Raw genomic sequence first — 48,167 nt, 5'->3', positions numbered from 1 at the left:
ATCCCATTCTGGTTGACTGCTGATAAGCTACTAAATCTTGAAATCTTACCGGCCCTCAAACCTAAAGGGCGGCCCGGCACTCATTAAAGGTAGATCGATTGATGCCTAACTCGCGAAGGGTGGCCTTGACACTTAAAGTTGACTGCTCGACCAAGGTAATGATCTCCATTTTTTCCGATTGGGTCATACGATGGTAGTGGTTAGTCGTCGGCTCTAAGGTTTTTTTTAGTAGCCGATTCTCCAGGCTCAATTCGGCTACCAGTTGTTTGAGGGCCTCATTTTCGGATCTAATGGATTGGACTTCGGGAGCTGTGGCTTCCCGAGTCGTATCACCCGCCAGTCGTTTCTTACCCGCTTCGAGAAATTCTTTGCTGCTTCGACAGTCCGATCCAGCGGTAGTAGATGTTGGTATTTAGCCCTTCTCGTCGACAGATTTCGGCCACTGACTGTTCGCCCTGCAATCCCTCCAGCACAATGCGAATCTTTTCTTCAGCAGTATACTGCCGACGCGTCTGCCGTTGAATGTCTTTGATAATGGATAGAGCCGGTTTGCGCTCAGAGGAAGATGCTTGAGCCGTTTTGGAATGGCTAAGAGAGGCTTTTTTGGTTGAATTGAACATAACCAAAGTGATTTAGGTGAAACAACGGGGTCGCCCGTGCGATTAGGAAATTGTCTCTTCTCATTTTCACCCCTTTTGTCCACTTTCATTTGACGACGTACAGTGGATGTATTCGAACTAAGTGGAGCGGCCACCAAAGGTAACTTTAGGTTATTGATTACCAAAGACTCTAAAGTTAGTCTGAGCATGCCTAGTAGTGCTACGTTGGTCGGTAATCGTACGGTGCAAAATAGTTTGTGGACCTTGGATAACTCAATGCCTAACTATTATAGTTTAACGAGTAGTCAGCCTATCGACGCTAATGGGCTTCGCTCGGTAGGCTTGTTAGGGGAGTTGAAACCAGGGGCTACCCAAGGGGTTCTGAATCTAAGTGCCGTGATCATTGGTCTTCCGAGAGAAGCGGTATTGACGAATAATGGTGATGCTGATAAAATTGAATATTTTCAGCAATAACCGTAAGCTTAGGATTGAGTTTGACGGATATAGGAATCACCGCTCCAGCGGTCTTGCGAAATACGGCTTCACATTGTACGCATTCATACCTTATCTTTTAGTAGGAATACCAGATACAATTACAGTGATCAGAATAATAAGCCGCGTCTAGTTTCTGCTAGCGCGGCTTATTATTGGCCTAATTGTTTCGGTAGAGTTGGTTAGAAAAGAACAAAAACTTCCACTTTGTTCCCCATTACATCCTGGCCAAGCCCGATATAAATCGGTCAGATAAACGATCTAAAAATCAGCAGTTGTTTGTACTGCGTATGAACAATATTTGGTAGCTGGTCGGTTAGTTCCATTTATTATTAACACCGCGTGTTAAGTATTCATCGTTTTTAGCACATACTTTTCACAACCTAACTTATACTGCAACTTGATTTGCATATACGTCGCTGTGTAAACCAGATTGTAAACCGAAATAAAAAAAGCACTTATCATTTCTGCTAAGTGCTTGATTTTCAATGTCGGGGTGGCAGGATTCGAACCTACGACCTCCTGCTCCCAAAGCAGGCGCGATACCGGGCTACGCTACACCCCGAAGGTTTACTCGTGTACTCAGCGGAGAGAGAGGGATTCGAACCCTCGGTACCGTTGCCAGTACGACAGTTTAGCAAACTGTTCCTTTCGGCCACTCAGGCATCTCTCCGAAGCCAATCATTTCCTTCTTAAATGATTGGGACACAAAGATAGGGCAATTCAACGTTTTCAGCAAGACACAACCTAGAAAATCTTTTTACAATCACTAATTTCGCCCTGTTGGCACGACCCGACGTAACATGAAACCGGGTCATTGTCAACCTGATACCCCTCCTAAATGACTTGGTTATATCAATTTTCGCGTACCGAAATTATTTTTATTGGGCTATTCATCAGCTTCTATGCGTTCTACATCTGGCGCACATTCCGGCTGGCAAGCCAGCTGAACACAGCGGCCTGGGGGGTCATTCCTAAATTTTTTCTGCGTGGTAGTTACCTGACGTTATTGATCATTGCTCTACTTGGTCCGTCGTTTGGTGAAGCTGAAGGCGACTTCGCCACCACGGGCCGCGATACATTCCTGGTTATTGATATTTCCCGATCGATGGATGCTAGTGATGTAGTACCCACTCGCCTGGAGCGCATTAAGTATGGCATACAGCAACTCTGTGATACGTTGCCCGCTGAACGGTTTGGCCTTATTCTGGCGTCTTCTGAATCATTCGTGTTATCGCCCCTGACGAATGACCATGACGCGCTCAAACAGTTCATGCGTGAAGTACACACGAGCCTTTCCCCAACTGGTGGTACGGAGCTTTGTAACTCCATTGAGCTAGCCCGTCAGAAACTCCTTACCGACCCGGCCACACAACGTAGTGTTAAATCAATTATCCTGTTCAGTGATGGTGAGAATTTTAGTACCTGCGAACGTAGCAGCCTGACCCGACTTCGCTCGGCAGGGGTCTCGCTTATTACGGTTGGCGTTGGTACGGAATCCGGGGCATCAATTCGGGCGGGGCGCGATTTTGTGCGCGACAATGACCATCAGGTTGTTCGCAGCCGGCTGAATCGACAATTTTTACAGGATCTAGCCCGCAATGGACGAGGACAATACGTAGAGGCTGACGTCAATGACCGGTACGTCAACGAGTTGGTGGGAGTTCTTCGGTCGCTAAAAGGGAGAGCCGTTGATCAGCACCGGGTAGCCGTTTCAACCAATAAGTACTATTATTTTCTGTTGGCTGCGCTGGGGTTAATTGCCTTCGATCTAATTATAACCATTCGTACGTTCCGATTGTAGGTTCATCTCAGCGTTTCGTCTTATTTTTGACCATTCGTACCGTACGTCATGATGATTTATTTACTCATTACGGTCTGGCTTTGGTGGGATAATCTATTTTCGCTAAACCAAATTTCACGGAATAATCAGGCACGTCAGGAAGCCCAGACTGCTTATCAGGCAGGTGATTTTACACGCGCGCTACGCTTATACGCTTATCTGAGTCGTACAACCACGACTATCGATCCAGCTGTACGACTAAACTTAGGGCATACGTATTTCCAGCTGAAACTCTATCCCAGAGCAAAACCGCAGTATGAAGCCCTTCTTCAGTCGGACCGGCCGGACTTGAGAACCGCAGCCGCAACACAACTGGGCGTAATGAGTTGCCTTGAGGGCGACAGCGCTACAGCTTTATCTTTATTTCAGCGTGCGCTGCTGGAAAATCCCGACAATGAACCCGCCCGGTATAATTTTGAGTTAGTTAAAATACATTATTCGGGTAAAGTGCCCCCTGCAAACCCGCGTCAGAAATCAGTCGTACGTAAGCCTCAACTCATCAATAGACCCCGGCCTTCGGGTGGTCAGCAGGTCGAACGGTCGGCACGACAGGATGAACTGCTACGTCGTTTTCAGCGATTGAACCTAAGCGAAGAACAGGCATTGCAATTACTCGACGCCATGCAAAGTGATGATCTGCCTTACGCCCTGACCCGTTCTGCCCAGCGCTCAACAACAAAGCCTGTTCAGACAGGAAATCGCTGGTAGACTTGTCGCTCTAAAACAACAAAACCACATGAACGAAGTCGTCATTGTTTCCGCAGTCAGAACACCAATCGGTAGTTTTGGCGGTGTTTTATCAACCCTTTCGGCTGTAGATCTGGGGGCTGCTGCCATTCGCGGTGCCCTGAGTCGTGCGGGTGTACAGGCCGATCAGGTACAGGAAGTATATATGGGGAACGTAGTGTCGGCCAATCTTGGCCAGGCACCCGCTAAACAGGCAGCCCTGAAAGCGGGCCTCCCCCCTACGGTTCCCTGCACGACCATTAACAAAGTGTGTGCATCAGGCACAAAAGCCATTATGCTGGCGGCTCAGGCTATCCAGTTGGGCCAGGCGGATATAGTTGTAGCAGGTGGTATGGAAAGTATGTCGAACACACCGTACTACGTTCCCAAAGCACGTTTTGGGTATAAATATGGTAACGCAGAACTGGTCGACGGACTAGCCCGTGATGGGTTGGTCGATGCGTACGATCAATGCGCCATGGGTGTCTTTGCTGACCAGACCGCCGAGAAATACGGCATCAGTCGTCAGGAACAGGATGCTTATACGACACAGTCTTACCGACGGGCAGAAGCGAGTACGCAAAACGGTCAGTTCAACACTGAAATCGTACCGGTTGAGGTCACTAGCCGCAAAGGCAACGTAACGGTGAGCGAAGACGAAGAGTATACAAACGTTATTTACGACAAAATTCCGACGTTGAAAGCGGCCTTCACGCCCAGTGGAACCGTAACGCCCGCCAGTTCGTCGCCCATTAGCGATGGCGCGTCCGCGTTAGTCGTGATGAGTCGCCGTAAAGCGGATGAACTGGGGCTAAAACCCTTGGCGCGGATTCTGTCTTACGCTGACGCTGAACAGGAGCCCCAATGGTTCACCACCGCGCCAACCAAAGCCGTCCCTCTGGCCCTCGAACGAGCCGGATTGACGGCCGGGGATATTGATTTTTTTGAGGTCAATGAAGCCTTTGCCGTTGTACCACTAGCGTTCAGTAAGATCTTGACGATACCCCAGGAAAAACTGAATGTGTTTGGGGGAGCCGTATCCCTTGGTCACCCACTGGGAGCGTCTGGCGCCCGAATTGTCACAACTCTTACCAATGTCTTACAGCAGAACAACGGCCGTTATGGCGCAGTCGGTATCTGCAACGGAGGTGGTGGCGCTTCGGCGCTTGTGATCGAAAAACTATAAGTGTGCAGCAGTAACTTTCATTCATTAATACAGAAACACAAAGGTCACAGAGTCACGACTAATTGATTATACGAAATAAATAGTCTTTGAGACCTTTATGCCGCTGTAGGAATTGCTTTCTTTGGGTCTTTATAATCGTTCAAGGTTTGTCTTGACATAATCAACGTCGACTTCGAATCTCGAATGATATCTTCGCATTTTAAACCGATTAGATGAACGCCATTCAGGAAACTAATTTTGAGTTCCCCGGCCAGACCGGATTTTATCGCGGCAAAGTCCGGGATGTTTACTCGTTCCCAGACAAATTGGTCATGGTTGCCTCCGACCGGATTTCGGCATTCGACGTAGTGCTACCCCGGCCTATTCCGTTCAAAGGACAAGTGCTGAATCAGACCGCTGCTCACTTTCTGCGGGCTACGGCCGACATCGTTCCGAACTGGTTGCTCGACGTGCCTGATCCGAACGTAAGCGTCGGTCTTAAGTGCGAACCCTATGCCGTTGAAATGGTTGTTCGCGGCTACCTGGCAGGGCATGCCTGGCGAACGTACCGTGACGGACATCGCATACTCTGTGGCGTTGCTCTACCTGATGGTCTGGTGGAGAACGACCGACTGCCAACACCAATTATTACCCCATCGACAAAAGCCCACGAAGGCCACGATGAAGACATCAGCCGGGAAGAAATTCTTAGTCGGGGTATCGTCTCGGAAAACGACTACGTTCAGTTGGAGCGTTATGCACTGGCGCTGTTTGAGCGGGGTACGGCAATGGCTGCTGAACAGGGTCTGATCCTGGTGGATACCAAATATGAATTCGGCAATCACGATGGTCAGGTCTATCTGATTGATGAGGTCCATACGCCCGACTCCTCCCGGTACTTTTACGCGGATACGTACGCGGCTAACCAGCAGGCTCGTCAGCCGCAAAAACAATTGTCGAAAGAATTCGTCAGAGAATGGCTTATCGCGAATGGTTTTCAAGGGAAAACCGGTCAGATAGTGCCCGATATGTCAGATGAATGGGTCAGGCAAATCACCACGCGCTATATCGAGTTGTTTGAAAAAGTAACAGGACAGCGTTTTCAACCGGGAGAAACCACCGATCCCCTTTCACGAATTAAAACCAACATTTTGCAGGCAATAAATGATTAAAGAATAAGGAAAAGAGACTGTCCGGTGCGCTCCTTTGTACCGATCGTCTGTTTTCCTACTCTACAATTACATTCACCAGTCTATGAATTACACAATCGAGAAAAACGAACAATACGCCCTGATCCGCTTAACAGAACTGACGTTTGGTGATAACGTACCAACTGATTTTGAAACGCTTAGCCGTGGTTTATTCCGAGAAGGCTACAGTAATATTATTGTCGATATGACTCCTGTGGAATCGATTGATATGGCTGGCACCACAACCATTCGAAAAATAAACCGGCAATGCACTAACGAGGAGGGCCTTTTCGTGGTTGTTACAAAGAACGACGATCTAATTGATTTTTTGGATAAGTCGCATCTCAGCGATCTGACTATTCTGCCGACGGTAGAAGAAGCCATCGACGCTGTGTTCATGAACGAATTAGAAAACGATTTTCGTAGCGAAGAAGATGATGAGTACGACGCCGGAGGCAGCGTCGGCCGTGAGTGAATCGAACGTAGCCAGACCTGACGCAATGATTGAAACTGAACCGGACCAAAACCGACCGGCTCACACACCGTTCGCCCTTACTATTTTGGGGGCTGGCTCAGCTACGCCTACATTACGTCTCCATCAAACCGCTCAACTGCTAACGATTGGCAATGACTACATGCTGATCGATTGTGGCGAAGGCACTCAATTGCGCTTAATTGAACAACGAATTCGACCGGGCCGGTTACGGTATATTTTTATCAGCCATTTGCACGGGGATCATTACTTTGGGCTGGCTCCTCTCCTATCGTCGCTGAACCTGGGAGGACGTACCGAAGACCTGTATTTGTTTGGGCCGCGCGGACTGGACGACGTACTGACCACCATTTTTCGCGTGTCAAATTCTCAACTGGGCTACAAACTTCATTTTCAGGTTGTTGATCCTGATCAGTCTACATTTCTACTTGATCATGCTTTACTGACCGTACAGTCAATTCCACTTCAACACCGCATTGACTGTACGGGCTTTCTTTTTCGCGAAAAGCCGCAAAAACCGCATCTGCTACGTGCTAAACTTCCCGATGATGTACCGGTAGCGTATCTAAAGCAGTTAAAGAATGGGCAGGATGTTCTGGATGCTAACGGGCAAGTACTATACGCAACCGCTGACTATACAGAACCAGGGCCAGCACCCCGCTCGTACGCTTACTGCTCTGACACACGCTACGTCGAAGAATTGATTCCTCAGCTGCAAGGGGTTGATCTGCTTTACCACGAAGCAACTTTTCTGGAAGATAATGCTTTACGCGCGGCTGAAGTCTATCATTCCACGGCGTTACAAGCCGCTACGATTGCCGCCAAAGCTCAGGTAGGCCGACTGCTAATTGGCCATTTTTCCTCACGCTACAAACAGTTTGATTTATTCTTAGACGAAGCACGGACTGTTTTCCCGGAAACGTATTTAGCCATTGAAGGTAAAACCATCTCAATTTAACGTATCGCCAGCGAGATTAACCCATACAATAAAAGGATAAGGCCGACAGTTCCCATTACGTAACTTGTGTAAGCGTGTCGACGGGATTCTGATTATCTTTAACCCGGAAACTTTATCAATTTATTCATGCTGGCTTTTCGCCTGGGATTTTTAGACATCGGTTGGCTTGACCTGCTCGATATTGTACTCGTTGCCGTACTGATTTATCAGATTTATAACCTCGTTCGGGGAAGTGTTGCCAGTCGGGTATTTGTTGGTTATCTGCTGGTTTATCTGGCTTATTTGCTCGTAAAGGCGCTCGGTCTCAATCTGATGACCACTATTCTGGAGTATTTCATCAGCGTAGGAGCCTTAGCGTTAATTATCATATTCCAGCACGAAATCCGACGGTTTCTATTACTCATCGGCAAATCGACGAACCTAACGAACAGCCGTCGAATTCGGCGATGGTTGTTACGGGATAGTACTGGAGTAGATACACAAACTCCGCTGAAACCAATTCTGGATACATGCAAAGCCTTGGGTGCTGAATTTTCGGGTGGTTTACTGGTTCTCCAGAAAAACGATGATCTGGAAAAGTTTGCTCAATCGGGTGAACTGATCGACGCCGATATATCGAAGCCGCTGTTACTGGCGATTTTCAGTCAATACAGTCCGTTACACGATGGCGCTGTCATCATCAGCGATGGCCGCATACGGGCAGCCCGTTGTATTCTTCCCGTATCGGAAGACGACGAGCTGCCACCTTCGCTGGGTTTTCGGCACCGGGCCGCACTGGGGATGAGCGAAGCTACGGATGCCGCCGTTATTGCGGTTTCGGAAGAAAGCGGGCGGCTGGCCCTGGCACTGAACGGCGAGTTATATACGAATCTCAGTCAACCCGAATTAGAGAGCCGTCTGGAGCGTTATCTGCACGAACCGGTTCGCTGAAAACTATATACTACGTAAAAAGGGGTGTAATGTTACACCCCTTTTTAATATTCCAGCATACGAGGCAGGTTCTTTGCCTGCTCGATAAAATCACCAACTTGTTCGGCTGACGGAGGGCGTTGTGTAAACTGGCGGACGCTATTGATTTCGATCAGTTTAGCGTGCAGATTCGTGGGTACACGTTGAGCCAGTTCTTTCACCGTATCAACACCGGCCTCCTCCATCAAGTCGCTATAAACACGACCAATGCCTTTAATACGGGCTAAATCGGCCCGGTTTGCCAGTTCCAGAAGGATGGATGGATCAACCCCGCTAGCGGAGGCTAATGCTTTACGATCGGAAGGGGTTTTAGTCGCTTCGAGTAGTTCATCACTATCGCTAATCCCCTGCGCTTTCAGGGAATTTAGAATGGCATTCGTAATGCCGCGTAGTTCTCCTAATGTGAGGCTCATGCAGAAAAAGAGTATGGATGGTATATGTAAAATCCAGCCTGACCTTCAGACCGTTTAATAAACATTCAGCGAGCAATGTACTTCCTTCGAGTGTCGTTTAAAAGAAATTTCTTTTGAGCGGTGAAACTCTCCGGATGCATCTGCACAAATTCTTCTTTCCACTCTACGTACCGGGCGGGCTCAGCCTGCTGAAACTGCTCGGCACTGATGTTTTTCTGAATTAAGTACTCTTCAAATGTCATAAACTCAACCTGCCATTTTAACCGCAATTACGGCAAAATATGCTCTTCTGCAACACTAACACCCTAAAAACACCCCTAATGAGAATGACAAAATGGCTTATTAAACAAGTAACAATCTATAAAATCGCTATTGGAATGGATCGTGAAGCCTGGTTCTTTTTACTTAACCACGTTCACGCATGAACATAACTTATGTAACCTATAGCAACGAGACTCCTCAGTTGGGAGGAGCGCCCGAACAAGACTCGGTTTTGCTGGATGCGTACTCAAATACGGTTGTAAATGTAGCAAAAAAAGTTAGTCCATCTGTTGTACAGATTAAGGTTAGCGGTCGGGTCGCTGACGCGACATCTGAACGCAAAAATGCGGTTCCTCCGCAACGACGATCACCCGGTCGGGATGAGCGGGACGGCGGCACAGGTTCTGGATTTATCATCTCCAGCGACGGCTACATTATTACCAACAATCACGTCGTGGCAGGTGCATCGACGATCACCGTGTCATTACCCGACTCCCGCGAGTACGAGGCTACACTGATTGGACGTGATCCGGCCACCGATATCGCCGTTATTAAAATCTACGCTGACAACCTGCGGGCTATTCGCTTTGCTGACTCAAAACAACTACAGGTCGGACAGATCGCCATCGCTATTGGCAATCCTTATGGTTTTCAATATTCGTTAACGACGGGGGTTGTGAGCGCTCTCGGCCGGACGCTACGTTCCGAATCGGGCCGCTTGATTGACGATGTGATTCAAACCGATGCGGCTCTGAACCCTGGCAATTCGGGCGGCCCGCTGGTTAATTCGTACGGCGATGTTATTGGAGTGAATACAGCCGTCATTTTGCCTGCGCAGGGAATCTGTTTTGCTGTTTCGTCGAATCTGGCCGCGCTGGTTGCCGGTAAGCTCATCATGAACGGGCGCGTTCGACGCGGCTATCTGGGTATATCGGGTCAGCTTATTAACCTAACGGAACGTATCAAACAGTATAATCAACTGAATGTCAGAACAGGCGTGATGATCGTTAGTGTTGAGCCTGACGGTATAGCCGGTAATGGCGATTTACAACAGGGTGATATTATTGTCGGCTTTAACGATCAGCCTATAGCCTCTGTCGACGACTTGCATCGTTTATTAACCGACGACACGATTGGGCGGCAGATTCAGCTGACTGTGTTGCGGGAGAATCGTAAAAAGGGCGTAATTGTAACGCCGGGAGAGATGAAATAGCAACTTATGATACGTAGTCCTGGATAGTTATATAAGGAAGTCAGGGGTATTTTTTAGTTAATATTTGGCTGAAGAATGTTTTTTCTCAACATTTCCGAATAATATTACGCCGTTAACGTATAGCAATAGGCGTTAAGCGTATGTATTCATATATCACTCATTCCTACAATTCATGAAACGTATTTTCGTGCTGTTTTTCATGCTGGTGGCTTTTTCAGCCTCAGCCCAGGAGTTTAAACCATTTAAAGTAAATCTGTCATTGGGTTACGCAAAAGCCTTAGCCAGTGGCGTATCAGGCGGGGTTTTATTCTCGCTTGAGCCAAAATATGGCATTAGCGACAACTTCGATGTTGGCTTACGGTTAGAGTCGGCCTTTATCGCACGCGGGGTAACGGTTAACGGAAATACAACTACGGGCGATATTGCTGGATTTGGCTCTTACCTGCTGACGGGTACATACGTAGTGGGTACGGGTTCTGTTCGCCCTTTTGTTGGTCTTGGCGCTGGCTTGTTTACGATTGCTTCGGGCGGTGTCATTACGGTAACAGATAATCAGACTCCCCAGGACGTTACGTTCACAGCCGCTAATAAGTTTGGAGCCATGATCCGTGCGGGAATCAAAGCGGGTCACTTTGTGGCAGGTGTCGAATATAATGCTGTTCCGACGACGTCGAACAAGTTATCGAATACATCCATCGATAGCAAGAATGCTTATTTAGGCATTAAAATAGGCTTCGACATCGGCGGAGGTCGCCTGTAAGCAGTGAAAGTCGAAGTGCGAAACGTGTAGAACAAACCAGTGCTGCTTCAATTTAAGCCTTATTGCTGGTACCACGGGTTTTGACCCGTTTTTTGGGCCAATTCCTGAACGGGTTAAAACCCGTGGTACCTTTCTCTCAAACTAGTAAATTGGTCAAGTACTAGTTTATTCTACACGTTTCGCGCTTCATTTTTTACTGCTTTTTACTCTTTGGGAAGGATTAAGGGGTGAAAGCGAAGCCCGTTCACCCGATTGAATTCCAGCGATGGCGCTGGAATTTTAAAAAATTGTACGGTACCAATAAACCGCTGAAGTGAGGGCGAGAACGTACCGATACGAGATAGATCCGCATCGGGTGACAGAAAGAACTGCCGATACCGTGTAAACGTCACCTCTTTACCATCTTTGTCGACCACACGCGGATTTTCATGTCCGCCAATCATACCGCTGCCACTGTAGCCCAAATCCAGATTCAGCCAGCGCGGAAACGACGGTCCTACGGGCAATACCGACGCCAGATTCACCGATAGCCAATATTGTTGCCCATTGTAGTCTTTCAGCATTTGCTGCCCCGTTGTTTTTCCTAAAAGATTCGGTCGATACGGTGGAAAAATTGTTTTCCGAAAACCGTATTTCATGCTCACCACCTGCTGCCCGTTTCCATACTGTTGCCCCATAAACAGAGCTGTTCCCGCTACGTTCGCCAGCATGTCGCCTTTCGAGAAACCCCAGCCTTCCGCATGCCCGTCGTAGACTTCGAGCGTTGTCTGGAATAACAGGGCCAGCAGCCCACCCGTCAGAATACTAGCGCGTTCGTTAACCCCGCTCCAACGCATCAGTTCATACCCCCCTCGACTCATGCAGTACGCCGTAGCCGCATGGCCAACTTTATCCATTTGAAGCCATTCCGCATTGTCATTGAAGCTGTGAAACGGGACTCTCTTCTTATACCATTGCTTCCGTAGCATCAATAACGTAATGGTGTAAAAAGCAGCGGTACCAACGAGAACACCGATAAATCGTCCTTGATTGATTCCCGACGGGTCAGGAGCTGCAGGAGCTATGGGCATAGTCTGCGCCTGAACCGCCTGGCAGAACATGAGCCCGCATAAACTGATCAAGAAGACACGCCTGATTCGGTATTTCATCGCCCAAAAGTACCCAGAAAATCATTTCATCAGCGGTACAAGTTCCGGATCGTGTAACTTGCAACCCAATTACCTTTGTCATCTAGTTATGAATCTCGTTCCTTCTCCACCCCTCACTCGTGCTCAGGAGTCGCGTGTTGCCATTGAGCGGCTGTACATTACCATGCGCCATTTGTTTAACCGGGGATTTTACAAACCATCGGGCGTATCGGGCGAAGAAATCCGTCGGGCATTACTCACGCTACAACCCGAAATTTACGGGCTAGTCGGCGATCCGCAACGGGTTGAGCTGGATGGGCTTGTCTACGTCATGGACCGGCTCCCGAAAGGAATCGAAGCGTGTCGGGTTATCTCACTGGCGTCGCGGGAGGGGTTCGAAAACTCGCATTTCCCGGTGTTGATCCCCGCCAAACGGCGTCGAAACTGTTACCGAATTGACAATGAGCAGATGGTGATTGAAGTGACGAACGGACGTAGTGAAATCTACGACATCCTCACCCACCTGACGTTTATGTTCATGGAAGCCGATAAAATCCGGCGGAACGCTTTCCAGGAGCGGGGTAGCCGAACGCGCGAATGGGAAAAGTTAGAGGCCATTATCCAATCGGGGGGGAACGTAACGGACGATGAGCGAGAGCTGGCCCTGATGTATCTCAGTTCTATTCTGGGTCGGACGTTTGAAGAAACGCAGCAGGCGTATCATCGTTTCGAAGAAACAGCCGGGACCAACAGCGGGCTCTTTCAGATTGTTTACGGCCTGGGCAGCGTATCGATCCGGGAATTCCGGGAATCGAAAACAGATCGCGAAATCAACTTCACGCCCATGCTTCGTGAACGTATTGGTCAGCACCTGTACGGTGAACGCTGGGCCACGCGCATCAAACAATACATCTGGGAACATAACCTTCAGGATCGCCCGATCCATATCATCAGCGCCAATCCGCATAGTGTCATGAATTGCCTCTATGCACCCGCTGCACTGGCAGACGCTACGACCTGGGATAGCCTTTACGATCTGGCGCTGAAATTAAGTCAACCGGCTCAGCAACCGCTCCGCCAGCAGGTAGCTGAATACGCCGTTGAACACGGTATGCACGTGTTGGAGGATCTGGCCGGCACAAGTTTACTGGTGCAACTAATCGACACTGCGAAACTGGATACCAGGAAATTATCGGCAGAAATTACGCACGATGCCAAACATATTCGGGCTACGCAGCCATTATTGCTAATTATGGACTATGCGTTTGGTGAGCAGGCGTTTGAGACGATGGACGAATTACTGAAGCCGTTCGAATTTCACGACGAAACCGTTCCAATGAACGTAGCGTCGATTTCGGTTATCGGCAAAGCAGGTATTCTTACGGGCGACAAAGGAGACCTGATGATTCCGACATCGCACATTTTTGAAGGTACGGCGGATAACTACCCGCTGGATAACGATTTCCGCAAAGAAGATTTCGACGGCAATGGGCTGGGCGTTTTTGAAGGTGCCATGATTACGGTGCTGGGCACGTCCTTACAAAATAAGGACGTACTGAGTTATTTCCGCAATTCATCCTGGAAAGCGATTGGCCTGGAAATGGAAGGGGCTCACTACCAGAAAGCGATTCAGGCACAGGCCAAAATCCGGGGGAGTGTTTCCGCCAACGTAAAGGTACGTTACGCTTATTATGCGTCTGATAATCCGCTGCTTACGGGTGCTACGTTAGCATCAGGCAGTCTTGGTACGTTGGGCGTAAAGCCAACCTATTTGATTACGATCAAGTGCTTAGAGAAGATTTTTCAGGCGAGTTAATAGAACAGTCGACGAATTAAATGTGCTGGGTTGTCTGACCCCGTTGGGGTCAAATGTCTATAGACGATCATTAACCCTATAAACATCCGACCCCAGCGGGGTCGGATAACGTAGCACTGATGCGAAGTAACGCTGCCATCTATACCTTCTTTCGGCCAACATCATCAAGGTATTTACATAACCTTTTCAGATAACCGCCAACATCTCGACAACCTGTCAGTTCATACAAATTGCTCGTTGGTAAATTTATCCAATCGAATGGAACAACCTTTTCACCAACTTTGTAGCTAGTTACGAATACATACCTGCCTATTTTAATCATGGCGAAACGCAAAAAATCTACCCAAAAAGGACCCGATGTCATTCTTATCGGAGCCGGTATTATGAGTGCCACGCTCGGTGTGATGCTAAAGGAATTGCAGCCCGACATCACGATCGACATCTACGAACGGCTCGACAGCGCAGCTGCCGAAAGTTCCGATGCCTGGAATAATGCCGGTACGGGCCACTCAGCCTTCTGCGAGTTGAACTATACCCCCGAAAAAGAAGACGGCTCAATCGATCCATCAAAAGCCATCAAGATTGCCGAATCGTTTGAGCAATCGAAGCAGTTCTGGTCTTTTCTCATCCAGCAAGGTTTTCTGCACGATGCGCCTAATTTCATTCGGTCTATTCCGCACATGAGTTTTGTCTGGGGCGCCGATAACGTAACGTACCTCCAAAAACGGTACGATGCTCTTCAGCAAAATTATCTCTTCCACGGCATGCAGTATTCTGAAGATCCGGAACAACTGGCAGAGTGGATGCCGCTGGTTATGCAGGATCGCAATCCGGCGCAGCCGGTAGCCGCTACCCGTATGGACATTGGTACCGACGTAAATTTTGGCGCGTTGACACGCGCCATGTTTCGGCGTCTGAGTGACATGCCCGGCGTACACATGTACTTTGCTCACGATGTACACGACCTGTGGCGCTCAAAAAGCCTTGGTGGCTGGAAGTTACGGGTTGAAAACGTAACGACCCGTCAGGAGCGGGAAGTACAAACCGACTTTCTGTTCATTGGTGCCGGGGGCGGTTCGCTACGTCTGCTCGAAAAATCTGATATTCCCGAAAGCCGGGGGTTTGGGGGATTTCCCGTAAGCGGTCAGTGGCTAAAATGCGTCAATCGCGATATTATTGAACAACACCAGGCCAAGGTGTATGGCAAAGCCTCGGTAGGCGCCCCGCCAATGTCGGTGCCTCACCTGGATACCCGGATGATTGATGGTAAACGTGAACTGCTCTTCGGCCCTTACGCAGGCTTTTCGACCAAGTTTCTGAAAAGTGGCTCGTACATGGACCTACCAAAATCCATTCAGTTGAGCAACATGGCGCCCATGCTGATGGCTGGTATGCATAACATTCCGCTGACGCGCTATCTGATTCAGCAGGTAATGCAGTCGCCTGAAGACCGGTTAAATGCTTTGCGGGAATATTACCCCGATGCTAAAATGGAAGACTGGGAACTGGAAATTGCCGGGCAACGCGTGCAGGTGATCAAGAAAGACGAAGACGAAGGCGGAGTCCTGGAATTTGGCACCGAAGTAGTCAGTGCTGCCGACGGAAGTATTGCGGCTCTGCTGGGAGCATCGCCAGGCGCATCGACGGCCGTTTCGATCATGCTCGACTTACTAAAGCGCTGCTTTCCCGAACAGCTCCAAACAGATATCTGGCAACAAAAGCTCAAAGAAATGATTCCAAGTTATGGGCAGATTCTAGCCGATAATCCTGAGCTTGGTCAGCAACTTCGGAAGCAAACCGGCGAGGTGCTGGGCCTAACTACAGTTGAGTCCATACCCGAAGTGACTCGTTAGTTTTAGAGTAGCTACGTAAAAAAAAAGGTGGTTTTGTTAGCCCTACACAAGGTCTGGCAAAATCACCTCTTTTTTTACGCAGCAGATACGATTAAAACGTTATACAGTTCTTACTGACCAGGCATACTGGTGTTCCAGATATCACGGTGCAATTTCCAAGCCTCTCCGTCCTGTTTCCAGACCACAATGTATTTACCTTTGTCCAGTTCAGCATTGCCGTCTCCATATAGGGTATAATTGCCGACTTCTACGATTTGATCCCCCGCTGGCTCGGCTTCAACGGTATCGAGTTTAGCGGCTTTAATGCCCATTCCATAAGCTCCTTTCCAGAATTCTCCAATCGCCGTATTTCCTGAAATCGTATCTCCGCCCGGCGGATAAATTTTAGCATCACTCGTGTAAAGATCCCCCATGGTTTCGGCCCCTTTGGAGAAGATAGCCATGAATTTCTGGTTTGCGGCTGTTACTACGTCATGCATTGGTTAAAAGGTTTTGGTTAGGAAACCAAAGTCGTTATTAAATGTGTCGATGGTGTTAAAGCTGCATTAAAGCACGGCCATGTTATTTAGCGGTAGTCAAAATTAACTATACACTACACTATATTAATATATGATTACTTATTTTTTATTAACAATTCTAAATATTTAGTAACAAAATTTACTATATGGTTAAACAGCTTGTTTATCAGATACTTCGCATTTTATTCAATTTCTTACAGATATTCCGATTTATACCTAGTTTGTCGAATTGATTTTATACACATCATCCGATGATTTAAATACATTTTTTCGTACTACTCTACTGATAATCAATACTATTTTGTTGAATATATTTTTTTGATACAAATTATAATGATAAATAATTACGCTGTGTCCATCCTAAAAATACCTAAACAACAGTTTGTTAATACAACTAACTATAGTTACTTATTTTATACATAAGATAATAATAATAAAAATATTTAATAGAATATACTTTTAATTTGTACACATAAGTTACCAAACATCACAAGATTTTCATTAATCCACACGAAATCTCAATCTGAGTTTGATTTTAAGTAATTAATAAGCGTCTGATACCGCAGTATAGGGTGAACGGAGGGCAACTGCTACTCTACTCCTGATTCTTACTCCAATTGATCTGAAGCAGATCCAATAACATTCTTTATCCAATAAGCCCTACTCATATGGTATCATTTCTTCCTGAAACGTTCTTTCCTACCGGAGTTACAAGCGTGATTGTTAGCAAGATCATGCGTTTAGTAACAAAAATCACTTACCTATTCAGGCAATATCGCTTCCCATGCGTTGACCCTACCCAACGCGTAAAACCGTATTCGCTCCCATCGTAATACGCTCCTACTTTTCCTGATAGACTCTGATTTTCGGCAACCGGGCCTTCTTGCGAACGTCTGTTACTGCCCTGTCGCTCTGACGAGATTATCCTTCTAGCTGAACACATATCAACTAAAGCTCTATACCCATGATCTCTTTGGCCAATAAAAGCCCAACCAGTGGATTCCTTTTCCGAAGCTTTCTACAACAGGAGTATCTACATCCACCTCCAGACCGAATCTATCTGTCTCTGGTAAGTTCCCAAAAAACGATCACCACTTAAACCTGTAGTCAATGCATTTTTTACATCTACTTAAGACTCAACAATTGAAATTTTTTCTGCTGTTGATCAGTGCGCTCTGCTATGGAACCATAGCCTCGGCGCAGGATTATAGTGATGCCCCGGCAAGCTACGGCAACGCGACCCACAGCATTGTCAACTCTCTGTATATCGGAAGTATAGCGCCCGATAACGACGGTATCGCCCTCGCAACATCTAATGCGAATGGCGATAATGTGCAGGGGATCAATGATGAGAATACGTTCGCCAGTTTCCCGGCGTTGAATGTCAGCACGACGACGTATACCATCACGAGCATTCCCGTCTTTAACAATACCGGCAGTTCGGCCAGGCTTACGGCCTGGATCGATTTTAACCGGAATGGTGTATTCGACACGAATGAAGGCGTACAGTCAGCGGCTCTTGCCAGCAGTGCTTCGGCAACGACAATCAGCCTCACCTGGAGTAATATCGGTGGTACGGGCCCAGCCATATCTCCTGGTAAGAGCTTCGTCCGGTTCCGGCTTACGACGAATACGGGCGTAACAACAGCTACGCCCAGCACGGCTACCACGAACGGTGAAGTTGAGGATTACCTCTTAACAATTGGTACCGTATCGGCTACGACTTGCTCCTCTACTGGCCAGTCGATCACCACCTTTAGTTTTCAAAACCCTACACTTATTAGCGGCACTGCCTTAGCGGTAGGGGCTGTGTATCGGTTTCCCAGCGTAACGACTGGCGTGGATGCGCTGGTCAGGATCAATTCGCTCGTCAATGCAACAGTGACGAATATTGATAACGTAACGGTTGGTGGAAACGCGATTGGCGACCCTGCTGCCTTCCAGCCTTCCGTTACCTATCCGACGACCAATCCAATACCGACCGATCCCTATGCCGAATTCCAAATATCTTTTGTAGCGGCAGGTACTACTACATCTTATGTTCAGTTTACAACTGTCAGTGCCACCGGCGTCGATATTGATGGAGATGGCACCTCGACGTTGAGAGAATTTCAGGAATTTCCGAATCTGCCCTCGTATACTCTCAATGGCACAACGAATATAAACGTTACCAACAATGGTAATTTTAAACGATTCACGCCAAACAGTAATGCCAATCTTGACGGCATTAGTATTGCGTCGGTTACGAATGCAGCTACAGGGTTATTCAACAATGTCTCTACGTTTACTTACCGGGTTGGAGCAACCACAATTGCCTCCAATAGTGCATTACCGCGTTACTATTCGTTGGACTTTCAATGCGTTCCCTATGTCAACCCGGTAACAACACCCGTCAATATCAACGATTACGGCGACGCCCCTACTACGTATGGTACGTTGTCTGGTTCGTCGGGTGCCAGCCACGTCTATACCAATAACCTGAAGCTAGGTGCTGAAGGTGGGGATACGGAGCCCAACGGTTTCAATGATGGCGTCGACGATAACGGTTTGGCCCAGGATGATGATGTGCAGGGTACTGTAGCCTCAACGTTGGTATCGGGTGTCGTTAATGGAGGGGATGAAGATGCAGTAGATTTCCCTAAAGCTCTCTATACCAATAGCCCTTCTTATTCAATCGTTGTCACGGCCAGTAACACGACTGGTTCATCGGCCAATCTTCGCGCCTGGCTCGACTTTAACCGCAACGGTGTTTTTGATAGTGGCGAAGCGTCAAACCTTACGACAGTTCCTACAGGGGCCAACAATCAGCCATACTTTGTAAGCTGGCCAACAACGCTCCCTACCATGACCGCTGGTCAGTCGTATGTGCGCGTCCGTCTTACCACAGCGTCGCTTAATACGAATGAAGCTACCGGTGCAAAGGCCAACGGAGAAGTGGAAGACTACGCGGTAACCATTACGTCGGGCAATCCTCCGGTGCTTTTAACGGGTACGGTTTTTAATGACGTAAATGGCATTACGAACTCGCTGCTCGACGGTACAGGAACGAATGCCGGTGGTACGCTTTATGCACTGCTGGTAAATACTTCGTCTACGCTGGTTGCTTCCAGTTTAGTACAGGCAGACGGAAGCTATATTTTCAACAACATTGCCGCTGGTACGTATACGGTGCGCCTTAGCACATCAGCCGGTACAGTGGGAAGTACAGCTCCGGCGGTTTTATTACCCACTGGCTGGGTCAGCACGTCGGAGGCTCTATCACCTGCTTTCACCGATGGCACGGTAGATGGTACCCTTTCGGTAACGGTAGCCACGACTGATCTGTCGGGCGCTAACTTCGGGATCGAACAGTTACCCACACCGGGTAGTGGTACGGCTCTTGCTGCCAATGCAGGCGGTAGCAGTGCAGTCACCGTACCGCCCACTGCCTTCACCAGTACTACACCCAGCACGGACACGGCACCGGGTTCTGTAACCGCGATTCGTCTGACGGTTTTCCCAAGTAACGTAACGAGTTTAACCATCAACGGTACAACGTATACGTCGCTGCCAACGGGCGGAATTTCCATCTCTACGGATGCCAATGGAGTCCCAGCAGTACCCATCCTGATGGACCCAACGAACGACAACAGTCCCGTCAGTTTTAGCTACGTAGCCGTTGACAATGCAACCAAAGAGTCGGCCACTACGGGAACCGCCGTGATTAGCTTCCCGCCTACGATCCTCGTCTCGGGAACGGTCTGGAATGATGCCGATGGCAATCTGGCTCTGAACGGTTCAGAAACCGGCACTAACGCCGGGGGGCCACTCTACGTCAATCTGGTCAACGCCAGTAATGCGGTAACGGCTTCAACAACGGTCTCGGCAGCGGGTAGCTATACCCTTACGGGGGTACCGGCTAGTACAACGGGGCTAAAACTGGTGTTGACCAATACAGCGTCTTCAACAGCTCCGGGCGGCTTGCCTACGGGTTGGGTCAACACCGGCGAGAATGTTGGTTCAGGTAATACCGCTACGCAAAGTGCGGCCTTAGGTCTGATCGAACTAACCACCAGCACCTCGGCCATCGCAGGTCAGAACTTCGGTATTGAGCAACTGCCTACACCGGGTAGCGGAACAGGCACCGTGGTCAACTCTGGCGGCACTAACGCGGTCACCGTACCGCCAACCGCCTTCACCAGCACCACACCCAGCACCGATACGGCGCCAGGGTCGGTGACCGCGATTCGTCTGACGGTTTTCCCCAGCAACGTAACCAGTTTGACCGTCAACACCACGGCCTACACTTCGCTGCCATCGGGGGGCATTGTCATCCCCACTACCACGGCGGGTGTTCCAACGGTGACCATCCTGGCCGATCCAACCAACGACTCCAGCCCGGTCAACTTCACCTTCGTGGCCGTTGACAATGCAGGCAAGGAGTCGACCACGACCGGTACAGCGGTGATCACCTCCACGCTGGTCACTACGCTCTCGGGAACGGTCTGGAATGATGCCGATGGCAATCTGGCCTTGAACGGTTCAGAGACGGGCACCAACACCGGCACGACGCTGTATGTCAACCTGGTCAATGGGGCTAATACCCTTGTCGCATCAACGACCGTAGCGGCCAGTGGCACCTACAGTCTAACAGGTGTACCCACCAACGTATCGGGTTACCGACTTGTGCTCAGCACCTCGTCCACAGCCACCACCCCCGGTCCCCTGCCAACCGGCTGGGTCAACACCGGCGAAACGGTAGGATCGGGCAACACCGCTACACAATCCACTACGTTAGGCCAGATCGAGTTAACGACGACGACCATAGCCGTCACGGCCCAGAACTTCGGCATCGAGCAATTGCCCTCATCAGGTAGTGGTTCGGCTACCGTAGTCAACAACGGTGGTACAAGTGCAGTGACCGTGCCTGCCAGTGCGTTCACCAGCACGACATCCAGCACCGATACCGCACCGGGGTCTGTAACGGCCATTCGCCTAACGGCTTTCCCCAGTAACGTAACGAGCCTGACCATTGACGGTAGTGTCTACACCAGCCTGCCAGCCGGGGGCATTGTGCTAGCCACCAACACCTCGGGCTCACCAACGGGTACAGTCTTAGTAGACCCCACCAACGATGCCAGTCCGGTTAGCTTCACCTTTGTGGCTGTCGATAACGCGGGTAAGGAGTCTACTAATCTTGGTACGGCAACCATCAACTCGACGCTGGTCACCAGCATCTCGGGTAGTGTGTGGAATGATGCCGATGGCAGCCTGACTTTGAACGGTTCAGAAACCGGCACCAATGCCGGTGGTCCGCTTTATGTCAATCTGGTCAATGCCAGCAACACAGTCGTAGCCTCAACATCGGTGGGTTCCGCCGGTAGCTACAGCCTGCTGGGTGTACCCACTAACGTATCGGGTTACAAGCTGGTGCTAACTAACTCGGCTACCTCGACTACTCCCGGACCACTACCAACGGGCTGGGTCAATACGGGCGAGAGTGTCGGGGCAGGCAACTCGGCAACACAGAGTGCAGCTCTGGGTCAGATCGAGATCGCCATTGGTACATCGGCGGCCGTTGCGCAGAACTTCGGCATCGAGCAACTGCCCACACCAGGTAGCGGCTCGGCCACGGTGATCAACACGGGTGGTACCAACCCCGTGACGGTGCCAGCCAGTGCCTTCACCAGCACCATCTCCAGCACCGATACGGCTCCAGGCTCGGTGACAGCCATTCGTCTGACGGCTTTCCCCTCGAACACGACCAGTCTGTCCATTAACGGTAGTGTCTACACCAGCCTGCCAACGGGGGGTATTTTACTGGCTACCGATGCCAGCGGTAACCCGACGGTGACCATCTTAGTGGACCCTACCAACGACGGGGCCAGTGTGGTATTTAACTTTGTGTCCGTCGATAACGCGGGCAAGGAGTCGACCACCACCGGTACGGCGGTGATCAATTCTACGCTAGTCACCAGCGTTTCAGGTACGGTCTGGAATGATGCCGATGGTAACCTGGCCCTAAATGGTTCAGAGACGGGCACCAACACCGGTACGACGCTCTATGTCAACTTGGTCAACGCTAGCAACACGGTAGTGGCTTCAACAACCGTAGGCTCGGCGGGCAGCTACGCCCTAACGGGGGTACCAGCCAACATGTCGGGTTACCGGTTGGTGCTGACTAACTCGGCTACCTCGACTACTCCCGGCCCCCTACCAACGGGTTGGGTCAATACGGGGGAAAGCGTAGGGGCAGGCAACTCGGCCACGCAAACTGCAATACTGGGCCAGATCGAGCTAAGCCTCGGGGCGACGGCTGCCATCGCTCAGAACTTCGGCATCGAGCAACTGCCCACAGCTGGTAGCGGAGCCAACACCGTCACCAATGTTGGAGGTACCACACCGGTGAGCGTGCCCGCCAACACCTTTACCAACGCCAGTCTGAGCACCGACACGGCCCCTGGTTCCGTGACGGCCATTCGTCTGACGGCTTTCCCCTCGAACACGAGCAGTCTGACCGTTAATGGTAGTGTCTACACCAGCCTGCCAACGGGGGGTATTTTACTGGCTACCGATGCCAGCGGCAACCCGACGGTGGCCATCCTGGTGGACCCTACCAACGACGGGGCCAATGTGGTGTTCAACTTTGTAGCCGTCGATAACGCGGGTAAGGAGTCACTCAATACGGGCAGTGCCACCATCAGCTCTGCACTGATCACCAGTATCTCGGGTAGTGTGTGGAATGATGCCGATGGTAACCTGGCCCTGAATGGTTCAGAAGCAGGCACTAACACCGGTGGTACGCTCTATGTCAATTTGGTCAATGCCAGCAACACAGTCGTAGCCTCAACATCGGTGGGTTCTGCCGGCAGCTACGCACTAACGGGTGTACCCACTAACGTATCGGGTTACAAGCTGGTGCTAACTAACTCGGCTACCTCGACTACTCCCGGCCCCCTACCAACGGGCTGGGTCAATACGGGCGAGAGTGTCGGGGCAGGCAACTCGGCAACACAGAGTGCAGCTCTGGGTCAGATCGAGATCGCCATCGGTACTTCAGCGGCCGTTGCGCAGAACTTCGGCATCGAACAACTGCCTATCCCAGGTAGCGGCTCGGCCACGGTGATCAACACGGGCGCTACCAACCCCGTGACGGTGCCAGCCAGTGCCTTCACCAGCACTACGCCAAGTGCCGATACAGCACCGGGCAGTGTGACCGCGATTCGTATCACAGCGTTCCCCAGTAACGTAACGAGCCTAACTGTTGACGGTACGGTCTACACCAGTCTGCCAGTGGGCGGTATTGTGCTAGCCACCAACAGCTCAGGAGCGCCGACGGGTACGATCCTGGCCGATCCGACCAACGACTCCAGCCCGGTCAATTTCACCTTCGTGGCCGTTGACAACGCCGGCAAAGAGTCCACAACCACTGGTACAGCGGTGATCACCTCCACGCTTGTCACTACGCTCTCGGGAACGGTCTGGAATGATGCCGATGGCAATCTGGCCCTGAACGGTTCAGAGACGGGCACCAATACCGGCACGACGTTGTATGTCAATCTGATCAATGCAGCTAACACGCTGGTAGCCTCAACGACCGTAGCGGCAACGGGAGTCTACAGCTTGACCGGAGTACCGACCAGTGTATCGGGTTACCGACTTGTGCTCAGCACCTCGTCCACAGCCACCACCCCCGGTCCCCTACCAACCGGTTGGGTCAATACGGGGGAAAGTGCAGGACCAAGTAACACCGCGACGCAAAGTGCGGTCCTGGGCCAGATCGAGATCACCATCGGTACGACGTCGGTAACCGCTCAAAACTTTGGGATCGAGCAGTTGCCCTCGGCGGGGAACGGTTCCAACACTGTCACCAATGCCGGTGGTAGCAGCCCAGTGACCGTGCCAGCTAATACGTTCACCAATGGTAGTCTGAGCACCGACACCGCGCCAGGCTCCGTGACCGCCATCCGGATTACAGGTATACCTTCTAATACAACCAGCCTGACAATCAACGGTAGCGTGTACACGGCAGGAACTTTCCCCGGAGCAGGTGTGATCGTACCGACCGATGCCAATGGTAATCCAAGTGTGCCCGTTCTGGTCGATCCGACCAATGATGCGAGTCCGGTGGTGATTATCTTTGTGTCCATCGATAATGCCAGCAAGGAGTCGATCAATTTCGGCACGGCTACGATCAGTTCTAATCTGGTTACCGGGATCTTCGGTAGTGTGTGGAACGATGCGGATGGTAGCCTGAGTCTGAACGGTTCAGAGACGGGTACCAACACGGGTACTACGTTGTATGTCAACGTAGTGGATGGAGCGGGTAGCCTGGTAGCTTCGACCACTGTAGCCACTGACGGTACCTACGGTCTAACGAACTTGCCGACCAACGTATCGGGTTACAAACTGGTGTTGAGCACCTCAGCGACGGCCACCACCCCCGGTCCCCTACCAACGGGTTGGGTCAATACGGGGGAAAGCGTCGGGGCAGGCAACTCGGCAACACAAAGTGCTATCCTGGGTCAGATCGAAATTACCATTGGCACCTCGGCAGTAACAGCTCAAAACTTTGGCATCGAGCAGTTGCCTTCGGCAGGAAATGGCTCCAACACCGTCATCAATGCCGGTAGTACCAGTCCGGTGACGGTGCCCGCCAACACCTTTACCAATGGTAGTCTGAGCACGGATACGGCCCCAGGTAGCGTAACGGCGATACGGATCACCAGCTTCCCAGGCAACGTAACCAGCCTGACGGTCAACGGTAGCGTCTACACAGCCGGAACCTTCCCCGGTGCAGGTGTGATTGTGCCGACCGATGGCAATGGTAACCCAAGTGTGCCGGTTCTGGTCGATCCGACGAATGATGCGAACTCCGTGGCAATCCTCTTTGTGTCTATCGATAACGCGGGCAAAGAATCAGCCAATTTCGGCACAGCCGTCATCAACTCGACGCTGGTCACCAGCATCTCGGGTACGGTCTGGAATGATGCCGATGGTAGTCTGAGTCTGAACGGATCGGAAAACGGCACCAACACGGGTACTACGTTGTATGTCAATCTGCTTGACGCCAGCAATACCCTTGTAGCCTCAACTAGTGTGGCGGCTGATGGCAGCTACACTCTGACAGGATTACCGACGAACGTATCGGGTTACCGCCTGGTGCTCAGCACCTCGGCCACAGCCACCACCCCTGGTCCCCTACCAACCGGCTGGGTCAATACGGGGGAAAGCGTCGGGGCAGGCAACTCGGCCACGCAAAGCGCTATCCTGGGTCAGATCGAGATCACCATCGGTACGACGTCAATTACGGCTCAGAACTTCGGCATCGAGCAGTTACCTTCAGCAGGGAATGGCTCCAATACTGTCACCAATGCCGGTGGTAGCAGTCCGGTGACCGTGCCAGCTAATACGTTCACCAATGGTAGTCTGAGCACGGATACGGCTCCAGGTAGCGTAACGGCGATACGGATCACCAGCTTCCCAGGCAACGTAACCAGCCTGACGGTCAACGGTAGTGTGTACACAGCCGGAACCTTCCCCGGAGCAGGTGTGATTGTGCAAACCGATGGTAACGGTAATCCAACGCCGGTTATCCTCGTCGATCCAACCAACGATGCGAATCCGGTAGTGATTGTCTTTGTAGCGGTCGATAACGCCGGTAAAGAGTCGACCAACATTGGTACAGCCATCATCAACTCGACACTGGTCACCAGCATCTCGGGTACGATCTGGAATGATGCCGATGGCAGTCTGAGTCTGAACGGTTCAGAGATGGGCACTAACACGGGTGGTCCGCTCTTCGTCAATCTGCTTGACGCCGGCAACACGCTTGTCGCGTCGACCACGGTAGCCACGGATGGTAGCTACGCCTTGGTAGGAGTGCCCACTAACGTGTCGGGTTATAAGCTGGTGTTGAGCACCTCAGCGACAGCCACCACGCCGGGTCCGCTGCCAACAGGCTGGGTCAACACCGGCGAAAGCGTCGATCCATCCAACTCGGCCACGCAAAGTGCGGTTCTGGGTCAGATCGAGATCACCATTGGTACGACGTCGGTGACGGCCCAGAACTTCGGCATCGAACAACTGCCTTCGGCAGGGAACGGCTCCAACGCAGTTACTAATGCCGGTGGTACCAGCCCAGTGACCGTGCCCGCCAACACCTTTACCAATGGTAGTCTGAGCACGGATACGGCTCCGGGTAGCGTAACGGCGATACGGATCACCAGCTTCCCAGGCAACGTAACCAGTTTGACGATCAACGGTAGCGTCTACACGGCCGGAACTTTCCCTGGTGCAGGGGTGACCGTACCTACCGATACTATTGGTAACCCAAGTGTGCCGGTTCTGGTCGATCCGACGAATGATGCGAATCCGGTAGTAATTCTCTTTGTGGTCATTGATAACGCCAGCAAGGAGTCGACCAACACCGGTACGGCCATCATTAACTCGACGCTGGTCACCAGCATCTCGGGTACGGTCTGGAATGATGCCGATGGTAGTCTGACGCTCAATGGTTCAGAAACGGGTACCAATACCGGTGGTCCGCTCTATGTCAACATAGTGGATGGTGCAGGAACGGTTGTTGGTTCAACAACGGTAGCCACGGATGGTAGCTATGCGCTAGTAGGAGTGCCCACCAACGTATCGGGTTACCGTCTGGTGCTGAGTACCTCTGCGACAGCCGTTACTCCGGGTCCGCTGCCAACGGGCTGGGTCAATACCGGCGAAAGCGTCGATCCCTCTAACTCGGCCACGCAAAGTGCGGTCCTGGGTCAGATCGAGATCACCATTGGTACGACGTCGGTGACGGCCCAGAACTTCGGCATCGAACAACTGCCCGCACCGGGTAGTGGTACAGCAGTAGCCGTTAATAATGGCGGAGCTTTCGGTGTAACCGTTCCGGCAACGGCGTTCAGCAGCATTAGTCCAGGCACGGATACGGCTCCGGGTAGCGTAACGGCGATTCGTCTGACGGGCTTCCCCAGCAATGCGACCAGCCTGACGATCAACGGTACGGTCTACACAGCAGGCACCTTCCCCGGTGGTGGCGTAGCGATACCCACAACCAGCACGGGAGAACCAACTGTGCCCATCCTGGTGAATCCGACGAACGATGCCGCGAACGTAGTGTTTACCTACGTAGCTGTGGATAATGCGGGCAAACAGTCGACAACAACTGGTACGGCTACGCTTCTCGCCAGACCGGATCTGACGCCCATTATCTACGCCCGACCTACCAGCGTTTACGCCACCACCCCCGTTACGGTAGTGGTCGACGTAGTGGAATTGGTAGGCGTAGCGACCAGCGGGACTGTTACGGTTCGTGTGACCAGGGATTCCAGGGTTAATCTGACCTATGACCCTAGTGCCACCCGAATCAACAACCGGGCTGTGCAGAATAGTGTATGGACGATTAACAATTCGAGCCCAGGCTATTACACACTGACCACGACCCAGCCTATAGCCGCTGGCGATAAACTCTCGTTTGGCTTCACCGGTACATTGACGACGGGTGCTACGACGGGTGTTGTAACTCTAAGCGCGGTGATTCTTGGAACTAGTGGCAGTGAAGTTCGGGTCAACAACAACGTTGACGCGGATAAGATCGACTATTTCCAGCAATAAGCTGAAAACGGCAGTTTGTAGAGACGTATCGAGTAAGTCTGGCTCTTCCCATCGGGAAGAGCCAGACTTTTTTATTACCAGCCGATAGTCGTTAATAATTTCAGCCCTGTATAAGCTGTATTTTGTTTTACTACTAGTATCTCTTATAAGTAAACACTATAAACACACAAGTAAATTATCATATACATATGTAACAATAAATTTATCATCTGGTCAACCAATCTGATTATCAGTCTATTTATGAGTGATTTTTTCTTTACTCCTGACCATTTGCCTAATACGTAGCAATACGCAATTTTATCCAAAAATTCGCTTGATAAAGAATCGCACAGCCGAAAACTATCTATGTCTATATTATTCTAATAATCAATTAGATAATAAATAAAAAGCTAAACTTTAATCGGTAATTATAGAATTTTTATTACACGTGACTACTTAATTAAATCCTAAATAACACTTCAGTATATCCACTTATGTCGAGGGACATCAGTTTGACTAATTCACAAGAAGTATAATATAACAATAGTTACATACATCATCTTTTATTTACTTTGCTACTTCTAACCCAGTATCATTCTATCATAAATAAATTCTATCACTTAATCATTCATAAGTAGCAGTAATAATCTATTTTGGTTACTCATATTCTATCTGACCTGGTAGGTATCAACGCTTAGTTTGCTGTTCAAAGGATAAAGGTACCTGTAGTCGCTGGTTACGACTTTAAGCTATTGCAGAAGCTCCAATGCGTCAGAATATGTTGTTTTTTGAAAATATCAGATCATATGTATCTATTTTATAAGTCAACGCCTGCACGCCTTTCCATTGAAATAAGCCCCTGGCCTGTACAAGCGAAAAGGCAACAATAGACGACAGACTATTTGATCGAGGTACAGACACCAAAAAAAGTATTAACCGTTGATTATCAAATATTTAATAACTCAATTACCCTTAAAGACAAGTCAATTATTCTTTTTTTATTACATCTCCGTTTAATCTATGAAAAGTAATCTTTACCTGCGGCTGATTTTCGCTCTGCTAGCGCGGGAAAATCAGTTTTTACAGAAAAAGCGCTGGCCAACATACTGTCTGGTACTCAGTATGTTGTTGTTTAGTATTAGATCCGTGTCAGCTCAGTCCTGTACTACGGATGACCCTTACGACCACCTCATAAGTAGCTATCATACTACTATAGCTAAACGTACTGATGGCACATTTGCCATTTGGGGGGAACGGGCAGCGCCCAACGGCAATGATCATAAGCTGGTCGCCACCGTTATTTCTCCCGCCAATGGCTATACCTACTCAGGTACTATTTTAAAGGCGACAACCGGTTCTGGCGGCAATGGCCCCACCCAACATTTTATCCTTACCACCAATAACCAAATCTATGTATGGGGGGAAGAAGGCGTTGTGGTGAACAGCAGCCTGACAAGCAGTGAGGCTATTGCTCCGTTTGCGCTTCCTACAGGCGTCGTAGCTACAGATGTTAAGATAATGACCGCTACGTTTGGTGCGCTGGCCATTCTTACCAACTCAGGCAATGTATACGTGATGGGTGCTAAGGGAACTTTGTATGGCGATGGCACGTCCAGCAGCAACACCGCCTGGCACCACGTCACGACCACCGCCACTGGTAATCCTTTCCTGACCGGCGTTACTCAATTGCGCATCAGTCCAAGAGGCACACTGGCGATTACGTCTGATAATAACTGGTACACATGGGGTGATGCTATCCGGCTGGGTACCGGCGGGGCAACGTCCTCCACCCGTGCCACACTGATGACGACCAAACCTGCTGCCTTTGCATCGGCTTCCGATATAAAAATGATCGATGTAAGCAGCGGTGTTGCCAGTAGCAGCAGCAATGGGGTTGCTTATTATGTGCTGCACAACACCCTAAGACTCATTTATGTGCTGGGTGAAAATGAAGATGGCAACCTGGGTATAGGTTCTACTACCGACCAGAATACATGGGTGAATGTACGAAATGCCGCTAATACCGCTAATCTTACCGATGTAATCGCTATATCCGCTCAGGATGCCGATGAGGACCAGAATGCCGCCGGTGCTGTATTGGCTAATGGTACCTTGCTGGAGTGGGGCTCTAACGATGGTAGCATGATTGGTCAGCTTTCGTCGGTTTCCGTTGCCACATTGCCACGAGTGCCAAGGGGCTTTACCCAGGGGACAGATAAGGCGCTGCTTCTGGAAGTAGGTGGTCACACCAGCGTTTATGTAAAAGACGGTACACAGGCGTATTGCTACGTGGGTCATCACAATGATGGATCGCAGGGTGATAATGACGGCAGTGATTTTAATGTAGACACTTATAACTGTTCGGCAGTAAGTTCTATTGTCATTTGTGCGGGCGCACAGGCGCTGGATGTAACGCTAAACGGTACGGTCTGGAACGATGCCGATGGGAATCTGACCCTAAACGGTTCCGAAACGGGTACCAATGCAGGTGGACCGCTTTACGTCAACCTGGTAGCGTCCAATGGTACCGTAATCGGTTCTTCTCTGGTTAGTGCCACGGGCACATATAGCTTTAGTAGTGTACCCGGCAATACCTCGGGCCTCAAACTGGTCTTGACCAACACGGCCTCCTCGACTGCAGTGGGTGGCTTACCCACGGGCTGGGTCAATACGGGCGAAGTGGCAGGTACAAACAATACAGCGACCCAATCAACTACGCTAGGCCAGATTGAGCTAACAACCAGCACATCGGCCGTGACAGGGGCTAATTTTGGTATTGAGCAATTACCTACACCGGGCAACGGTACGGCCACGGCCATCAATGCCCAGGGGTCCAGTCCGGTTACAGTTCCGCCAAGTGCTTTCACCAGTACGGCACCCAGCACCGATACCGCACCGGGTAGCGTGACAGCCATTCGCATCACTACGTTCCCCAGCAACGTAACGAGTCTGACTATTAATGGGGCGGTTTACACCTCGGCCTCTCCTCAATTCACGGGTGGAACGCCAACGGGTGTCATAGTACCCACCAATGGTAGCGGTGCGCCAACTGTACCTATCCTGGTCGATCCCACAACGGATGCCAATCCAGTGACCTTTACGTTTGTGGCCGTCGATAATGCGGGTAAAGAATCCACTACATCTGGGACAGCCGTAATTAACTCCACGCTGGTGACCACACTGGCGGGTCAGGTATGGAACGATACAGATGGTAATGGATCGCTAAACGGCTTAGAGACGGGCACTAACGCGAGCGGGTCTCTGTATGTCAACGTAGTAAATGCCGCTAATACGGTGATTGCATCGACAACAGTAGCTGCTGACGGTAGTTACGGTTTTAGTGGCCTACCCACTAACGTAACGGGCTACAAACTGGTATTAACCAATTCCGCTACATCGACTACGCCCGGTACGTTGCCAACCGGTTGGGTCAATACGGGCGAAAGTGTGGGAGCGACCAATACGGCAACCCAAACCACTACGGTAGGCCAGATTGAATTGACCATAGGAACCAGTGCCATCACGGCGCAGAACTTCGGTATTGAGCAGTTACCCACACCGGGTAGCGGTTCAGCCACCGTTGCCAACGCAGGAGGCACAACGCCAGTGACGGTGCCCCCAAGTGCCTTCACCAGCACCAGTCCTAGCACGGATACGGCCCCAGGGTCGGTAACGGCGATACGAATTACCGCTTTCCCCTCTAATACCACCAGCCTAACGGTGAATGGCAGTGTCTACAATTCGGGTAACTTCCCCGGTGGTGGCGTGGTAGTACCCACCGATGGCAGTGGCAGGCCAACGGTGCCCGTCGCCGTCGATCCAACCAATGATACCAATCCAGTCGTGATTGCTTTCGTGGCCGTGGATAATGCAGGCAAAGAATCTACCAGCACGGGTACAGCGACCATTAATTCTAGTCTGGTTGCTACGGTATCAGGCACGGTCTGGAATGATGCCGATGGTAGTATCACCCTCAATGGAACCGAGACCGGAACCAACACCGGTACTACGCTCTACGTCAATTTGGTGGATGGTGCAGGAACGGTAGTGGGCTCGACAACAGTAGCAGCCGATGGCACCTACACGTTAGCAAACGTACCGACCAACGTAACGGGCTACAAGCTGGTGCTGAGCACCTCACCAGGCTCGGCCACGGCAGGTCCTTTGCCAACGGGTTGGGTCAGCACCGGTGAGAATGTGGGCAGTGGCAACACCGCTCCTCAGTCAACAACCCTGGGCCAAATCGAGCTAACGATGGGTAGTTCCAGTATTGCCGCTCAGAACTTTGGGATCGAAGTGCTGCCCACGCCGGGCAGTGGGGCCAACACCGTGGCTAACGCGGGTGGCACCAGCCCAGTAACCATACCGGCCAATACGTTCACCAACACGACGCCAAGTACGGATACGGCACCGGGCTCGGTGACGGCCATTCATATCACGGCCTTCCCCGGTAACGTAACGAGTCTGACCGTCAACGGCACCAGCTATACGGCGGGTACCTTCCCCGGATCAGGCGTTACCATACCGACCGATGGCAGTGGCAATCCGACGGTGCCGATTCAGGTCGATCCTACGAATGATGCCAATCCAGTCGTGATTACCTTCCTTGCCGTTGATAACGCGGGGAAAGAATCCAGCACCTCGGGTACCGCAACCATCAACTCGTCGCCTGTGATTACCGTCTCGGGCAGCGTCTGGAACGATGCCGACGGTAATCTGGCCTTGAACGGTTCGGAAACGGGGACCAACACCGGTACTACGCTATATGTCAACTTAGTGGATGGAACAGGCAGCGTCGTTGGGTCGACAACGGTTGCCTCGGATGGCAGCTACACGTTAGCAAACGTGCCGACCAACGTAACAGGTTACAAACTGGTGGTGAGTACCTCACCAGGCTCAACCACGGCGGGTCCGCTGCCAGCGGGTTGGGTCAACACGGGTGAAAACGTCAATCCATCAAACACGGCGACGCAGTCTACCGCCCTTGGACAAATTGAACTGAATACGGGCACCTCGGCAGTAACGGCTCAAAACTTCGGGATTGAACGCCTGCCCACAGCGGGTAGTGGTAGCAATACGGCCAGTAACGCCGGTGGCACGAGCCCGGTTAGTGTACCAGCCAATACGTTCAGCAATGGTACCCCAAGCGCCGATACGGCACCGGGTAGTGTGACGGCGATTCGGATTACGACCTTCCCCGGCAACGTAACGAGTCTGACCATCAACGGCTCTGGCTATACGACCGGCACCTTCCCAATGGGTGGCGTGGTAGTACCCACCGATGGCTCGGGTAATCCAACCGTCCCGATTCTGGTGGATCCAACCAACGATGCCAACTCCGTCGTGATTCCGTTCACGGCCATCGACAATGCCGGCAAGGAGTCGGCCAACACGGGAACGGCCACCCTCAACTCAAGTTTAGTGACGAGTGTGTCGGGTACGGTCTGGCATGATGCCGATGGCAATCTGGCCCTGAACGGCTCGGAGACGGGCACCAATACGGGTGGCACTCTATATGTCAATCTGGTTGATGGTAGCGGTACCGTAGTCGGTTCGACGACGGTAGCGTCCAACGGTACTTATAACTTGATCAACGTACCGACCAACGTAACGGGTTACAAATTGGTCGTGAGCACCTCACCAACTTCAGCCACGGCGGGTCCGCTGCCAACGGGTTGGGTCAATACGGGTGAGAGCGTGGGAGCAGGCAATACAGCCCCACAAAGTGCTACGTTGGGCCAAATTGAGCTAACCGTTGGTACGTCGGCCATTACGGCTCAGAACTTTGGCATCGAGCATCTGCCCACGGCAGGTAGTGGTACTACTACGGTGAGCAATGCGGGTGGTACCAGTCCAGTGACTGTTCCACCAACGGCGTTCACCAGCACGACACCTAGTACGGATACCGCACCAGGTTCTGTGACCGCGATACGCATCACTAGCTTCCCCGGTAACGTAACGAGCCTGACGATCAACGGCAGTGTCTACAATGCTGGTAATTTCCCTGGCAGTGGCGTAGTCATCCCGACCAATGGCAGTGGCGCACCAACAGTACCGGTGCTGGTTGATCCGACCAACGATGCTAACCCAGTGGTGATACCCTTCGTAGCCATCGATAATGCGGGTAAGGAATCAACCACGACGGGTACCGCGACGATTAATTCGTCGCCCCTGGTAAGCCTGTCCGGCTCGGTCTTTGATGATGCTAATGGGCTAAATGATAACGTGGTTAGTGGCACTGCAGTCAATGGCCCTACCCTACCCGTCTATGTCAGTCTGGTGCAGGGTGGTAGTTCGGTGGCTACGGTTCCTGTTCAAGCCAACGGTACGTATTCGTTCAGTAGCGTCAGCCCTGGTACTTATAGTCTGATCATCACGACCAGTGCGGCTGGTGCTTCCACCCCTTCGCTCCCCACCAATTGGACGGCGGTAGGTGAGCATCTGGGCACCGGAGCCGGTAGCGATGGGACGCCCAACGGTATCCTCGCTGTCACCGTGACGGCTACGACCACCGATGCTAACTTCGGCATCGATCGGCTTCCTTCGGCCAGCCCTGTCAGTCAGACATATGTCAACCCAGGCGGTACCGTCGAGGTACAGGTACCCACGCTGGCTGGATCCGATCCAGAAGATGGCTCCTTAGGAACTGGCAATACCTTTGTCATTCACAGCGTGCCAGCTTCGGGTACTCTCTACTACTTAGGTACTCCCATCCTGGCAACCGACGTGACGGGGAGCGGTCTGGTAATCAATGGCTATGATCCGGCAGAGCTAACCTATGATCCAGTAGATGGACCAGGTAGTTACACCTTTGCCTACAGTTCGGTGGATGCGGCTGGCATCGCCAGTACGACCGCAACGGCAACGATGATCTTTAGCGTCGTTCCTGACCTGACGCCCATCATCTATGCGCGTCCGTCGACGGTTTACAACACTACCGACATGACTGTGGTGGTAGACGTATTAGAACTGCTGGGTGTGCCCACCAGTGGCCTAATCACGGTGCGGGTGACCAAGGATGCCAAAATGCCGCTGATTTTCCCATCAACGGCCACCAGCATCGGCGGTCGGTCGGTATCGAATAGCGCGTGGACCTTTGATGCCAATATCAACCCAGGCTATTACACACTTACCACGACTAATGTAGTAGCGGCTGGCGATAAACTCTCGTTTGGTTTCACCGGTACGTTAACACCGGGAGCAACAACGGGTGTGTTGACAATGAGTTCGGTGATTCTTGGAACCAGTGGCGGTGAAGTTCGGGTCAACAACAACGTTGATGCCGACAAGATCGACTACTTCCAGCAATAAGTATCCGGGTCAATTTTTAACGAACCCCTACGGCTAGTAGTAGCCGTAGGGGTTTTATTTTCTGGGCTAATCTGCATGACAGCTGAACTCATCCATGTCTATGATCGGTATAAGGTGAGCTAAATGGATAGCGTTTTTTATGAAAAAATATTAATATAACCACATGAAACGATTAATTTACTATTTGGTAAATGCGCTTGACTATCAAACAATTAACACTATTTCATATGAAAATGACTGACAGGCTAATAGAAGACTATAGAGGACTGAATACTACAGGCAAGATGAGCACAAAACAAGCCCTGTAAATCGATTTAACTATCTAATTATCAATATATTATTAGCTTATTTCTTGTAAGGAAGAAGTATAGTATAGAAAAAAGATATTCATCATTCAAAGGCATTTATCCTACAAACAGGAAACCAATTAGTAGTTTATAGTATACTAAAACCACAACGGCTATCTTCCCGTTAATACACATATAAATAGTCGCATATGTGATAGTCTATGTTTCTCATAGCTAAATTTACAATCATTTAATCATATGATTTATAATTCGATCATCGTAAACCAAGATTTATAACAAAGATATTTTCTTATTTTTTCTTAATCGCTCCTTTTCCTGACCGACTAAATCCACCACTTATGCTTTTACTTGTATCTACTCCCACCTTCTGTTGTTTGGCGGAAACAACGCCCGCTCTTTACCAGACTGCTCGGCTTTTGTCTGCACAAACGGGTTTGATCGCTCTTCCGACTGACAGAGCGACTAAGGCAATCGCTTAGCCCTGATCAGGTACTCCGCCAACGAATAAAGTTTCCTCCCCTCTAGATAAGCCAAAACGTAGCGAAACGATTGTGCTGGTTGATAGTCGATCAATCCTGACCAGAGAATAACCAGACATTAAAAAAATAAAAATGATCATGTGACAAATAGAACAACTATCTGTCTTAACTCTTTTAACTAAAAATGTGCATATGACTGAATTTTACAAAATTGATCTCCCAGAACCAGCAAACACAGGAATGATCGCTCAGACCTGGACACGCAATCGAATCTCCGCGTTTTGCCTAGTTGGTCAGGCAAAACCAGTACATCTAAATCAATCTCTATCCATCCCCCTGGAGCTACCTCCCCAGTAGCCATTGGCTGGTGTGAGGTTCCTTTTGCCAGGCTAACCTGTCCATACGGCATAATGAGAAGCACACTCGTCATCCCTGTTACCTAGTTCCACTTTAACAGCAATCAATATGATACCAATCGACAAACTGAATGAGTGTAGTTCTGCTCATCTTATCCGATTTCAATTCACAACAAAACAATCAGTTATTGCTCGGACAGTTACCAAAACAACCACTGGACTTCCACCCCCAGCTACGACAAACGATATACATGAAACATTACTCATAATCAAACCCACACAAAGCCTTGGTGGCTTATGATGAAACACGTTTAATACTTTTTTTCCACAATTTCTTTTAGCTATGAATATGATTAATTACTCTCGACTGACATTTCAGTCATACTGGCAGCGGACGGGTATACCCCCAGTGCCTGCCCCGTTCTCGTTAGTTGGGCACTATGCGAGAATATCTGCCCAACAGCTTCTGGTTTCATATTTCAGGAGAGCATGGTTAGGATTGATTTGCCTACTGTTCTTGCTTCAGCAAGCAAACGCACAAACGGTAGTTTTCCAGGAAACCTTCGTTCCCGATGCAAGCGGTTATGTGTATTACAATGCAGACCAAGTATTCGACGGATCGTATAATACCTCAGACGGAATTGGCGGTACACTTACTGGCAACCCGAACTCGGGGGGATGGATTTATAATGGTGCTTACATCAACGTACCTGCTAACTTAACGGTCGTTAGTCCTAATGGGGTAACAGGACCAAATAGTTATTATCTCTTAAATACCACCAGTGGCACCCCTCCCGGAGCCGCTAGTCCACGCTTTTACGGTACGTTTTATAATAAAACCATACCCGTACAACCTAATAAAACCTACAAGTTCTCCTTCTACTTCGCTGTCGGCCAAGCCAATCGAAAACCTGCGGTTGACCTGTTTGTCAGTGATAATGGCGGATTAAACCTCAACAACAGCACGCTGCTTACGGCTGCGCAACGAGCTAATTATACCACCACCAGCGATCAGGGTCAAAGTGTTACTTATAGTAGCAAACTGAATGTCTTCAGTCAAACTATTGGTCAATGGTATCTCTTCGAAACGCAGACTTTCACCACCTCGAGTACCGCAACTCAGCTCACGGTGAGCTTTTATAACAATCAGTGGGGCGGTGGCGGTAATGACTGGGGCTTCGACGAACTTAAGCTGATCGATATGACTCCTACCATTACCCTGTCGGGTCAGGTGTGGGATGATGCCGATGGCAATGTCATCCTCAATGGTTCGGAGACAGGTACCAATGCAGGCGGTCCTCTGTATGTCAATCTGGTAGATGGCACCAACACCGTTATCGGTTCAACGACCGTTTCAGCCAGCGGCAGCTATACCCTCACTGGTGTACCAGCCAGTACCACAGGGCTCAAACTGGTGCTGAGCACATCGCCTACGGCTGCCACGCCGGGTCCGCTGCCTAGCCAGTGGGTAAACACCGGTGAGAGCGTCAATCCCTCGAATCCTGCTACGCAGGGTGCTACGTTAGGGCAGATCGAATTAACCACGGGTACCACACCAGTTACGGCGCAGAACTTCGGTATCGAGAAACTGCCTACCCCAGGTAGTGGTGTGGCTACGGTGACAAACCCCGGTGGGACCAGCCCCGTAACGGCTCCGCCTGCCGCCTTCACAAATACAACGCCGAGCACCGATACAGCACCAGGTTCTGTGACCGCGATACGCATCACCACGTTCCCCAGCAATGTAACGAGTCTGACCATCAATGGCACACCTTACATCCCAGGCAGTTTCCCTGGTGGTGGCGTAGTGGTACCAACGAATGGTAATGGTGCACCAACCGTACCGATCCTGGTTGATCCAGCCAACGATACCCAGCCCGTTACGTTCACCTTAGTGGCGATTGACAATGCCGGTAAAGAGTCAACGACAACGGGTACAGCGGTACTCAATTCGGCCTTAACTGTCCCCTTGACAGGCCAGGTTTGGGATGATGCCGATGGTAACCTTACGCTCAACGGTTCAGAAGCAGGCACCAATGCGGGTGGTCCGTTGTATGTCAATCTGGTCGATGGCACCAACACCGTCATTGCCTCGACAAGCGTTTCGCCCACGGGTAGCTATACATTCGCTGGCGTGCCCGCTAACACAACGGGCCTGAAACTCGTGTTGAGCACTTCACCTACGGCTGCCACGCCGGGGCCATTGCCTAGCCAGTGGGTAAACACCGGCGAGAGCGTCAATCCCTCGAATCCTGCTACGCAGGGTGCTACGTTAGGGCAGATCGAACTCACTACGGGTACGACACCGGTCACGGCTCAGAACTTCGGGATTGAGAAATTGCCAACGCCAGGTAGCGGTTCTAACACGGTGAGCAATGCTGGTGGTACAACTCCCGTTACCGTGCCAGCCAATACGTTTACCAATACCACACCGAGCACCGATACAGCGCCTGGAAGTGTGACGGCCATCAAGATCACTACGTTCCCCAGCAACGTAACGAGTCTGACCATCAACGGCACGCCTTACACTCCAGGTACCTTCCCCGGCGGTGGCGTAGTCGTTCCGACCGATGGAAACGGTAACCCAACGGTACCGATCCTGGTTGATCCGGCCAATGACACCCAGCCCTCTACGTTCACCTTAGTGGCGATTGACAACGCCGGGAAAGAGTCTACTACGACGGGTACAGCGACCATCAACTCGACGCCCACCATCACCCTATCGGGTCAGGTTTGGGACGATGCCGATGGTAGCGTCACGATCAACAGCCCCGAAACGGGCACCAACGCTGGTGGTCCGCTTTATGTAAACCTGGTTAACAGCAGTGGCACCGTTATTGGCTCAGCTGCTGTAGGCAATGATGGTAGCTATACACTACCGGGTGTACCCACAAACACGACGGGACTGAAGCTGGTACTGAGCAACTCACCTACGGCTACTACGCCTGGTCCACTGCCGAGCCAGTGGGTGAACACCGGTGAGAATGTCGGTTCGTCTAATCAGACCATTCAGTCTGCTACGTTGGGTCAAATTGAGTTGACAACGGGAACCACCAACATTACGGCTCAGAACTTCGGGATTGAGAAGTTGCCCACGCCGGGCAGTGGCACGGCTACGGTGAGCAATCCGGGTGGTAACAGTCCGGTAACGGCTCCGCCTGCGGCCTTTACCAACGTAGCGCCCAGCACCGATACGGCTCCGGGAAGCGTGACGGCCATTCGCATTCCAACGTTCCCAACGAACACGACCAGCCTGACGATCAACGGTACGACCTATACGTCGGGTACCTTCCCTGCTAATGGCGTGGTAGTTCCGACCAATGGCAATGGTGCGCCAACAGTGCCCATCCTGGTTGATCCGACCGATGATACCCAGCCGGTGGTGATTCCGATCAAGGCGATTGACAATGCGGGTAAAGAGTCAACCACGACGGGTACCGCTACGCTCAACTCTGTGGGCGTACCTGATCTGACTCCGATCATCTATGCGCGTCCGTCGACGGTTTACAACACCACCGACATGACCGTAGTGGTAGACGTATTAGAACTGCTGGGTGTGTCCACCAATGGCTTAATCACGGTGCGCGTCACGAAGGATCCGAAGCTAATTCTAACGTTCCCACCCACAGCCACCACCATCGGCGGTCGTTCGGTTTCGAACAGTGTCTGGACGTTTGATAACTCGACCACTGGTTATTACACGTTAACGACGACACAGCCGGTAACCGCTTTTGATAAGCTCTCATTTGGTTTCACCGGTACGTTAACACCGGGTGCAACGTCGGGTGTTGTAACCGTAAGCTCGGTGATCATCGGCGGCAGTGGTGGTGAAGTTAAAACCAACAACAACGTCGATGCCGACAGAGTAGAGTACTTCCAACAGTAATCCGGTAGTCTGCGGGCGCTTATAGCGCTGAATAAAAAAAGTCTGGCTTGTTCCGCAAGGAACAAGCCAGACTTTTTTTATTCCTTACTTCCTGTATCCTGCTCAGCCAACGGCACCATTCGGTTAAGCTCGTTTATCCCGTAGTCGTCAGGCTTTTCTGATAATAAAGGAGCCCAGTCAGTACGTCGTTTCCGTTATTTCTTATCTTGTAGCACGATTCATTATCAGTGCTAAGAAGCTGTCAGACCAAGCAAAAACTATTTTTTTGATAGTTTCTATGGTGTTTAATGACTTTTACAACCTCTATATGAAACAGATCTTCCTCCTCTACTTAACATTTCTTTTCGTTTTGCCAGCGTTCGCCCAAGACCGGCTCATGGGCAAGGCATTTGCTACCCGTTCTGTTGTGATGGCGCAACGCGGTATGGCCTGTACCTCCCATCCGCTATCGACACAGGCCGCTATCGACGTACTACGTTCGGGCGGCAATGCCATTGATGCTGCCATTGCCGCCAATGCGATGGAAGGCTTAGTGGAGCCGCATGTGAATGGGATTGGTGGTGATCTGTTTGCCATCGTCTGGGACGCCAAAACCAAAAAACTGTATGGACTGAATGCCTCAGGTCGGTCACCCTACAACCTGACGTTGGCCGAGTTTAAGAAACGCGGGCTAACGCACATTCCATCCGATGGCCCACTACCCGTATCAACGCCAGGCTGTGTGGATGGCTGGTTTGAGCTGCACAAGCGATTTGGCAAAACACCCATGCCCAAAATTCTGTCGCACGCCATACGCTACGCTCGTGAGGGGTATCCGGTTCACGATGAAGCATCGATCTCCTGGGCTTCGATGATCAGTCGATTTGGCAAATACCCGAACGTGAAGGAAACCTACGCACCTACGGGAGCGGCTCCCAAACGGGGCGAAATTTTCAAAAACCCAGCCCTGGCCAACACATTAGAGAAAATTGCCAAAGGTGGCCGCGATGCGTTTTACAAAGGTGAGATTGCCCAGACGATTGATACGTTCATGAAAAAAGTGGGTGGTTATCTTAGTGCAAAAGACTTAGCCGATCATACGTCTGAATGGGTTGAACCCGTTTCAACAAACTACCGGGGCTACGATGTTTGGGAATTACCCCCGAATAGTCAGGGTATCACTACGTTGCAGATGCTCAATATTCTGGAAGGCTACGATTTCTCGAAAATCGCCTGGGGTAGTCCCGAACACATCCATCTGTTTGTTGAAGCCAAAAAGCTGGCGTTTGAAGATCGCGCCAAATACTACGCTGATCCAGCCTTCTCCAAAATACCGGTCAGAGAATTGATTAGTAAGGAATATGCGACGGAACGGCGAAAACTGATCGATCCGAACCGGGCGGCCAGTCGCGTTGATGCCGGGAATCCAGCCCTGAAACAAGGAGATACCATTTACCTGACGGTTGCGGATGAGGAAGGGAATATGGTTTCGTTGATTCAAAGCAATTACCGCGGCTTCGGTTCGGGTATGGTGGCTGATGGTCTGGGGTTTATGTTTCAGGATCGCGGAGAGCTGTACAGTTTATATGAAGGTCAAAACAATACGTATGCTCCTCACAAACGCCCTTTCCAGACCATTATTCCAGCTTTTGTTACGAAAGACGGGGTGCCGTTTATGAGTTTCGGTGTCATGGGGGGTAGTTTCCAGCCACTGGGTCATACGGAGATTTTGATGAACATGATTGATTTTGGCATGAATCCACAGGAGGCTGGCGACGCTCCCCGCATCGACCACAGTGGTTCGTCGGAACCCACCGGCGAGAAAATGCAGGATTCCGGTCTTATTACTTTAGAATCAGGCTATCCGTACGAAACCATCCGGGACCTCATGCGAAAAGGGCACAAAATCGGCTATGGCCTCGGTGGCTACGGCGGCTATCAGGCCATTATGTACGACGCCAAAAATAAAGTGTATCACGGCGCAACAGAGTCGCGGAAAGATGGGCAGGCAGCTGGTTTTTAACTGAACATGCAGGAACCGCTGATTACCAACGACGCCATTATTCTGGGCATTTTTCTGGTGCTGCTGACCTTTATTTTCAGGACCTCCCAATCGGCGCACCCGTTCTGGCAACGAGCGTATACCTACGTACCATCGCTCCTGCTCTGCTACATTTTTCCGGCGGCAATGAATAGCCTGAACATCATTTCGGGCGAACAGTCCAGTCTATACAAAGTATCAACCAATTATCTGCTGCCGGCGGCTTTGGTGTTACTGACTTCTACCGCCGATCTGCGGTCGATTGCCCGATTGGGTCAAAAAGCCCTGGTAACGTTTATGTCGGGTACAGTCGGGATTATTCTTGGCGCGCCAATCGCGTTCTGGCTCGTGATGCAGTTGATACCCGGTTTTCGCGAACAGGCGATTGCCAATGAATATTGGAAAGGGTTGGTCACGATCTCGGGGAGCTGGATTGGTGGCAGCAGCAGTCAGTTGGCTCTCAAAGAAATCTATGGCTGCAGCGAGGAATTGTTTGCCATTATCCTGGTGGTCGATGCCGTCGTGTCGACCAGCTGGACGGCCTGTTTAATTTACGGGGCTGCGTACCGCGACAAAATCGATACGTGGCTCCAGGCCGATACGCGTTCGATTGACGAAGTGAAGCAACGGATTCTGGCCTACAAAGAAGAGCCCGACCGTCCCGCTAACTTATTGGATTTAAGTACGATTCTGGCGTTAGGTTTCGGTGGCGGGGCGCTGGCACATGCATTCGCGTATATCATCTCGACGAATCTTCAACCCTATAAAGCGTCGTTAGCTACATATGGTCTTGATCCCTTTACGTCTAACTTTCTTTGGGTGGTCATTCTCTCGACCTCGCTAGGCATCGCCTTGTCCTTCACACGACTCCGCAAACTCGAAAAACTCGGTACAACTGATCTCGCTACGTTGTTTGTCTACTTCCTGATCATGACCATCGGTATGCGACTGAATCTATCTAATTTGGGAGGTAACCTGGGTCTGTTTCTGGTGGCCGTTATCTGGATGCTGATTCACGTAGTGGTCATGCTGATTACGGCCCGGATCATTAAAGCGCCTTATTTTTTCGTGGCCGTTGGTAGTCAGGCGAATATTGGGGGCGTATCGACCGCTCCGGCTGTAGCTTCTATTTTTCACCCGGCTCTGGCTCCCGTAGGCGTATTACTGGCGGTGCTGAGTCACGTACTGGGTACGTATGGCGGGCTCATTACGGCCTGGCTGATGCGACTCGTTACGTACTGACAGCGCGCTTATCGCCATTCACTTTGGTTGATTCACAAAAAAACATCGGACAACCTAAGGGTCATCCGATGGCGAAACAACAAACAAACAAATCACTCAAAAACAAAACGTTACGTCTTACTCCATCACCATTTCGGTATGGGCAGGAGCTTCGATTTTCTTCCCAACAAACAGCAGTAGCAACGGCACGCAAATCAGGAAGAAACCGCCGATGATCAGGAATGAATCGGCGTAGGTCATAACCAGTGCCTGCTTAATGACAGCCCCCTGCATCACGCCATAGGCTTTACCCGTAGCCGTAACCAAGGCATCTCCCTTCGATAGGAACAGGTTCGTATATTGCCTGATCCGTTCGGCAGATAATGGGTTGTATATTGAGATGTTATCAGCAAGGCGGGATGAATGCAGAACCGTACGTGTCGAAATATAGGTCGTCATGATGGCCGTTCCGAACGTACCGCCCAACTGACGAATCATACCTGTTAAAGCCGAACCTTGCGGAATCTCAATATTCTTCAGATCAGCCAGCGTAATGGTAGTCAGAGGAATAAAAATCATTCCCATACCAATACCCCGAACAATAAGCGGCCAGAAAAAATAATCGGGGCCGGCATCGAGACTAATGGCCGACAGATCAAAGCAGAAGCCAAAGAACAGTAGGAACCCAGCGGCTGCGTACCAGACCGGAGAAATGTAATTTTTACTGAGTAGTCCACCCACAACAGGCATCATCATGCCAGTCACAATTGAACCTGGCATCAGCAGCAGCCCCGTTTGGCTGGCCGTAAATCCCAGGATAGTCTGGCAGAAAACCGGGATAATAAATACCGACGCAAACAGACCAAAGCCGAGAATAAAGTTAAACAATGTACCCACCGCAAACCGGCGCTGACGTAACAGACTCAGATCCAGAATCGGCAGTTTTACGATCAGTTGGCGCCAGATGAATCCAATGATGCCAATACCCGCAGCGATCGACATGATGACAATGAACTCCGAGGTAAACCAGTCTTCTTCCTGGCCTTTTTCCAGAACGATCTGCAAACCACCGATTCCCATTGTCAGGAGTATGAGCGCCAGCCAGTCCATCTTACCGGCCAGTACTTTCTCGGCGGGTTCTTTGATGAACATATAAGTCAGCACCGTGGCGGCAATACCGAACGGAATGTTGATATAAAACACCCAGTTCCACGACAGATTGTCGGTAATGTATCCACCGAGGGTAGGGCCAATGGACGGACCAATGATCACACCCATCCCGAAAATAGCGTTGGCAATCCCAAGCTGCTCTTTTGGGAAGGTTTGAATCAGAATTGACTGCGCCGTGGTGAGCAACCCTCCCCCACCAATTCCCTGCACAACCCGGAAGAAAACCAACTCCCAAACGTTGGTCGACGTACCGCAGAAGATGGACGATATCGTGAACAGGACAATCGACGCGGCAAAATAATTTCGGCGACCTAACTTAGCCGTCAGCCAGCCCGACATGGTAATCATCACAGCACTAGCGGCTGCATAACCCGTTACAACCCAGCTGATATCGCCCAACGATGCGCCCAAATTACCCATCATCTGGTTGAGCGTTACGTTCACGATGGACGAGTCGATGGTTTGCAGCAGGGCGGCTGTCGTCACCGTGATGACGACGATCCATTTATCAAAACCTAATTTCATGAATAGTTTGATTTAGTGGTGTCGGACGGATGGCCGCAGCCGTTTGAGAACCCGACACAATTGCTGACGCTAGCTTGTCGGGTTCGAGAACCCAACATCACTAACCCACCACCTTACTTCTGCAAATCAACCGCTACGTTCACACTCATACCTGGGCGGATTTTAGCGTAGATAGGACTGTTTTTATCGATATCGATACGTACCGGAATCCGTTGCACAACTTTCACGTAGTTACCCGTTGCGTTGTCAGGAGGCAGTAATGAGAATTTAGCCCCCGTTGCTCCTGCAAATGAACCGACATGGCCCGTTAGTTTTTCGCCACCGAATGCATCGACGTCAATATCAACCGTTTGGCCAGGCTGCATTTGTTTCAATTGCGTTTCCTTAAAGTTAGCTGTAACCCAAAGATTTTGATTACCAACCACCGAACACACAGCCTGACCGGCTTGTATCAACTGGCCAATCTGCACCGACCGCTTCGATACAACCCCCGAAACCGGTGCCCGGACGATCGTATAAGATAATTGCAGATCAGCAATGTCCAGATCAGCCTGGCGCTGTTTGATGGCTGCCTGCGCTACGGTAATCTGACCTTCCGTTGCCCGGCGTTGTGAGCTGGTTACGCCCGTTTGCGTACCCGCTGCCGACACTTGCGATTGAGCCGTTTGCAACTGAGCCTGAGCCGCCTGCAATTGCGCCTGAGCGGCATCGCGTTCAGCCTCTACTACGTCAAATTGTTGCTGCGGAACGGTTTTTTCGGCCAGTAATCGACTGTACCGATCAAAGTCCTGGCCGGCTTTACGGGCCCGTGCCTGGGCAGCCGCTACGTTAGCCTGGGCCGTGGCTACCTGATTACGCGCCGTTTGCACACTTGCCTGCGAACTTTGTACCGTCGCCGACGCTACGCTCACCTGCGAGCGGCTTACCCCAGCGGCCGCCATGGCACTTTGCAGAGCGGCCTGCGCCTGCGCTACCCGAAGCCGATAGTCAGCATCATCCAGTACGAACAGGGTATCTCCTTCTTTAACGTGCTGGTTGTCTTTGAACCGAATCTCTTTTACGTACCCGCTGGCTTTCGGGATTACCGGGTTTACGTCCCCGTCAATTTGCGCATCATCGGTGGTTTCGTGGCGCTGCAGGTAGCGAAATTCGCTGTACCCAAAAAAGAGGGCAATAGCCAGAACAATGACACCCCCTACGCGGAATAATGTTTTCTTATCCATGATTGTAAGTCGAAACAGGAATTAATTGAGATTACTACCCGTAGCTTTCAACAGGCGCTGATAGGCCAGTTGTGCGTCTACGGTTGCGTTGATAACATTCAGTTGAGCTTGCAATAAGAAGCTGTTGGCTTCCAGTAAATCAGTCGAACCGACTAGTCCGTTACGAAAACGGGATTCCGTCAGGCGGTAGTTTTCCTGCGCCTGCCCAACTGCTGTGCGGATTACGTTTTGCTGCTCCAGTGCCAGTTGGTAATTATTATACGACGTAACAACTTCCGAGCGGATCTGATCATTTTGCAACTGACTCTGTATACCTGCCTGATCAATTGCATTCTGGGCGCTATGCAGTTTGCCCTTTATGTTATACAGCGAACCGATGTTATAACTGATTCCTAAGCCTACGTTCCAGGCACTGATAAAGGAATTGGCTTCCGGAATGACACGGGCCGTTGGGTTAATGTAATTGTAACCCGCTGATACGCCCAGATGCGGATACATGACACTTTTCGTATTACGTAACATTTCCTGAGCCGACTGTACCCGTAATTCATTCGCTTCTACTTCCGGACGAGTCTGCACGGCCCTATCTAAAAATACATTCAGAGGTTCGGTAACGGTTGTCGGATTGGTCAGCAACGTATCAATTGCAATCGTCTGATTATCGGGTAGTCCGATAAGCAAATTGAAATTATAAAGGGCCGTCTGGCGGGCTTTCTCAACTTGTAAGCGGCTCAGGTTCAAATTATTTTTCTGCAACTGAATTTTCAATACCTCATTGGCCGTTACAACGCCCTCTTTTTGCAGGTTTTGCGCTTCCCGCTCCCGTTCGTCAAACTGCTTAATATTCTGCTCAATCACACCAATTGACCGAGCTAGTTTAACGATGTTATAATAGGCATCCGTTACGGTATAAACCAGCTCCGAACGATTCCGATGGGCATCAAGATGGCTGGCTTTTGCCAACAATTCTGCCGACTTCTCAGCTGATTTTTCGGCAAAGCCGCCAAAAATTTCTTTGCTGATCGTGGCACCCCCCATTGTCGCATTAAATGCACCAGCTGGAATTCCAAACAAGGCTTTCCCATCATCTCCCTGCCCCAATGAAAATGGTCCAGTCAGGCTATAGCGCGAATAGGCCAGAGACGCGTTGGCAGTAGGTAAGCTACGATCTTTAGTTTCCTGTAGCCGGGCTTCAGCAGCCTGCGTACGCGAGTCGGCTAATTTAATCCCCTTGTTGTTCTGCAAAGCCTGTTGAACGGCTTTATTCAGGGGCATTACGATTGGTGCCGGTTGTGCAATCGTCAGGCCTAAGCCTGCCAGCACTAATCCGACACTCATTACGTACTTTTTCATATTACTTATTTCTAATTTTATCCAGTAGTGTATTCATCATTTGGGCTTCCTCATCGGTCAGATGACTGACGATGGATTCAAAATCCTTGAATTCGACGGCTACCTTTTCGACAAACTGATTCGATTCATTCGTCAGCCGCAGATTCACGCGACGTCGGTTCGTTGGATCGGCTTCGCGCACAACCAGATTCTTCGCCACCAGTCGATCAATTAGCCGGGTCATATCGGAGTTCATATCGGTCATTTTTTCCTTCAACTCGCCCGCCGACAGGCTATTTGGGAAGGCTTGTGCAAGCAGACGAAGGGCCTTATATTGCTGTACCGACAAATCAA

25 protein-coding genes, 2 tRNA genes and 1 pseudogene (1 of these 28 cut by a window edge) are annotated in these 48,167 nt (G+C 50.6%); 17 read left to right on the top strand and 11 right to left on the bottom strand.

Annotated features, from left to right (window positions below; all coding sequences use genetic code 11):
- Positions 1 to 85: 85 nt before the first annotated feature.
- Positions 86 to 620, bottom strand: a pseudogene (locus IC230_RS33940) (transposase); the annotation flags it as partial.
- Between the two features lie 102 nt (positions 621 to 722).
- Between IC230_RS33940 and IC230_RS08820 the strand changes: the two are divergent.
- Positions 723 to 1,073 (top strand): hypothetical protein, encoded by a 351-nt coding sequence (locus IC230_RS08820; RefSeq protein WP_191038594.1) that lies wholly within the window; start codon positions 723 to 725, stop codon positions 1,071 to 1,073.
- Between the two features lie 509 nt (positions 1,074 to 1,582).
- On the opposite strand, the gene IC230_RS08815 is transcribed toward IC230_RS08820, so the two are convergent.
- Both IC230_RS08815 and IC230_RS08810 read right to left on the bottom strand, forming a co-directional pair.
- Positions 1,583 to 1,656, bottom strand: a tRNA-Pro gene (locus IC230_RS08815).
- Between the two features lie 21 nt (positions 1,657 to 1,677).
- Positions 1,678 to 1,764, bottom strand: a tRNA-Ser gene (locus IC230_RS08810).
- Between the two features lie 168 nt (positions 1,765 to 1,932).
- Here IC230_RS08810 and IC230_RS08805 point away from each other — a divergent pair.
- From IC230_RS08805 to cdaA, 7 genes are all read left to right on the top strand, one after another.
- Entirely contained in the window at positions 1,933 to 2,895 is a 963-nt protein-coding gene (locus IC230_RS08805) for a vWA domain-containing protein (RefSeq protein ID WP_191038593.1), read from the top strand.
- Between the two features lie 48 nt (positions 2,896 to 2,943).
- Entirely contained in the window at positions 2,944 to 3,642 is a 699-nt protein-coding gene (locus IC230_RS08800) for a tetratricopeptide repeat protein (RefSeq protein WP_223860438.1), read from the top strand.
- 28 nt (positions 3,643 to 3,670) lie between these two features.
- Positions 3,671 to 4,846, top strand: a complete 1,176-nt coding sequence (locus IC230_RS08795; RefSeq protein ID WP_191038592.1) for a thiolase family protein — start codon at positions 3,671 to 3,673, stop codon at positions 4,844 to 4,846.
- A gap of 212 nt (positions 4,847 to 5,058) precedes the next feature.
- Complete coding sequence (locus IC230_RS08790; protein ID WP_191038591.1) at positions 5,059 to 5,997, top strand: phosphoribosylaminoimidazolesuccinocarboxamide synthase; 939 nt, start codon at positions 5,059 to 5,061, stop codon at positions 5,995 to 5,997.
- Between the two features lie 82 nt (positions 5,998 to 6,079).
- Positions 6,080 to 6,490, top strand: coding sequence for an STAS domain-containing protein (locus IC230_RS08785; protein ID WP_191038590.1), 411 nt, complete (start codon positions 6,080 to 6,082; stop codon positions 6,488 to 6,490).
- A gap of 25 nt (positions 6,491 to 6,515) precedes the next feature.
- Entirely contained in the window at positions 6,516 to 7,466 is a 951-nt protein-coding gene (locus IC230_RS08780) for a ribonuclease Z (protein WP_191038638.1), read from the top strand.
- 126 nt (positions 7,467 to 7,592) lie between these two features.
- Positions 7,593 to 8,396 carry a diadenylate cyclase CdaA gene (cdaA, locus tag IC230_RS08775; RefSeq protein WP_191038589.1) on the top strand — a complete coding sequence of 268 codons (804 nt, stop codon included), beginning with the start codon at positions 7,593 to 7,595 and terminating at the stop codon, positions 8,394 to 8,396.
- A 44-nt stretch (positions 8,397 to 8,440) separates the two neighbouring features.
- Here cdaA and IC230_RS08770 read toward each other — a convergent pair whose 3' ends face one another.
- Entirely contained in the window at positions 8,441 to 8,848 is a 408-nt protein-coding gene (locus IC230_RS08770; RefSeq protein ID WP_191038588.1) for a DUF4332 domain-containing protein, read from the bottom strand.
- A 65-nt stretch (positions 8,849 to 8,913) separates the two neighbouring features.
- On the bottom strand, positions 8,914 to 9,090 hold the full coding sequence (locus IC230_RS08765) for a hypothetical protein (RefSeq protein ID WP_191038587.1): 177 nt from the start codon (positions 9,088 to 9,090) through the stop codon (positions 8,914 to 8,916).
- A gap of 179 nt (positions 9,091 to 9,269) precedes the next feature.
- Here IC230_RS08765 and IC230_RS08760 point away from each other — a divergent pair, with 179 nt between their 5' ends.
- Together IC230_RS08760 and IC230_RS08755 are read left to right on the top strand one after the other, a co-directional pair.
- Positions 9,270 to 10,322, top strand: coding sequence for a S1C family serine protease (locus IC230_RS08760; protein ID WP_191038586.1), 1,053 nt, complete (start codon positions 9,270 to 9,272; stop codon positions 10,320 to 10,322).
- Between the two features lie 172 nt (positions 10,323 to 10,494).
- A complete protein-coding gene (locus IC230_RS08755; RefSeq protein WP_191038585.1) occupies positions 10,495 to 11,082 on the top strand; it encodes an outer membrane beta-barrel protein in 588 nt (195 codons plus the stop codon).
- Between the two features lie 203 nt (positions 11,083 to 11,285).
- On the opposite strand, the gene IC230_RS08750 is transcribed toward IC230_RS08755, so the two are convergent.
- Complete coding sequence (locus IC230_RS08750) at positions 11,286 to 12,152, bottom strand: DUF2279 domain-containing protein (RefSeq protein ID WP_191038584.1); 867 nt, start codon at positions 12,150 to 12,152, stop codon at positions 11,286 to 11,288.
- A gap of 166 nt (positions 12,153 to 12,318) precedes the next feature.
- On the opposite strand from IC230_RS08750, the gene IC230_RS08745 reads away from it, so the two are divergent.
- On the top strand, positions 12,319 to 14,025 hold the full coding sequence (locus tag IC230_RS08745; protein WP_191038583.1) for a DUF6909 family protein: 1,707 nt from the start codon (positions 12,319 to 12,321) through the stop codon (positions 14,023 to 14,025).
- 320 nt (positions 14,026 to 14,345) lie between these two features.
- Positions 14,346 to 15,878 (top strand): malate:quinone oxidoreductase, encoded by a 1,533-nt coding sequence (locus IC230_RS08740; protein WP_191038582.1) that lies wholly within the window; start codon positions 14,346 to 14,348, stop codon positions 15,876 to 15,878.
- Positions 15,879 to 15,988: 110 nt separating this feature from the next.
- Here the strand turns inward: IC230_RS08740 and IC230_RS08735 are convergent, their stop codons facing one another.
- Entirely contained in the window at positions 15,989 to 16,357 is a 369-nt protein-coding gene (locus IC230_RS08735; RefSeq protein WP_223860436.1) for a YybH family protein, read from the bottom strand.
- A 1,182-nt stretch (positions 16,358 to 17,539) separates the two neighbouring features.
- Between IC230_RS08735 and IC230_RS08730 the strand changes: the two genes are divergently transcribed.
- The 5 genes from IC230_RS08730 (at position 17,540) to IC230_RS08710 (ending at position 43,584) form a co-directional block, all read left to right on the top strand.
- Positions 17,540 to 28,003 (top strand): beta strand repeat-containing protein, encoded by a 10,464-nt coding sequence (locus tag IC230_RS08730; RefSeq protein WP_191038581.1) that lies wholly within the window; start codon positions 17,540 to 17,542, stop codon positions 28,001 to 28,003.
- A 999-nt stretch (positions 28,004 to 29,002) separates the two neighbouring features.
- Positions 29,003 to 35,293 carry a hypothetical protein gene (locus IC230_RS08725; protein ID WP_191038580.1) on the top strand — a complete coding sequence of 2,097 codons (6,291 nt, stop codon included), beginning with the start codon at positions 29,003 to 29,005 and terminating at the stop codon, positions 35,291 to 35,293.
- A 1,660-nt stretch (positions 35,294 to 36,953) separates the two neighbouring features.
- Positions 36,954 to 40,322 carry a beta strand repeat-containing protein gene (locus IC230_RS08720; protein ID WP_191038579.1) on the top strand — a complete coding sequence of 1,123 codons (3,369 nt, stop codon included), beginning with the start codon at positions 36,954 to 36,956 and terminating at the stop codon, positions 40,320 to 40,322.
- Between the two features lie 307 nt (positions 40,323 to 40,629).
- Entirely contained in the window at positions 40,630 to 42,324 is a 1,695-nt protein-coding gene (gene ggt / locus IC230_RS08715; RefSeq protein WP_191038578.1) for a gamma-glutamyltransferase, read from the top strand.
- A 6-nt stretch (positions 42,325 to 42,330) separates the two neighbouring features.
- On the top strand, positions 42,331 to 43,584 hold the full coding sequence (locus IC230_RS08710; protein WP_191038577.1) for a DUF819 family protein: 1,254 nt from the start codon (positions 42,331 to 42,333) through the stop codon (positions 43,582 to 43,584).
- Between the two features lie 117 nt (positions 43,585 to 43,701).
- Here IC230_RS08710 and IC230_RS08705 read toward each other — a convergent pair whose 3' ends face one another.
- The 4 genes from IC230_RS08705 to IC230_RS08690 form a co-directional block, all read right to left on the bottom strand.
- On the bottom strand, positions 43,702 to 45,258 hold the full coding sequence (locus IC230_RS08705) for a DHA2 family efflux MFS transporter permease subunit (RefSeq protein WP_191038576.1): 1,557 nt from the start codon (positions 45,256 to 45,258) through the stop codon (positions 43,702 to 43,704).
- A 113-nt stretch (positions 45,259 to 45,371) separates the two neighbouring features.
- Positions 45,372 to 46,481, bottom strand: coding sequence for an HlyD family secretion protein (locus tag IC230_RS08700; RefSeq protein ID WP_191038575.1), 1,110 nt, complete (start codon positions 46,479 to 46,481; stop codon positions 45,372 to 45,374).
- A gap of 21 nt (positions 46,482 to 46,502) precedes the next feature.
- On the bottom strand, positions 46,503 to 47,834 hold the full coding sequence (locus IC230_RS08695; RefSeq protein WP_191038574.1) for a TolC family protein: 1,332 nt from the start codon (positions 47,832 to 47,834) through the stop codon (positions 46,503 to 46,505).
- Between the two features lies 1 nt (position 47,835).
- Positions 47,836 to 48,167, bottom strand: the 3' portion of a protein-coding gene (locus IC230_RS08690) for a MarR family winged helix-turn-helix transcriptional regulator (protein ID WP_191038573.1). Its footprint extends 100 nt past the window's final position; 332 of the gene's 432 nt are visible here — the last part of the coding sequence; the start codon falls outside the window, past its right edge; it ends in the stop codon at positions 47,836 to 47,838.

Origin of the sequence: Spirosoma validum (assembly GCF_014699035.1) — a bacterium.
Classification (GTDB): domain Bacteria; phylum Bacteroidota; class Bacteroidia; order Cytophagales; family Spirosomataceae; genus Spirosoma; species Spirosoma validum.
The sequence above is the reverse complement of the archived record's forward strand: the minus strand, read 5'-3'. Positions and strand labels throughout refer to the sequence as shown.

Coding starts and splice junctions, on each gene's coding strand:
- IC230_RS08770 (WP_191038588.1), bottom strand. CDS start 8,848: ATGAGCCTCACATTAGGAGAACTACGCGGCATTACGAATGCCATTCTA.
- IC230_RS08745 (WP_191038583.1), top strand. CDS start 12,319: ATGAATCTCGTTCCTTCTCCACCCCTCACTCGTGCTCAGGAGTCGCGT.
- IC230_RS08780 (WP_191038638.1), top strand. CDS start 6,516: ATGATTGAAACTGAACCGGACCAAAACCGACCGGCTCACACACCGTTC.
- IC230_RS08735 (WP_223860436.1), bottom strand. CDS start 16,357: ATGCATGACGTAGTAACAGCCGCAAACCAGAAATTCATGGCTATCTTC.
- cdaA (WP_191038589.1), top strand. CDS start 7,593: ATGCTGGCTTTTCGCCTGGGATTTTTAGACATCGGTTGGCTTGACCTG.
- IC230_RS08700 (WP_191038575.1), bottom strand. CDS start 46,481: ATGGATAAGAAAACATTATTCCGCGTAGGGGGTGTCATTGTTCTGGCT.
- IC230_RS08705 (WP_191038576.1), bottom strand. CDS start 45,258: ATGAAATTAGGTTTTGATAAATGGATCGTCGTCATCACGGTGACGACA.
- ggt (WP_191038578.1), top strand. CDS start 40,630: ATGAAACAGATCTTCCTCCTCTACTTAACATTTCTTTTCGTTTTGCCA.
- IC230_RS08795 (WP_191038592.1), top strand. CDS start 3,671: ATGAACGAAGTCGTCATTGTTTCCGCAGTCAGAACACCAATCGGTAGT.
- IC230_RS08760 (WP_191038586.1), top strand. CDS start 9,270: ATGAACATAACTTATGTAACCTATAGCAACGAGACTCCTCAGTTGGGA.
- IC230_RS08725 (WP_191038580.1), top strand. CDS start 29,003: ATGAAAAGTAATCTTTACCTGCGGCTGATTTTCGCTCTGCTAGCGCGG.
- IC230_RS08740 (WP_191038582.1), top strand. CDS start 14,346: ATGGCGAAACGCAAAAAATCTACCCAAAAAGGACCCGATGTCATTCTT.
- IC230_RS08790 (WP_191038591.1), top strand. CDS start 5,059: ATGAACGCCATTCAGGAAACTAATTTTGAGTTCCCCGGCCAGACCGGA.
- IC230_RS08755 (WP_191038585.1), top strand. CDS start 10,495: ATGAAACGTATTTTCGTGCTGTTTTTCATGCTGGTGGCTTTTTCAGCC.
- IC230_RS08800 (WP_223860438.1), top strand. CDS start 2,944: ATGATGATTTATTTACTCATTACGGTCTGGCTTTGGTGGGATAATCTA.
- IC230_RS08765 (WP_191038587.1), bottom strand. CDS start 9,090: ATGACATTTGAAGAGTACTTAATTCAGAAAAACATCAGTGCCGAGCAG.
- IC230_RS08805 (WP_191038593.1), top strand. CDS start 1,933: ATGACTTGGTTATATCAATTTTCGCGTACCGAAATTATTTTTATTGGG.
- IC230_RS08710 (WP_191038577.1), top strand. CDS start 42,331: ATGCAGGAACCGCTGATTACCAACGACGCCATTATTCTGGGCATTTTT.
- IC230_RS08750 (WP_191038584.1), bottom strand. CDS start 12,152: ATGCCCATAGCTCCTGCAGCTCCTGACCCGTCGGGAATCAATCAAGGA.
- IC230_RS08695 (WP_191038574.1), bottom strand. CDS start 47,834: ATGAAAAAGTACGTAATGAGTGTCGGATTAGTGCTGGCAGGCTTAGGC.
- IC230_RS08785 (WP_191038590.1), top strand. CDS start 6,080: ATGAATTACACAATCGAGAAAAACGAACAATACGCCCTGATCCGCTTA.